Origin of the sequence: Pandoraea anhela, assembly GCF_902459655.1 — a bacterium.
In the GTDB taxonomy this organism is placed as follows: Bacteria; Pseudomonadota; Gammaproteobacteria; order Burkholderiales; family Burkholderiaceae; genus Pandoraea; species Pandoraea anhela.
In genome coordinates, this window is record NZ_CABPSB010000011.1 from 1 (window position 1) to 57,512 (window position 57,512).

A 57,512-nucleotide genomic window follows, 5' to 3' on the forward strand; every position below is an offset into this window, starting at 1 on the left:
CGGCGATGTTGGCCTGCGAGGACAGCACGTCCATGCTTTGCGCACGCGTGGTGCGCGGTGCGGCTTCGAGCGCGAAGGCGGTCACGCCGACGGCGGCCATGCGCGCGTTGTTTTCGGCATCGAACGGGTTGAGCATGCCGACGACGACGCTGCCGCGCGGGATCTGGGCAAGTTCGTCGGGGGAGGGGGCGCGAACCTTGAGGACGAGTGCTGCGCCGAGCGCGTCGGCAGCGCTGCCGAGCGTGGCGCCGGCCGCTTCGAAAGCGGCGTCGGGTACGCTGGCGGCCTCGCCTGCGCCGCGTCCGATCACGATCTGATGTCCCGACGCGACCAGCTTCTTGACCGTCTCGGGCGTCGCCGCGACACGGGATTCGCCGGCGAGCGTTTCTCGGGGAATGCCAATTCTCATAAGGTCTCCTGCCACGGCCTGTCACCGTTCAACGCCATAGCTCGCCATGGTGGCGTCAGGCGCCGTCGGCGTTATTCACCAACGCAATGCGGCATCGTCGGTCTTGTCGTGGTCGAATGCTGTCGGTAGGTATTCAAAACAAAAACATCGTGATCGCCACAGGGGCGATCACGATGTCATGCACAGGTTGGAAGGGAGCGATCAATCCGGCGTGGAAGTTTCGGTCGCGAATGCCTTTTGTCCTACGGCAAAAACTTGAAGGGCAAACTGCGACGAGGCCGGCGTTGCCTGCACGCAAGCGCGAGCCGGCGCAACGCCGGCAGGAAGCCAATCGCCCCAAGCACGATTGATTTCCTCCAGATTCTCCAGGTCCTTGACGAACAGCACGGCGAGCAACATCGACGAGCGGTCCCCGCCCGCGACTTCGAGATACTTCCCGACCTTGTTCATCGCCTCAAGCGTCTGGTCGTAAGCCGATGCCGACGCGTTGTCGGGAACCTGCCCGGAAACGAAAATGAATGCGCCCGAAGCGACGGCCTTGCTCAGTTTTTCGGTGGTGTTGAATCGTTCGATAGGAAACATAGGGTTCTCTTACAGTGGAGCGTTCAAAACATAAGTCTGATAGGCCGGGCGCATGCTGAGCGCCTCGTACCAGCGAGTCAGACTGCGAGGAATGTCGTCATGCGGGGCCATGGCATGCCAGCGGTGGACGGCAGGCCCTACGGCGTAGTCGGCGACGCCAGGGTCTCTGCCGCCGAGGAAACGCGCGGCTTCCAATGGTTCCGCGAGCAGCTTCCATAACGCGGTCGCTCTGCGCCAATGGTGCTCGGCGCTCGCGGGGGGGAGGGGCTTGCCGCGCTTGGTGTGCCCCCATAGGGCGGTCATATGGCTGCCAATTTCGGTGCCGTACCAGTCCATCCAGCGTTCCTGTAACGCCACGTCGCGGGCGTCTTCAGCGCCGTGTCCATAAGCGCGGCAGAGGTACCGGACGATAGTGTTCGATTCCCAGAGGACGAATGGTCCGTCCTTGAGCACCGGCACCAGCGCGTTGGGATTCAGGGCGAGAAACTCGGGCGTACTCAGGCTGCCGCCTTGCCCGCCGGCCGGAATGTGATCGACGGGGAGCGCCAGATCGGCTGCGCTGAACAGGACACGCTGAACGTTCAGAGAGTTGAGGCGTCCCCAGACCGTCACGGCTTCGCGCGTCGAATGAGAACGAAAGGCGTCTTGCATGAGGCGTGTTCTGGTGAAGTTCATCGGGTCGCGACGAGGAACAGTCGCGGAAATGGGAGTACGACGGTGCCGTCCGGCAGCGCGGGGTAGGCGTCGGCGATACGCGCTTCGTAACGAGTGAGATACTCGGCGCGCTCGGCCTCGGTCAGCGGTGCCAGATACGGGCGCAGTCCGCTTCCCTTGAACCACTCGACCACGGCGGACGACCCGCCCGTCAACAGGTGGTGATAAGTCGTGCGCCAGATATCCACGTGCGACGCCGCAGCACGAAGCAACGCGTAGTACCAAGCGACGTCCGGCAGCGCCTCACGCGCGGCGGCGGCGTTCGCCAGTTTTTCCGCCCAGGGCGATTCGGCGGCAACCTCACGCATCAACCGATGCGCAGGCTCATCGAGGTTGTCCGGCATTTGCAGCGCCAGGCTGCCGCCGGGGGCCAGCATCGATGCGATTTTCGGCAGGATGTCGGCATGATTCGGCACCCACTGGAATACGGCGTTGGCGAGAATGACATCGCAAGGTGTGTCCGTGCGCCAGGCGCCGATGTCGGCGAGATCGAATCGCACGTCGGGGAGTCGCTTGCGCGCGGCGTCCACCATGTCGGCGGAATTGTCGAGACCGAGCGCGTCGGCCCCGGGGAAGCGGTCGATGAGGACTTCCGTCGAATTGCCCGGGCCGCATCCGAGATCGACGACGAACTTCGCGTCGGTGGTCGGCACGGCCGACAGCAAATCCCGGACGGGCCGGGTGCGTTCGCGCTCAAATTGAGAGTACTGCTTCGATGACCATGTCATGGCGTGCGGGGATAGGCATCGTGATGAAGGAGGGGCAGCCGGGGCGAGCGCTTGTCGTCGCGCATGCCCCGGTTGCGGCCGGTCAGTGCATCGCGGTTTGATTGGAGGCGAGGCCCGTGGGGTGCTCGATGGGCGTCGTCGGCAAGCTCGGTGCGTGCGGTGCGGGTGCGGTGCCCGGTTGCGGGACGTCACTGGGCAGGTGTTTCGACTCCCATTTGGCGAGTGCCGCAGCAGCCACACCGTTACCGAGCAGATTCGTGACCGTGCGGCCCATGTCCACGAAGATATCGACCGCCAGCAGCAACACGACGCCCTCGACCGGAATCCCGAATGTCGGGAGCATTGCCGTGAGAATCACGAGCGAGCCTCGCGGCACGCCGGCGCTACCCTTGCTGGCGATCAGCATGACCAGAAGCATGCCGATTTGCTGGGAGACCGTGACGTCGATGTGATACGCCTGGACCAGGAAGATGGTCGCGAACGCCTGATACATCATGGCGCCGTCGAGGTTGAAGGAGTAAGCCAGCGGCAGAATGAACGTGCTGATCTTGCGCGGTACGCCGAATTTCTCGAGACGTTCTAGCAACTTCGGCAACGCCGCCTCGCTGCTCGCCGTCGAGAAGCCGACGAGCAGCGGCTCGCGCAGCGACCTGATGAGCTCGAAAACCTTCCGGCCGAGAAAGGCGTAGCCGGCGCACATGATCAACACGCCGAGCATCAGGAAGCCGCTATAGACGCCGCCCACAAACTTGCCATATACGAGCAACACCGAAATGCCGTGTTGTGCGATGGCCGAAGTGACGGCGGCGAACACGCCGATCGGTGCGAAGTACATGACGTAGCGGGCCATCTTCATCATGACCTGAAACACTTCCTCGAGCACGGGCACCAGCGCCTTCGTGCCGTTCGCCTTGCACACGGCGGACAGACCGAAACCGAAGAACACCGAAAACAGAAGAATGGCCATGATCTCGTTCTGCGCCATCGCTTGCGCGATGCTCTGCGGCACGATCTTCGAGACCATCGTCTTCATGCTGAAAACGGCGCCGTTGAACTCGACCGGAACGCCGGAGTGCGGCATCTTCACGCCGTCGCCCAGACCGTACAGGTTGGAGAGCGTCATGCCCAGACCGAGCGACACGAACGACGCGACGACGAACCACAGCATGGCTTTGCCGCCGATACGCCCCAGTTCCCTGGGGCCGTCGCTGTTCGTCATGCCGGTGACGATGCCGCTGAATACCAGGGGCGCGATCACCATCTTGATGAGTCTGAGGAAGACGTCGGCAATGACGCTGAACCCGTCGGCAATTTCCTTGTTCCTCGCGCCCGGCGGAATGTAGATGTTGATCAGGTATCCCGCGATCACGCCCAGGATAAGCCCGACGAATATGTAAGTGGAAAGGTGATGACGCTTCATGTTTGTCTCCGGAAACATGGATTTCGCGCGGCCAGACGCCTTGTCGGCCCTGTACGCGTTTATTGGGGGTGTTCGGCGCATGCGCCTTGTGAGGGGGCAATGCCGCGCAGGTAGGCGGGCACGAGGACTCGGCCTTCCATGATGCGTCGCGCGGTGCGCAGGATCGACGTCGACAGCACCTGGCCGTCGTTCGGATCGACATCGGCTTCGACGCGCATGACGCCCGACGGGTGATGAATGTCGACAATGCCGGTGGCCCGGGCGGCGGTGTTGCGGGTCTCCATCGACGTGCGCATGGCCGCGTGCGCCACGGTTCCCGGAATACAGGCCGCTGCCGCCAGCGCCATCGCCGACGTAACCGGTGCGGCGCGATGCGGTTGATCGCAGGAATAGAATCGGGCGCGAATGCCGGTCTGCGTGCTGTCGAGGCGAGACACGAGCACGACATCAGGCACATTTTTGTACGTGCTTTGCGCCTCCTCCCACGTTTTGGCGCAGCCCATCGCGATTGCCGCGGCGCATCTCACATCGGCCAGGCGCTGCGTAATATCGGCGCGCGCGGCCATGGCGCTGTAGGATTCGTCGCCCCGCAGGCCGAACGCGTCGGCGTTGGCGATCACGCAAGGAATACTGACGTCGATCAGCGTTGCCGCAAGTGTTTGACCGTCCGGCAGGCGGATGTCGTCAGTCATGTGTCCTGTCGGGAACGTTTCTCCGACCATCGAGCCGCCCGGGTGCTCGAACGTGAGGGACACCGGTGCGCCCTGTCCGGCGACACCGGAGATGGCGATGAACGATTGCGTTGGCGCGTCGTGGTCGAATCGCGCGATGATGCGTGTGCACGTGTTCTCGTTGAAGATGCGCACGACCGTCTCGCCGTGTCCGGGGAGCACCCATCCCTCGTCGACGGCATATGGGCCGATCGCCGACGAGATATTGCCGCAATTGGCGCCGAGCAGGACCGCGCCGGACTTCGGGTCGATCTGGGCGAAAAAGTAATCGACGTCGATCCCTTCTCGCGTAGAGGGCGCGAGAACCGCGATCTTCGACAGGGACGTGATGCCGCCCCCTAAACCATCCAGTTGCTTGCTCTCGGGGTCCGGACTGCCGAGCACTGCGCGGAAGATATCGGGCCACGTCCGTCGGTCTGCCGGCAGGTCATCCCGCTTGAATACCACCGCGCGGCTGGTGCCGCCCCGCACATAGACGGCCGGAATGGCGAGATTACCGGGGCGCATGGCGATTCTCCTGATGCGGCGCATGAGCCGAAACACCAGCAGACCCGGTCACGCGTTGGTACGCGAGCCCCGCGATCGCGATGTCCTCGAGGCCGACGCCCACCGACTTGTAGACCACGATGCCGTGATGCCCCGGCGCGGGCGCATCGGCGGGCATGGCGAGCGCGTCGGCAAGCTCGATGAGCTTGTCGTCCGGAAGGGCAGCCTTCGCCGCCAGAATGATGTCGCCTGCCTCGCTTGTCGCTTGGGGTTTCCACTCGACCACCACCCGCGATGCGCGCGCCAGGGTGGTGTCGTTCAATTCCCGCGTGGTGGGTAAGCTCGATCCAATCGCGGCAACAAACGCGTTGGGCTTGAGCCAGGCGCCGTCGAACAATGGGGTTTGCGACCGCGATGCCGTCACCACGATATCGGCCTGCTCGACGGCCGATTGCGGGGAACTCACATGCACCGGCGCGTCGCAGGCGTTCGAGAGTTCGGTGACGGCATCGGCCGTCACGTACGGATCATGGAGCAGAATCCGCTCGATGGGAAAGGCGCGTGAGAGCTGAATCGCGTGTTGGCGGCCCTGGGTGCCTGCGCCGAAAAGCGCGAGGGTCGTCGATCCGGGGATCGCAAACTGTCTGGCTGCGATCACCGAACATGCCGCCGTGCGAAGGCGCGTGATGGCATTGGCGTCGAGTACGGCGAGCGGTTTGCCGTCGAGCGCAGAGAACAGAACGATCACGAACGAGAACTGGCCCGAAATCGTGGTGTAGACCTTCGCACCCGCCACCCCCTGCGTGGGAATGACCGCGCCGAGCGTCGACAGCTTGACGCCATTCGACTCCGTGCGAACACGGGCCTGCATTGCCGCGTCCCCGCGCCCGAACGCGAGAAAACTCTCGCGCAGCGCCGTTTGGGCATCTTCGGCCGTGACGTGCGCGTCTATCAATTCATCTGTGATGTGAAGCATCTATCCATTCCTTATCCGGGATCTTATTCTCTCTTTCGAGAATACTGTATCCAGGATCCAGAATGGATCGTCGTTCTTCGAATGTCAAGAAAACAAAAATAGGGAGACTGGGGAGTATGCCGGGGATGATGTTATTTTCTATGTAAAACAATGACTTATTTATTTTCTTTGGTTCATTTCATTGTTTTCCCCTATACGGTGCTACGACAGAGTGCCCCCATGCAATTGCAACTTGCTCTTTCCTTGATGGAGTTTTATACTCACAAAAATGCAATCAAACTGACGCAAAGCCATCGCTGCGCGCCGGCTTGGGTCCGTTCGTCAGACAAGAGGTTTTGCCTCGTCCCCAGCAAGGAGATGTTCATCATGTCGGAAGCGTTGCGTGTGTATTGGCAGCCGGGTTGCTCCAGTTGCGTGAAAGTCAAGGAGTTGCTTGCGCAACTCAATGTGCCGTTCGAGGCCATCAACATTCAGGAGCAGCCGGATGCATTCCGGGAGTTGGCGAAGCGCGGGATTCGAAGCGTGCCGGTGTTGATCCGTGGCGACGAGTCGATTTTCGGTCAGTCGCTCAATGACGTTGCGGCGTTCGTGGGCAAAAAACTCGATCACCAGCGTCTGCCCGTGCCCGAGCTTTTTCAGCGATGGACGTACTTTTTGAACACCGCTCGCGGCCTGATTGCCCAGATTCCCGACGAACTCATCGACCAGCGCCCGGTGGCAGAGCGAGACCGGACCTACTGCCAGCTGAGCTATCACATCTTCCAGATCGCAGACAGCTTCCTGCTGTCGGTGGAAGAGGGCATGACGGATACGCGTGAAGTGACCGATGCCGTGCTGGACCACATCCGGACGGTGCCGGATCTGCTGACGTATGCCGATCCGATCATCGCGCGCCATGCCCGGTGGTGGGAGAAGCAGGCCGACAAGCATTGCGAGTTCAACATCGAGACGTACTACGGCCCGCAGGACGCCGCGACCGTGATCGAGCGCAGCACCTGGCACACGGCGCAGCATGTGCGCCAGCTCGACCATGTGTTGGGTGCGGCGGTGCCGGGCGTAAAATCGCGGGTCAATCCCGAGATGTTCGTCGGGCTCCCGATCCCTCAAGCACTGTGGCAATAAGATGACTGATCTGCCGGAAACCCCGTTGACTCCGACGCAACAGCGTGTCGTTCGCGAAATCGTGGCGATCGCCAAGAAGGACGCGTTGGGGGTTGGCGACCGATTGAACGAATCGAGTCTGGCGACGCGAATTGGCACCTCCCGGTCGCCCGTCAACGTGGCTTTACGGCATTTGAACGCCATCGGCGTGCTGAGTTACGACGCCAATCGGGGGTTTTCGCTCGCGCGCCCCCCGGTCGATATCGATGAGGGTCTCGGTGTTCAGCCTGACGACGCGCTCTATCTCGCGATGGCACGCGTTCGTCTCGCCAACGAGTTGCCCGAGATCGTTTCCGAATCGGAACTCATGCGCCGCTTCGATGCGCCTCGTACCGCCGTGCTGCGTGTGCTGTCCACGATGCAACAGGAAGGGTGGGTGGAGCGCTCGGTCGGTCACGGGTGGCAATTCATGCCGATGATCGACTCGCTCAGCGCCTACGAGGAGAGCTATGTGTTCCGAAGCGCCGTGGAACCCGCTGCGTTGCTGTCGCCGACCTTCGTCATGAAGACCGACGAATGGCTCGCGTTGCGAAAGCGCCAGCAGCACGTGGCGGAAGCGGGCTTCCGCACGATGAGCCCTTTGGCGCTTTTCGAGGCGAATCGCGAGTTTCACGAGACGCTTGCCGACTGGTCGAACAACCGCTTCTTCTCGCAAGCGGTGCGGCGCATTCATCGCATGCGCCGGCTGATCGAGTACCGACAGGATCGGGCACGCGAACCCAGACGTCAGGACGCATTGGAGCATCTTGCGATTCTCGACGCCATCGAGGCGGGGAACATGCGATTCGCGGCGACGCTCATGCGTGATCACATCGAGTCCGGTCGACACGTCGCCGAGCAAGCCGGCCCGTCCTTTGGCGTGCAGCGGCACGGCGATTCACAGCGCCATGATTTGAATTAATACAGCGGGTTAATACAGCGGGTCGGATTCGCTCGGCCGCGCACTACGTTTGCAGAGTTCACAAATGAAACATGCCAAGGTGCTGATTCTTGGGTCCGGTCCGGCCGGCTATACCGCAGCGGTGTATGCCGCTCGCGCGAACCTGTCGCCGTTGTTGGTCACGGGACCGACCAAAGGCGGCCAGTTGATGTCGACGCTCGACGTTGAGAACTGGCCGGCGGACGGCGCCGGCGTACAAGGGCCGGCATTGATGCAGCGATTTCAGGAACACGCCGAGCGATTCCGCACCGAGATCGTCTCGGACCACATTCGACGCGTGGATCTCAGTGCACGGCCGTTCCGGTTGACGGGCGACTTCGGATCGTACAGTTGCGATGCGCTGATTATCGCTACCGGCGCCTCCGCGCAGTATCTGGGCTTGCCGTCGGAGCAGCAATTCATGGGGCGCGGCGTTTCCGCGTGTTCGACTTGCGACGGCTTTTTCTATCAGGGACTGCATGTCGCCGTCGTCGGCGGCGGCAATACTGCGGTCGAGGAAGCGCTCAATCTGTCGAACATCGCAAGCAAGGTGACGGTGATCCATCGCCGCGACCGTTTTCGCGCCGAGCCGATTCTCGTGGACAGGCTCATGGAGAAAGCGCGTTCGGGCCGGGTCGACATTCGTTGGAATCACGTGCTGGAGGAAGTGCTGGGCGATGACACCGGAGTCAACGCGTTGCGGGTTCGCAATCTGGAGACGGATTCGACGACCGCACTGTCGCTACAGGGCGTGTTCATCGCCATCGGCCATCAGCCGAACACCGGCCTGTTCGACGGTCAGCTCGACATGCAGAACGGCTATCTCGTGACCCGGGGCGGCAGCCAGGGGCTGGCCACACAGACCAGCGTTGCGGGGGTATTCGCCGCAGGGGATGTTCAGGACCATGTGTACCGCCAGGCCATTACCAGCGCGGGTTCGGGGTGTATGGCCGCGCTCGATGCGCAACGCTACCTGGAGGCTTTGGAGTAAATCGCTGCGCATCGCGCGCAGAACATCTTGAGAAGGGCGCCGACGTCGTATGCGATCGGCGCCCTTTTTTTGCCCTTGCTTTGTTCTTGCCATTGATAGGGAAACCCGCTTCGCAGCAGGTCGTCAGCCATGATTTCTTCGATTCGAACTTTGATTTCCGCCGTGTGCGTCGCAATCGTCGTGCTCGCACTCGTCATTGCCGGCGCCGCCAACTACTGGGTAACGCGCAGCTACAACGACGAGCAGATCCGTCAGACGGCGCAGGCCGTGTTGCGGGGCCACCGGATCGCCATCGACGAGTGGGTCGCGTCCAAGGGCCGGTTGATCGAATCGATGCGCGACGTGGCGATGACGGACGATCCCGCGCCGGCTTTCGCGAAGATGGCGCAAGCGGGAGGGTTCACCAAAGTCTATGCCGGTTATCCCGACAAGCGGTTCGTGACCTCTGACCGGGCCGGGGTCAAAGCGGACTACGACCCCACGCAGCGCCCTTGGTACTTACAGGTGGTGAAATTGGGGAAACCCTTACTCACGGCGCCTTATGTCAGTTCGAGCACCGGGAAGCTGATCGTCACGTTTGCCGCGCCTTTCTTTCGAGGCAACGAACTCGCCGGTGTCGTTGCGGGCGACATGAGCATGGATAGCGTTGCCGCCAACGTCGACGTGATTCACCCGACTACTGAGAGTGTCGGCTTTTTGGTCGATGCGGCCGGATCGGTGATCGTCCACCCCGACCGAAATCTGACGCTTGCCCCGATCTCAAAGCTGTCCCCCGGATTGAGTGCGGCGTCGCTTGCCCAATTGACGGCCACGCCGGACACGCCACTTCCCGCGACGATCGACGGCAGGCGGAAACTGCTGTTCCGGCAAAGTGTGGCAGGAACGGATTGGGCGCTCATCCTCGCGTTGGATGCGGCCGACGCCAATGCCGGACTACGTTCGCTCGTCTCTACATCGTTGATTGTGCTGGTGCTGACGGCGGGAATGGCGGCATTGATGCTGACGGTTCTCGTCACGAAGATTTTCCGCCGCCTCTCCGTGGTGCGTAACGCCATGGATGCCATCGGGTCGGGCGAGGGCGATCTGACGCAGCGGTTGCCGGCCGACGGGCGCGACGAAGTGGCGCAGATCGCCCGGTCTTTCAATGCCTTCGCCGACAAGCTCACGGCGGTGCTCGTGCGCGTGAAAGGGGGGAGCGACGAAGTGAGTGTCGCAGCCACGGAAATTGCCGCAGGTAACGACGATCTTTCGAAGCGTACCGAGGCGCAGGCGGCATCGCTCGAGGAGACGGCGTCGAGCATGGAGCAACTGACCAATATGGTTCGGCAAACGAGTGACAACGCGCAGGAAGCGAAAGGACTGGCGGCCAAGGCATCGAGCGTTGCGGGGCACGGTGGTGAAGTCATGGGGCAAGTCGTCGAGACGATGGGGGCCATTCACGATAGTGCCCGCCGGATTGCGGAGATCACCGCGGTCATCGAGGGAATCGCATTCCAGACCAATATTCTTGCCCTGAACGCAGCGGTCGAAGCCGCTCGGGCGGGCAGCGACGGGCGGGGCTTCGCGGTGGTCGCGGGTGAGGTGCGCAGTCTCGCGCAGCGCTCGGCATCTGCGGCTACCCAGATCAAGTCGCTCATCGACGACTCCGTCACGCGTGTCGGGGCCGGCACCGAGCTTGTGGAGCGCGCCGGCAAAACGATGTCCGACATCATCGCCGCCGTTGCCAACCTGACGTCGATCATGGGGGAGATATCGCAGGCGTCCGAGCAACAGCGCGCCGGCATCGAGCAGGTCAACGCGGCGATAGGGCAGATGGACCATGTGACCCAGCAAAACGCCGCGCTCGTCGAGCAAGCCTCGGCCGCCGCGACTTCGCTTCGTGAGCAGACGCAGAATCTCAACGAAGCCGTGTCGACATTCCGGTTGCAGGAGGCGTTGGTCGCATAACGCCTGAGCGTGCGGCGCACGGACGGGGACATATCGGTGATACGCCTCGCACTCGCAGGCAGGGTATGTCCCTAGCGCTACGTCGTTGACGCATTATTTTTTCGTTCCTATTCTGAATTCGGAATCCTGTATCCAGAATCCGCTTTGAGATGGCACATCCCGCTCGACGCTCCGATGCATGGATGCGCACACGCGGCAGGGTAGAAAAAGGGGAAGGGAAAAAGGAAAAGGGAAAAAGGAAAAGGGAAAAAGGAAAAGGAGAAAAGCCGGTCGACTTTCCAGGTTATGTGGATGAATTTTCGAATAAATAATAAGTATTCCTAATTTTTATATGAAACACTCGCTCGGCATCATCGTCACATCGGTTGCGGCGTGTTACGCCGCGTTCGCGCATTGCGACGACGGCGTATCGCTATACGGACTGGTCGATACGGGCTTCACCTTCGTGTCCAACACCGGTGGTGCGCGGTCGTATCAGTTGACCGCGTGCAATGCTTCCGGTTGCCGCATTGGGTTCAGCGGTCGGGAAAGTCTCGGCGGCGGAGTTCAGACGATCTTTACATTGGAGACCGGCTTCAATCCCCTGAACGGCAAGACAAAAGACGGCGGAACCTTCTTTGGGCGCCGTGCGTTTGTGGGCTTGGACGGGGAGTACGGCAGTGTCACCATCGGCCGGCACTATCCGCTGATCGGCGATTTCGTCGGGAAGTTCGAGTCGGGAGGGGACTGGGCCGCGGCAGGGATCGGCTATGGCGAGCACCCCGGCGATGTCGACAACCTGAACTCGAGTTACCGCTTCAACAACGCGGTCCGGTTCGCTTCCCGGAACTACGGAGGGCTCACGGTCGGCGGGCTTTACTCACTCGGCAGCGTGGCCGGCCATCCAGGCCAGAATCAAGTCTATTCGCTCGCGGCGTCGTACGCCGCCGGCGATTTCAAAGCGGGTTTCGGCTACCAGAACGCAAAGCGTCCGAACTATGCCGTGTATGGGACCAATGTAAGCGCCAGCGCTACGGGTAATAACACCCAGTCCGACGTGTTCTCCGGTTTTGCGTCCGCCGGGTCGCAGCAAGTGGTTGCGGCGGGGGCGTCGTATGCGCTGGGTGCGCTCACGTTCGGGATGGTCTACAGCAATGTGATCTTCGCTCATCTGAACAGCACACCCGTATCGGGATTGTCGCCCCTGGAGAAGGGGTATCGCGGCAACGTCAGCTTCAACACGTTTGAGTTGAACATGAAATACCAGGCCACCCCTGCGCTGCTACTCGGTGTTGGTGGATTCCTCACCACGAGCGGTGGGGTATCGGGCGGGGACGCACAGCGCTACCGCCAGCTCAATGTCGGGGGCACCTACAGTCTTTCCAGGCGTACGGACACGTATCTCCTCGCCGTCTATCAGCGAGCGAGTGGCACCAACTCGACGGGGGCGGCCGCGGTCGCAGCGATCGATGGCGTATCGCCGGCGTCGGGCAATCACCAATTTCTCACGCTGGCCGGAATCCGACACCGGTTCTGAGTCCGATCCAATCATTGCCCTATAGGAATTCGACAAGATGAAAGTTAAGCACTGGATGGTGTGGTTGGCGATGGCGCTCGTATTGCCGCGGGAAGGACTGACCTGCACCACCATCATTGTTGGGAAAGGCGCGTCGATCGATGGTTCGATTATCGTGGCGCGTAACGCCGACGCCCCGAGCGCGAAGGACTGGGCCGCGGACTTCGTCTATCATCCGCCCAGCAAGGGCGGCTATGTTGTACAGAGCCGATTCCAGAACACGTTTTCGTACCGTATGCCCGAAAACCTGACGGGGTACAGCGGACTGCCGCAACCGGGGACAGGCGGACTCAGTTTCGAGGAAGCGGGCTTCAATGACTACGGCGTCGGCATTTCTGCGACGGAGACCATCTTCAGCAATGATCGCGTTCTGAAGGTCGATCCTTATCGCAAGCGCGATGGTGTGGTGGAGGAAGTCATCCCCTCCATTTTGTTGCCGCAAGCCAAGTCAGCGCGTGAGGGCGTGATACTACTGGGCCAACTGATCGATCGCTACGGTTCAGGTGAGGGGTTCGGCATCGCGTTCGTGGACAAGGACGAAGCCTGGTATTTCGAAAATGCGGGCGGGCATCGGTGGGTTGCCGTGAGAGTGCCCGACGACGCCTATTTCGTGTCGGCAAACCAGTCGAGAATCGGTGTCATCGACGTCGCCGACACGGCAAACGTAATCGCTTCGCGTGATCTGGTCGATTTCGCTCAGCGAAATGGGCTGTTCGATCCGCAGCAGGACAAGGCGTTCAATTTCCGGAAAGTCTTTGGCCGTGATAACGATTTCGATCGGGTCTACAACTATCCCCGCATTGTCGAAGTCCAGTCTTCGTTTTCTCCGGATCGCGACAACCGGCACAGGGAAGTCAACGATTTCGACGACTTCATCAAGCCGGCGAACAAACTCTCCGTCACGGATGTCGCTCGTGCGCTGAGCGGTTACTACGCAGGCACGGCTCAGGACCCGTACACGTCGCGCAATCCGTCAGCCACGGTGCGTCCGGTTTCCGTCTATCGGGCTTATCAGTCCCATATTCTTCAAGTCCGGCCGGCGCTGCCGATGCCATTGGCACACGTGCAATATATCGACTTCGGTATCTCGGCCTTGGGCATCTACGTGCCGTTCTATTGGGGAGCGAAAGTCCCGGAAAGCTATCGCCAATCGTCCGTCGAGATCGACGATGCCTCGGCGCTGTGGAAATTCCGCAAGGTGCAACTGTTGGCGATGCAGAACTTCCCGAAGTACCAACCCGTCGTGCGAGCCGCCTATGACAAGTATGCAAGCGACGTTTCGGCCCGGCGGCTGGCGATGGAAAAACAATATCTGGCGATCTACGAGACGTCTCCCACGCAAGCGCAGCAACTGCTGGATCAGTTTTCCCTGGATACGGCCAATGGAGCGGTTCACGTCGCGGAAAGCCTCCAGCGTCGAATCATGAGCGACATGTCAAACGAGATCGATGCCAAGTATCGCTTTCATGGACCTTGATGGCGGTGGTCGGCATGTCGGGCGCCGCCATCGCATCGATCGGGCATGGGGCCGTGAGGCCGTGAGGTGATGAGGCGATGAGGCCCCTGCGTGCCGGACATCGGCGATCGGCAATCAGCGCGGGGGCGCGGACGGGCGCGAACGCGGCGGTTATCTCGGAAAGGCTGCTTTCACCTTGGCGTCACGATCGATTCGTACAGTCGCATGCGCAATTGGGGCCGGCAAGCATCGGTGCCACCGGCGGATAGACGGAGTCTCGTGAACACTATGAAAAAACTGAATAGGTGGGTGACTGCGATGGCGACATTCGCGGTTTGTGCTGGATGGGTGTCGGCCTCCCACGCACAAGAAAGCCGTGTCGCCAGCCATAAGGTGAAAACCGCTGGCCACGTGCTCCTGATAAGCATCGACGGCATGCACGAGGAGGATCTCGCGCGGTTCATCGCCGCCGAACCGAATTCCTCGCTAGCCAGGTTGTCCCGCAATGCCATCGCCTATCGAAACGCGCGAACGCCCGTGCCCAGCGATTCATTTCCGGGGCTGGTCGCGCTGACGACCGGCGCGAGTCCCGCGCTATCGGGCGTTTATTACGACGATAGTTACGATAGGGCGCTGTCCCCGGCCGGATCGCACTGCGAAGTCCGTGGCGCCGAAGTCGTCTACGACGACTCCATCGATCGCAATTCGCATCGGCTCGACGGCGGCGGCGCTATCGATCCGGCGCGTCTGCCGAGGGATCCGCGCCAGAGCTGCGCGCCGGTGTATCCGCACACGTTCCTCAAAGTCAATACGATATTCGAGGTCGTTCACCGAGCGGGAGGCCGGACGGCCTGGGCGGATAAGCACCTTGCCTATGATTTCCTGAACGGCCCGAGCGGCGAAGGCGTCGACGATCTCTACACGCCTGAAATTGCCGCTGTCGGCGAAAAACTGCCCGTATTCCCGGCTTACGACAATTTGAAGGTCGATGCCTTGGTGAAGCAGATCGAAGGCAGTGACAGTCTGGGGCGTGCAAAGCTCGGTGTGCCGGCGCTGTTCGGCATGAATTTCCAGCACCTGAGTGTGGCTCAGAAGTCCGGAGACGGGTATCTCGACGGTAAGGCAACACCCGGCAAGGCCATCCAGTCGGCATTGTTGAGCATCGATGCTTCCATCGGTCGTATCGTCGACGCGCTCAGGGCACAGGGGCTTTTGGCGTCCACGCTGGTGGTCATTACGTCAAAGCACGGTCAATCGCCGATGGATCCCTCGTTGGTGCGTCGAGTCGATCCGAAGTCATTGCTCGACGCCATCGATCACGCGGCGCCCGGCGCCGTTGCGAAAACCGTTCTCGATGACGTCGGACTCATCTGGCTCAAGCACCGCGCCGCCATTGCACCGGTTGTCAGGGCGCTGCGTGCGAACGCAGGTCCTCTCGGGATCGCGCGCGTCTATGCCGGGTCCGATATGCCGGCGGAATTCGGCCCTCGCAATAGCCGAACGCCGGACATCGTCGTGCAAGTCGTTCCGGGCGTGATTTATACGCGCGGCACGAAGCTCGCCGAGCATGGGGGATTCACGGACGACGACCGGCGCGTGCCGCTCTTGTTGTCGCGGCCTGACTTTCTCCCGCAGGAAATCGATTCGCCGGTGTCGACGCGTCAAGTCGCGCCGACGATACTCAGCGCATTGGGCTTGGCGCCTTCGGCGCTCGATGCCGTGCGCAAGGAGTCTGTCCGTGTGCTGCCCGAACTCGAGTTCGTGGGCAGTCGGCGGTGATACGGCGAGTGCTGGTGCGGTAAGGGTGATGCGCCGCGGCCTGTGACGCGGGGATCGCCCTTGCCGGGGCGAAGCCCTGAGCGCGCACGACACGACGCCCTCGCGCGGCACACACTAGTTGCCGTTGATCAGTCTGATGGCCAGATCGGGACTGAAGGCGCCGGCGGGAAATGCGGGGGCGACCCCGCAGGGGCCATCGGAGTTGCCGGGGCGCTTAATCCACGCTAGCAACACGTTGTCGGAGACCTGCTGGGGCTGCACGCCAATTTTTGCACCGGCAGGGTTGCACCACTGGCCGATGGACCCGTTGGCGTTGCGGCTCGTGTCTATCAAGGTGTCCCGGAGATAGCCGTAATTTTTCTGCAATGCGGAATTCACCGCATTTGCATAGGTCGTGTTTGCCTGCGTCGTATAGAAGTTGGACACGTTCAGCGAAAACCCGTCGCTATCGTTCAGACCTGCATCGTCCAGTCGGCGAGCCATCTCGGCGGACGCAATCCAGCCCGCGTGTCCTGCGTCGAGATAAATGCGGGCCACGGGCGCGAAACGTCTGAGACTTGCCGTGGCGTACCTGAGCGAGCGCAGCCGGGCGTTTCGTGCCTCGTCGTCGGGCAGGCAATCCAGTTGTGCCAACGCGTCCGGCTCAAGCACGACAATCGCGTTTGCGCTTCCGATACCTTGCGCGAAGTCGTCGATCCATGCGCGATAAGACGCCTCGTCCTTCGCGCCCCCGGACGACGCGCCGTGACAATCCCGAACCGGAATGTTGTAGGCCACGAGTATCGGGATTTCTTCGACCGCACTCGCGGCATCGACATATCGGCGTGCTGCGTCGTGAACGTTTTCCTGCCCTCCGGTGAACCATTTGGCGGATGGCACTGACGCAATCCACGTTGCAATCATGGCGGCGCGCGGATCGTTGGGGTGCGATGTCACCCAGAGGGCTGCATTGTTCTCCGGATCGTTATAGAAGGGGGCGGCGCTTAGCGCTGTCGAGGTGAAGATGCACAGGCATGTGACGATCGTCAGCAGGTTCGGGCGACGGCAATGCATAACGGTGCACCTTCGATGTAGTCGCTTGATGGCTTCATGCACGAGTTTGCCTCAGCCGCCGGAATTGCGGGGAGGCAAGGGCATGCGTGTTGTGGCGACGCGACGGGCGAGGTGCGATGCGCGATCCAATTATGGAGTTTTCCGGACCGATTCTCGATGCTATATGCAAAATCGATAGCACGGGGTTCGGCGGGCATTGCAGACGGCTTTCCGAATTGAACATCGGTGCAGAGGAAAACATGGATACCTACAAGGATCTTATCGAAAAGAAGTTCGAGTTGGACAAGGCAATCGAAAGCGCCCGACGCGAAGAAATCCAGCAAGCCATTGCGAAAATTCTCGTTGTTATGGACGAATTGAAAATCGAACCCGAAGACCTTGGGTTCCGGCGAGCCGGGGGCGGCAAGAGCCGGGTTCAGTACCGCGATCCCGATAGCGGGAAAACCTGGTGTGGTATTGGCAGAACGCCGAAGTGGATCAAGGGAAAGCCGAGAGAGCAGTTTCGCGTTCGGTAGATCGATCATCCTGCCGTCGTTTCATGCATGGCGAGGCTGGAGGATCGACGCGCTAACCGGTGTCTTTCGGCCGATGGGATTCAACATCGGAATGGCGGTAATGTCACCACGCATTCGGTTGGGAATTTCCGAATCGGTGACGGGTCTAGACGGAAATCGCTCCTTAAATCCGTCAGCCAAAAATTCCGATGAATATGTTGCTTACGAAACGACTCTGCCTGCGGCCATTCCTGGCGTCCGATGTGCCCTCGCTATTTGAGTTCATGGGGGACTCGGCGGCAATGCAGTACACCCATGTCGATCCGTCTTGCACTTCGCTGCATGGCAGGCTGAACGAACATGAATCGCAGCGGGCTCGTCGTGGTTTTGCGCCCTGGGTGATCCTTGAGCGCAAATCCGGAGACATCATCGGTTGGGGTGGTTTGTATGTCGATCCGGTCGCGCCGGCGTGGGGGATCGAAGTGGGCTATGCCTTCACGCCGGGCGCCTGGGGCAAAGGCTTCGCTTCGGAGTTGGTGCAGTTCGCCTTGTGGTATGCGTTCGATGTATTGAAAGTGCCTGAAGTCTGTGCATTTGCCATGCCGCAGAACCTTGCCTCCGTGCGCGTGCTCACGAAATCCGGATTTGAATTGACCGAGTACGTGCCGGCCTTGGGCCGACATCGTTACACGGTCAGCGCGGAGCGCGCGAAATCGTACAGCCCGGGCGAATGCGTGAACATCGCCCTGGAATCGGCGAACCAGCCGGAAGTGCTGCGTCTCATCGAAGCGCTGGATGCGTATCAAAAGCCGCTTTACCCCGCCGAAAGTCACCATGGCATCGATATCGGTGCACTTTCGAAGTCCAATGTGCTGTTCGCCGTGGCCCGGCAGCCGGGGGCGGGGGCGATCGCCTGCGGTGCCGCAGTCATGCAGGGTGACGTTGCCGAGCTAAAACGCATGTACACGGCACCGGCCCAGCGTGGCCATGGCATTGCCCGGCATCTTCTCGCGTTCCTCGAAGTCGAGCTGATCGCTCGCAAATGCTCCCGAATCGTGCTCGAGACCGGCAATTTGCAGCCGGAAGCAATTGCGCTCTATGAGCGATGCGGTTACGCCCATTGCGGCCCGTTCGGGGATTATCTCGACGACCCGCACAGTGTGTTCATGAAGAAAACGCTGCCTCTTCAGGCCGAATAGTCGATGGTTCGGTCTCCGACATCTGGAATGACGAAGCCTCTGTCGAACCGAGTCCAATAAGAACCGGGACTCGGTTTTCGTAGCGCCCCCGAACGCAACTTTCATCGTACGAACGATAGCTTCTTCGTCCTATGGTTCATAGGCGAAGCACGGTGCCGCGCGATGCGCGGCGACAACGAATTCGTTCGATTGGTAGGAGTCTGTGACGCGCGCGGCGTATGGGATTCGACGCCGTTGTGTGAGGCGAATTTCCGTGGGTTTGCGATGTTATCTCCCGTGTGAAACACAGGAAAGGTATACCGCCGGATGCTATTTTTCGACGGAGGTTGCCTATCAGGGCGGTTGCTATATTGGGTTCGGACATTGTGCCGGGGACCGATGGCGCCAGCCACTGCGCGATGGATCAAACCCAATCTGGAGGAAGACAAATGCCCAACATGCTTCGTCGCGTCGTCGCTTTCACAACGCTGTTCATTGCAGTGACCGGCCAACCGGCATTCGCGCAGGAATCGCTCACCATCGGCACCGAAACCAACGGCGTGCCATTCAGCTTTCTGAACCCGTCGACCCAGAAGATGCAGGGTTTCATGGTGGATCTGATCGAGGCGGTAGGCAAGCGTGCGGGGTTCAAGCCGGTCGTGCAGCCGATGGATTTTTCCGCCCTGATTCCCGCACTCACTTCGCGCAAGATCGACATCATTGCCTCGTCGATGTACATCACCGACAAACGCCGTCAAGTCATCGACTTCACGAACCCGGTGTACGCCTATGGGGAGGGTATGGTGGTGCCGGCTGCCGACGCGAAGCCTTACGTTTCCTACGAGCAATTCAAGGATCGCGTCGTCGGAGCACAAGTCGGAACCGTCTACGGCGATACGCTGAAATCCTCCGGCCTTTTCAAAGAGGTGAAAATTTACGAGACGATTCCGGGCATTATCGCGGACGTGAATGCCGGACGAATCGACGCCGGTATCGCCGATTTTCCGACGCTCGCCTACTACATGGGGCAAGGCCAGTATCGCGGCGCGCGTCTCGTCACGAGTTATAAGGCGTCGCTGCCCGGCTCGATCGGACTCGGCCTGCGCCAAAGCGACAAAGCACTGAAACAAAAGCTGCAAGCCGCGCTCGATCAAATGAAGAGCGACGGGGAATTGGCGGCCATGCTCAAGAAATGGAATCTGGAATAGTCGCTCGAGCGCAGCGACTGCGGGCGGAGCGCTTCCGCCCGAATCTGCGTGAAGCCGTGCGTGCGCACGCTTCGCGCGGTCCATCATGCGACCGGATGCCATCATGAACGAATTCCTTCAACGTGCTTTCGAGTACCTGCCGGTCCTGCTTCAAGGTGTGTGGATGACCGTCCTGGTGACGGTCGGCGCACTTGTCATTTCGACCGTTCTGGGATTGTTTTGGGCCGTTATGCGGCTTTCCCATCGTCGCTGGATCAGCGGCACGGGCAGTTTGATCGTCAACTTTCTGCGCAGCGTGCCGATCATCGTTCAGTTGTTTTACGTCTACTTCGTTTTCCCCGATCTGGGATTTTCGCTGAGCGCGCTCAGTGCCGCGATCATCGGCCTTGGCGTTGCGTATTCGTCCTACCAGGCGGAGGACTTTCGCGCAGGGATCCAGGCCGTGGACAGCGGGCAGAGAGAAGCGGCGCACTCGCTTGGGATGAGCTACTGGCAGCAGATGAGTCGTGTGACGTTGCCGCAAGCCGTGCGCATCATTCTGCCCTCGTACGGCAACACGATGATCATGCTGCTTAAGGACAGTTCGCTCGCGTCGACGATCACCGTGGCGGAGCTTTCCCTCCAAGGAAAGATGCTGGCGTCTTCAACGTTCCAGAATCTGAGTGTTTTCACGCTGGTCGCGCTGCTCTACGTTTGCATGTGCGGGCCGTTGATGTGGCTGAACCGGCGCGTCGAGAAATCGATGGCGCGGGCCGGACGTTAAGGAGCGGGATGTGATCGAATTCAAAGACGTCCACAAGAACTACGGGAGTACGCCAGTCCTCAAGGGTATTAGTGCGACTGTCGAGACAGGTGAGGTCGTTTGTATTGTCGGGCCGTCCGGGTCCGGAAAGTCGACGATGCTGCGCTGCGTGAACGGCCTGGAGGATTACCAGCGGGGAGAAGTTCGCGTTGACGGGGAACTGGTGGAATCGCGCGCGTCGTCGATCCGATCGATTTGCACGGAAGTGTCGATGGTGTTTCAGCGTTTCAATCTGTTTCCCCATCGCACGGTGATTCAAAACGTTGTGGAGGGGCCCGTCGTCGTCAAGAAGACCCCACGCAAGGAGGCGCTCGAGAAGGCGCACGCATTGCTGGCACGTGTCGGATTGGCGAACAAGGCGCATGCCTATCCGCGCCAGTTGTCGGGCGGGCAGCAGCAGCGTGTGGCGATTGCTCGCGCACTTGCCATGGAACCGCGCGCGATTCTGTTCGATGAACCGACGTCGGCCCTTGATCCGGAATTGGTGGGGGAGGTGCTGAGCGTAATGCGCAGTCTTGCCGAGGATGGGATGACGATGCTGATCGTGACCCACGAGATTGCATTTGCGCGGGACGTGGCCGATCGCGTGTTGTTCATCGATCAGGGTGTCATCGTCGAGGAGGGCGGGGCGAAAGCGGTACTTTCTCAACCGTCGCATGCGCGTACCAAAGACTTCCTGAAGCGGGTTCTGCATCCGGAGTTTCAATCGTAGTTTCACGCCAACGACGATTCTCCAGTCATTCCCGCGCCGTTTGCGGGCAAATTGCAGGCAAATGATGGCCTGCAAACGGCGCGGGTTTTTTGTCTGACAGGGGCGTCTTGCGTTGCCGCGCTGCTGCACACTTGGCATGCAAGTGCCGAACATCCCCAGGCAGTGCAAAAGCGTTGTCTTTAGCCTGCTGTCTCCAGCGTGCTGCCTCCAGCCTGCTGTCTCCAGCCTGTTTCGCGAGAGCATTTTCCGATGCGAGCATCATGATCGATGCAGCCAGAAGAAGACGCTTGCATTTCATCTTCGACGCTTACCCGGTGTTCTCGGTTTTCAATCAAATTATCGGGTGAGAGGCGAAGCCGCTATTCAGTGGGCTGTGTGAATAGTGAAATGCTGGAGGTGGCGTTTAAAGCCGGGTTGGCGTGTGATACCCCGTCGGACCCGATGAGCATGAATGAAGGTCGAGGGTGGGATGCCCGCATTTAACTGCCGTTTTCCGTGACCATGGTGCACCCGGGATGCTGAAATCCTGACGCTCCGGCCCCGTGCGTCGCGGTGGCGTCGTTCGATAATTGTTACCTGGCCTTACATGAATTTTCTTCGGGGTCAGGGTGTTTTCGTACTTTGAGTGGATAAAAATAGCGTCGGTTTTGGTTTGAATGTACGGGGCGCGTTATCGGGTTTATGGATGTTTAAAGATTTTCGTAATTTTTTTATGGTTCGAGCGTAATTTGTTTTTAAAAAAATAAATCCTTGATTCGTCCCCTTCTCGACGGGTGCGGCCGCTTGATGGAGGTGAGACTGCCCCGGCATCTCTGCATTCCACCAGAACCAAGGAGTATTCAATGAAGTTCGTCGGGACACACCGCGACCCAATGACCGGTCGGCGTCAGCCATCGCCTATCCAATTTGCCATTGCTGCCGGACTCGCGGCGATGTCCTGCATTCCCGCCACGTCCGCTCGTGCACAAGTCGCCGAAACGTCGCTGTCTCCAACGTTCGATGGCGCTTCCCCCGACATTGCGCTGGCGCCCACCAGCGTGAGCGCGACGCATGAGCAGGAAAACGGCGCCGGGCCCGTCGATGGCATCGTCGCGAAACGCAGCACCACCGGCACCAAGACCGACACCGCGTTGAGCGAAAATCCGCAATCGGTCTCGGTTATCCCCAAAGAGATGATTCAGGACCTTGGCGCGCAAACGGTCAGTCAGGCAATGCGCTACAGCGCAGGCGTACTGTCCGACAATGCGGGCTTCGAGACACGTTTCGATTGGCTCAATATTCGCGGCTTCTCCGCATCGACGCTCGGTCTCTATCTGGATGGCACCCGGTTGCAGTCGAATACGGAGTTTCAGATAGACCCTTACGGTCTTGAGCGCATTGAAATCCTGCGTGGGCCGTCGTCCGTGTTGTACGGACAGAACGCGCCCGGGGGGCTGATCAACATGGTGACGAAAAAGCCGCTGGATACGCCGTCGCACGAAATCCAGCTGACCGGCGGTTCTTTCAAGGACAAGCAGGCGGCGTTCGATTTCACCGGACCGCTCGATGCCGACGGCAAGGTGCTCTACCGACTCGTCGGTCTGTTCCGCGACAGCGCCACACAAGTCGACCACACGCCGAACGATCGTATCTACCTCGCCCCGTCGCTGACATGGCAAGCGACCGACAAGACCACGTTGACGTTCGAAGCCAGCTATCAACGCGACAAGGTGGGTTTCGGGCAATTCCTGCCCGCGTCGGGGACCGTGCTCCCGAATCTGAACGGGAAAATTCCGGTAGGAACGTTTGTAGGGGACCCAGGCTTCGACAATATCAAACGCGAGCAGGTCTTTGCCGGCTATCAACTGACGCATCGCTTTGACGACCAGATCACGTTCAGGCAAAGCGTGCGGTACTCGTACTTCGACTACAAAGTCGACACCGACGGGTACGGACTGGGTTTCGCGCCGGGCAGCACAACGAAAATCAATCGCCGCGCGTTCTCCGATTATCGTCAAGCGGATGTCGTCACGATCGATAACCAGTTGCAAGCCGCGTTCGATACCGGCCCCTTGTCGCACGTCGCTTTGTTTGGCTTTGATGACTACTACTACAACGAGCATCGCAGCATGAAGCAGAGCGCTTCGAGCGTCGGGAACCAGCTCAATGTCTTCGCCCCGTATTCCGGCACAACGGTCATCGGTCCCATGGCGCAGGCGTCGGACACCGATTCGCGTTACACGCAGGGCGGCTTGTACTTCCAGGACCAGATCAAGTATGACAAGCGGTGGGTGCTGACGGTGGGGGTACGTCAGGACTGGGCCGCGCAGAACGTGTACAACCGTCTGACCAAGCATTCGTCGAACCAGTCCGATGCGCAGGCGACGTATCGCGCGGGGCTTACGTATCTGTTCGACATGGGGCTGGCGCCGTACCTCAGCTACTCCGAATCGTTTCAGCCCAACGTCGGCACGGATCGTTTCGGCAATCAGTTCAAGCCGTCCAAGGGCAAGCAGTACGAGGTCGGTGTGAAGTATCGGCCCGCGGGGTACAACAGCTACGTCACGCTGTCATTGTTCGATATCCGGATGACCAATGTGTTGACGCCGGATCCGGTCAACACGGCATTCTCCGTAGCCACCGGTGAGCAACACTCCAAGGGGGTCGAGATCGAAACGGTCGGTGAAATCACGGAGAATCTGAAGCTGATCGGCTCGTTCACGAATACGAACATCGTGAATTCGAAGACCAACACGCCGTCGCTGCTCGACAAGGTGCCGCCGCAACAGCCCCGCACGGCGGCCGCGCTTTGGGCGGATTACACGTTCCATGCCGGCGCAATCAAGGGATTGGGTTTCAATGGCGGCATTCGTTACGTGGGGCCGACCTACATCGAGGCTACCAACACGGCCGGTCAGGCGCCATCGCGAACACTCGTCGATGTCGGTCTGCACTATCAATACGATCCGCACTGGCGTCTCCAACTCGACGGCAGCAACATCTTCGACAAGACCTACGTCGTGTGTGTGACGACCTCGCAGTGCGCCTACGGGGCACGCCGCACGATTCTGGCGTCGGCCAAATACAGTTGGTAGCCCGGCTTCCCGCTTTGGCGATGTGCTTTGCTGCCGCCCCATGCCGGTAATGCATGACAGGAATCCGGCCGGCGTCGATTCCTTTGGCGGCAGCGTGCTTCACTGGCGTTGAACGCAGGCGCTGCCAAAGTGGCAACCATCGTGGACGAACCTGGACGGGGTGGCCGAGCCCGTCAGACCTGGATGACGCCTTCGATGCATGTCACGGAATGACCGCCAATTCGAATGGCGTCGCCATCGAAAGTCACGGCAATTTTTCCGGCACGACCAACGACGGCCCCCTGGCTGCTGATGTACTCCGCGCCGAACACGTCGATCTGCCCGGCGTCTCGAATGAAGGCCGCAACCGAGCCATTACCGCTTCCGCATACGGGGTCTTCGTTGACACCGAGGCTCGGTGCAAAAGCGCGAACTTCGATGGCGGCGTCTTTTCCCGCTCCAGGCCCACCATATGCGCCATACACGACGATGCCCGCAGATTCATTGCGTTTGTCGAAGACGCTCATGCGTGCGAAGTCCGGATGAAGCGCGAGCACGGCCTCGGCAGACGTCAATTGGGCGATCGTCCAGACCGGACCGACATCGACGAATTTTGCGCGGTGTTCGCGCAGCACCGACGTGCCGAGAATCGATTCGAGTTCGTCGATCTGCGCATCGTCAAGGGCGGCGAAGCGCGGCGTTGGCAGCGTGAAGGCGATCAACGGGGCCGAGGCTTCCGACGGAGAAACGGTGAGTTCGATCAGGCCCGCTCCGCACTCCTGCACCAGCTTGCCGCCCTTAGGACGAATCCGCCCCGCTTCGAGAAGCGCATGCGCGGTGCCGAGCGTCGGGTGTCCCGCAAACGGAAGCTCGGATTGGGGCGTGAAGATGCGAACGCGGTAATCCGCGCCCTCTCGTGTGGGGGGCACGACGAAAGTAGTCTCGGAAAGATTGGTCCAATTGGCGATCCGTTGCATTTCGTCATCTGCGAGATCTTGCGCGTCCAGCACGACAGCAACGGGGTTGCCACGGAATCTGACACACGTGAACACGTCGACTTGCTTGAATCCTACACTGGCCATGGCGTAGCTCCGGGAAATTGACGACGGCATGTCTCACGAATCGCGGCGGGGCGTTTGTCTCGGGCACTGTCCGCGAGAGCGTCGAACAGGGTAATAATAGGGGCCGGTGTCCATGAGGTACAGAGACAGTTCCGGCATTTTCAATGGTGACAGTTGGGCGCGTGGGGATATGAGATTGAAGCGAACCGGCGATAGCTTGCACCGATTGCTCGCCGACGAACTGGCCGACGCAATCAAGCAAGGAAGACTGCCTGCGGGCAGCAGCATGCCCTCGCTGCGCGAGTGCGCAGCGCAGCGCCATCTCAGTCTGAACACGGTCACGGCCGCCTATCGACTGCTCGAGGATCGTGGCCTGATCATGGCGCGTCCGCAATCCGGCTTTTACGTGTGCAGCGCGTTGGCGGAACCCGAGTTTTCGTCTCGTCACATCGCGAAGAACGGGATGGGGGCGGTTCAGTCGGATTTGATGACCCTCGTTCTGGCGGCCCGGCAAATGCCCGGCATGCTGGATCTGGCCTTCGCAGGACCGAGCGGCGAGCGGTTTTATCCGGGGAATCGTCTCGCCAAGCTGACCGGCAGCGTGCTACGCCGCCGAAGCGAATGGGTGGCGAGTTATGCCATGCCGCCCGGTTCGCCGCTGCTGCGAGAGCAGATCGCGACCCGAGCCAGACGACTGGGCATCGAGGTGTCCGCCGAGTGCATCGTTCTCACGCACGGGGCGATGGAAGCCTTGAATCTCGCATTGCGTGTCGTTGCGCGTCCCGGCGACCGGGTCGGCGTGGAAGCGCCGTCTTACTTCAACCTCTATCCGTTGCTATCGGCATTGGGGCTGAAGGCGATCGAGATTCCGACGCATCCCCGACACGGACTGGACATCGATGCGGTCGAGGCGTTGCTGCTCGAAAAGCGTGTCGCGACGATCGTCGCCATCCCACGGTTCACAACCCGCTGGGCTGTTCCATGCCGGTCGATGCAAAACGCCGACTCGCCCGGCTGATGCAGCAGCATAGAACGCCCCTGATCGAAGATCTGGTCTACGCCGACCTTCAGTTTCGCGAGCCGCCTGCGCCTTGCGTCAAAGCCTTCGATCGTGAGGGTTGGGTGCTCGCCTGTGGCAGTTTCTCAAAGACCCTGGCGCCCGACTACCGGTTGGGTTGGATCGCCGGCGGACGATTCAACGAGGCGGTCCGGCAATGGAAGTTCCGGACCAGCGCGGCAGAATCGTTGATTCTGAGCGAGGCGGTGGGCGCGTTTTTGCAAAGTGGCGGGTACGAACACCATCTGAGCACGTTAAGGCGGCTTTATTCCACCCAGATTGCCACGGTTCGCGGGTTGGTCGCTCGCCATTTCCCTGACGGAACTCGCGCGACCCAACCGGTTGGGGGATTCGTGCTTTGGGTGGAATTGCCGTCGTGCGTCGACAGTGTCGAACTGTTTCACGCTGCGTTAGCAGAGGGCATTCTGATCATGCCCGGCCAGCTCTACGCAAAAGGACCCCGATATCGACATTGTGTGCGACTGTCCTGCTGCCAGGAAATCGACGAGCGATTCGCGAATGCGATTCGACGCCTGGGATCGCTGGCGCAGCGGTTGATGACGCAGGTGCGCTGATGGCCGTGATGATGGCCATCTTCCATCGGTACAGACGTCATCCCGAGAAAAGCAGCGTTTGACTTCGCTCATCGCCGTGCGGCCAGAGGTCATGAAGTGCCATCGGCGCACTGCGTGACGCCGCTGCCGGCACCCGTCATCGTGATGTAAATCGCGATGTAAATCGTGATGTAAGGCCGCGAAATCGGCGGCTTTGCGCAAAGCTCGCTTTGACGGTTCACTTCGTGATCGTTCCCCTGGACAATCGAGTCTGAGCACTGGCACGCCAAGCAGGTTCGCGCGCAAACCGTTCCGACAATTCACGACACATCAGGGGACCTCGATCGTATGCCTAACTTATCGGTGTGGATTGCAGCGGCGATCGGCGCGGCGGTGTCGCAGCCTTTGTTGCGGGTGGCGCGGGGCATTGTGTCTCGTCTTGAAGCCCAATGGAGGGAGGATCTCCGACTCACGCTTCAGGAGGTTGGCAGCCCCGTCCCGGTCCCCATCGCAAACATTTCAGGACACGATCATCGTTTTGTGCCGCAGCGGGCAAACGTGGTCGCCGCCCTCGCGTGCACTGTGGGGTACGCCGTTTGTGTCTGGCGTTTCGGCGTGTCGATCCCTTTGGCGCTCGCCCTGTTGAACATATCGACGTTGTTCGTGCTGAGCGCTACGGACGCCGAGTCGCTTTTGTTGCCCGATGTTCTCACCATTCCGCTGATGTGGGTCGGCCTGCTCGCGAACGTCAAAGGGCAATTCGCTTCGACGTCTTCGGCGATTATTGGCGCTTGCGCCGGTTATACGTCGATGTGGTTGCTCCGCCGGATGAGCATGATTCTGACGTCCCGCGAGAGAGTGGGACTGGGCGATGCCAAACTTGTCGCCGCAGCGGGGGCATGGCTGGGTTGGGATGCACTTCCCGAGGTCGCGCTGATTGCCCTGCTGTCGTACCTCGTCTACGAGACATGGCGCAAAATCTGGGGGAAACCCGCATCGCCGCTTCGCCCCTTGGGACCGCATATCGCTCTCGGCTTCGCGTACGCCCTGTGTGCCGGACCCCATCTGCTTCCGATCCGGTTCCCCCTCTAAACGTGCGGCGTTGGTTGCTTTCGACCGTTGCTGACGGGACACGTCGTGCCGCGCGTTCAGGGGCGTCTTGATTTCCCCACCTTTCAAAAGCTAGTTGGATCAACTGCGATGTGCTAGCTTTGTCCCCGTTTCTCGCTACGATTCCCTCTCCAGGCACGGGATGCCCTCATGCGTCGCACAGTTCTCGAAATCGAAATGTTCGAAGAGGGTGGTCAGGTCGGGCTTCACTACCAAGCCGGCCACCCAACGGACCCGGTTGCGATTGAGACGTTCGATCAACTCATCGCGATATTGGGGCACTTTCGGGCCGGCGTGTCTCCCCCCGTTCATGCGAATCCGCCGAATCCGCAGAGTCCCGTTTTTGCCATACTGGACCCTCGCTGGCAAATTTCCGGCGATCCGATGGGCGGCGGCGCTGTCCTGCGAATTCGCCATCCGGGTTTCGGGTGGCTTGCCTTTTCCATCCCGTTGCACGAACTCGTGAAGTTTGCGGGGGGCGCCTCGCAAATCGCTCAGTCGATGGCCGACGATGCCTTGCAGCACCGTCACGCCAATTAGTGTTGCATGTCGCTGTAACGACGTCCCGTAAGTCCCCTAACGATGTCTTTTCGCAAGCCCGTTTGGGACGCACTTCCCGACGCGCACGGTACATCAGCCACTGCACAGGCGTTGCGCACGTGATCGTATGCGTCAACGCTCGAGCACGTCTTGCAAGGGTTCCAGTCTCGGGTTGATGAAGCGCACCCGGTCCAGTCCGGGAATTCTGTTGCCCCATACCTTGGCGATGTGGCCGGCGATGTCGGAAACGATAAAGAGACTCAGGCTTGTGTCATGCAAGTGCTGTGCAACGACATCGCGTAATCGGCGTATTCCCCATCCCTCCCAATTGGGCGCGTCTGCGCATGGAGACATTTCGACGCTTCCCACGAGTTCGGACGTCGACATCGGTGTCACCGCTTGTGCGAATCCATAAAGGAAAAACGCGTCGGGCTTCATCGTGGTCATGTGCGTCGACAGGCGCTCGCGAAAAGCGTCGTCGAGATGCGATTGCATGCTCAACGATATATCCACGAACCAGGCCTCTCGTCGCAAGGCGCGAGCGATGTCGGATTTGCGCAGCCACTGTTTGAACTGTCGCTCGGATTCCGTGCCGGGCCTTACATTGCCCAGCAACGTCGCTGCCGGTGACACATCGTCCGAACGCGCGTCGGGCAGGGTGGGCGCGTCATCGTAGTTGACGATGATGACGTTGCCGACCGCGGCGTCGACGCCGGCGGCGTACTTATCGGCGACATCTTCCGCATGCTCGAAATCCAGATCGACCCGTTGTTTGCACTCGATGATCAGTTGCCCATCGTCGGGGGTTGCCTGATGCGCGCCCGATATCAGGATGTCCGGCCGGATCTGGCTCCCTGAGCGGTTTCGGTAGTTCGGTTGGTAGATGAATGCCGCCGGGCTTGTCGAGTGAGTCGCCAACGTCGCCTCACGGCCGAGTTCGATCAGCGCGTGACCGTCGTGGTTCGCCGTCAATCGAAACCCCAATTTCTCGAATTCGGACAACGAGATTGCAATGATCCAGACTTCGTAGACTTGCCAGCGGAACTTCCAGAAGGGCAGTTCAATGAACTTCGATGCCATCAATTCGACCGGATCGATGGGAAAAGCGTCGAGCACCTTCGCGAGTTTCGCCGGATACTTCGGGTGTCCGATGACGCGAGAGATCCATTCGATCGTTGGACTGTCCCCGGAGGCGTTCAGATAGTAGCGGCCGAGTCCGGTGAAGATTTCTGCGCAGTCCAGGCCGTAGCTGTCTCTGGCTTGGGTGAGCACCCTGAACATTTCCACGGAACGCCAGTCGAGATCCGTGCGCGGTAGCGCACTGTGATTCGGCGCGAAGACTTCGTGGGCGAGCCAATCCATGATTTCGTTCTTGGTCTCGCGCATGTGCTTCTGCGACGGGGCGAGATCGGCTTTTATCTTGTCGAACCGTCTGAAGTCTTCGAACGAGAACCCGATCGTTTGCCCGGCAGACTGAATCTCGCATTCGACGTTTGCGCCCGCTTTGGCGCGTAGAAAATTCGCGCGACTGCAATATCCGAGGATGTCCCGGTACATGGCCGCAAGCGGCTCGGCCGCATCTATCAGGGCGCGCAGGTATCGTTCGGCAGAGATACTCCGTTCACGCAGTGCGGTAAGGAATTCCCCCTCCGGCAACGCGAGCGTGCGCTTGAGGTCCCGGTAAAGCGCAATGTCGCGACCGTGATCGGGACGAAAATCGAAATGCTTGTTGGCCACGAGATGCTGATGCAGTTCCGCGGCGCTTCGGATCGTGGGAGACGCGTGGGTCATCGGAATCTCTCGAATGTTGGGCGACGGCAGGCGACGGCAGGTGACGGCAGGTGACGGCGGGTGATACGCAGGACTGATACGCGCGCGCGGCGGATAGGCCGTCGGGGCCGCGCGGTCCGATCCGGCGACGAGGCGCCGTGTGCGCACGGATCGGGCGCGTCTGCAAGACGTTTTTCCAGTTGGCGCTGGTCGGGTAGGCGGCGCGCCCGACCAGCGTGACCTGGCTATCGATCAGGACGTTGTGACTTCGATGACTTTGTAGACCACCATGCCCACGGCCACCAACAGATAGATACGCAAAACCCCCAGCCAAACTTTATTGCTCAGCGACATCGTGAGCGGCTTGAGTTGCGACAGCGGCGGCATGCGCCACTGATTGGCATCGGCGCGGCTCATGGCGTCGCCGCCCTTTCCTTGAGGACCATTGCGCTTTTGCGTCGGAAACTGCGTCGCTGCGACCACGAAAACCCCGACCACACTGCCACCGATAAGAATGCTGGTGATCGTGCTTCCCGAGATGTCGGGCCACATCACCGCGGCCGTCAGAATGATGGAGAGCATCACCAGCACCGAGACGATGATGCCCGTGAAGACGTTGGTAAAGCGCTTGTTCACCCACGGACCGAGCACTTCCTTGTCATTGCAAAGCAGCAGCAGGAACACGGATGCGCTCGGCAGCAGCACGCCCGCCAGCGTTTGCACCGCATTCGTGAGCAGGCCGAGCGGAACGCCGGGGATCAGCACGAGAGCGGCAGCGCCTGCGATGAGGAGCGAATAGATCCCGTAGAAAGCCTTTGCGTCCGTCGGTTTGCGGTGCAGAGAGTGCTTCAGGCTGAGCACGTCCGCGACAGCGTACGCCGTCGAGAGCGACACGGCCGATGCACCGATCAGACTCGCATCGATCAGGGCGATCGAAAAGAGCGTGCCGGCAAGGGGGCTGTGGTATTTGGCCAGCGCTGCGGCCACGGCGCCGGCGTCCTGGAAGTTGCCGAACTCCGGACGATTGAGGAAGATTTCGGCCGAAATCGCGATGATCGCGACGGCGCCGATGATGACAAGCACGATACCGAGCCAAAGATCGGCGCGTTCATAGCGGATGAAGCGTGGCGTCACCCGCTTGTCGATCACGTAGCTCTGCTGGAAGAACAACTGCCACGGCGCGACGGTGGTCCCGACAATGCCGATGATGAGCAGCATCACGTCGCTGAGCTTCTCGCCGGCCGGAAAAGCCGGAACCAGCAGGTCGCAACCGATCTGCGCCACCGGCGGATGAACCATGACCAGTACCGGGACGAGCAGCATGCTTGCGAAGACGAGCGTCAGTGAGAATCGCTCGAAACGCCGGAAGTCGCCTGTACTGACGGCGAGCATGATGAGGACCGCCGATGCGATGACGCCCGGCACCTTTGGAACACCCAGATAGTTCAGCGCGAGCGAGATGCCGATAAATTCGGTGACGAGTGTCAGTGCGTTGAGGATGAACAGATCGATGGCACTGAACGCTCCCCAGAACTTGCCGAATCGCTCGAGAATCAATCGGGCGTGCCCGACGCCGGTGACTGCCCCGAGGCGCAGCACCATTTCCTGATTGACGTAGAGGACGGGGATCAGCAAGGCAAGCGTCCACAGCAGCGTCGTACCGTAGTTTTGCCCCGCTTGTGCGTAGGTGCTGAATGCGCCGGCATCGTTATCGCCGACCATCACGATCAATCCCGGTCCGATGATGGCGAGCAGCGTCTTGAAACGATGCCACCAGTTGCGGCGGGCCGCGGTGTCGCCGTGCGCGATGGTGCCGAGCGCTCCGCGAATGTCGCCGATGTGTGCATCGTCGAGCACGGCGACTTGTTGATTGTCTTTCTGCATGAATCACATTCCCAATACGTGTGTCGTGGCTGGAGTTCATTGGCGATCTCGAGTCGGTTCGATGGCGTTTGGGAGATCAAGCGCACTGGTGACGCCTTGGGTGCGTGCCCCAGACAGCACTGCGCCGACATTTCACTCCCTCTGCGGTTTCCCCCGGAATGGCGGCATGTTGGAAAACTAGCCACCCAAGTCCGGTGAAATCTGCCGGAGTGCATGTCGGCGAAGCGGGCGAATCAAACAAACTCTAGATGCTTTGGCTTCGGTTGGTTAAGTCACTACTGTCACTGTCGGGCATCGAGCTCTCCTTCTGGTTGATGGGGACGTCGCGAGGCGCATGTCAATTGCCTCGGATCGTGCGCAGGAATCGGTTCACTAGCTGACGAAAACGCGAGCGGGCACCGTGTGTTCGGGGATCGTCTTCGACCACGCACGCAGGCAGCTCCGCATGAACGTTCATGTTGGAAAGGATGCGAAGGATCGACTTCAACGCTTCGGGGCTATGGACCACCGTGATCCGGCGTTGCGTCATATCCAGATCCACGTTCCGCAATCCGCGAACCCCCTTGAGGCTTTCATGGATTCTGAGCATCTCGGCGGGGCAGTCCATCTGGCGCACGCGAAGCGACGTCCGAATGTCGGTGTCGTTGGGATCGCTCGACGCGTGCGTCGACTTCACGGGCACGGTTTGCGCCGCGTCGCTCGCCGGGCGCGCAGGTGTCGCCCAGGATCGCCATTCGTCCAAAAGGCAATCGGCAGGGGGCACTTGGATGGTGACAACGCCGCGACGCTCGACATCGAATGAGGTGTACTTCATGATCACGTCTCCACTAAACTTGGTGCGTAGTTCACACCATGAAGCCACTTCAAGGTCAAGCCATGTGGCAACAAGCAGGGAGGGCGCGATGAAAATCGGTGAGCTTGCCAAGGCGGCGCGATGCACGACCGAAACCGTTCGGTTTTACGAAAACCAGGGCTTGCTGCCGCTCCCGGAGCGCAACGAAAGCAACTATCGACGCTACACACGGGCGCATCTCGAGCGGCTGCGATTCATCCGGAACTGCCGCTCGCTCGACATGACGCACGACGAGATTCGCGCGTTGCTCGAAGCCGTGGACGGCACGGGGCGAGCGTGTGGGGCGATCGGTGAACTGCTGCTCGAACACATCGAACATGTCGAGGTTCGTCTGACGGAACTCACCCGTCTCAAGGAGCAGCTTCAGGCGATTTACGCGCGGTGTGGCAGCGAGGGCGACGGAGAGGTGTGCGCCATCCTGCGAGGACTCACCGATATGGATGGCGCGTCCGAGCCAAAAGGGAAGACGCATCTGCGTTGAGCGCGGCACCCGTTTCGTGGACCCCGGGCACAGCCGGCGTCATGCTCGTGCGCGTCGCGTGAAGATAGGTGCGTGGTTGATTTGGCGGGGGCAGGGGCAGGGGTGGGGCGTGCAGCCACGGGACTGGCCGCGCTCAGTTCGAGTCTGCCCCGTGGAAGCACCGGCGATACTGCTGAGGCGTGACGCCCAGGGACATGCGGAACACGCGTCCCATATGCGACTGATGTGAAAAGCCGCACTCGACCGCGACGATCGACAGCGGTGCATCGGTTTCGGTGAGCATGCGTCTGGCTGCCTGAACGCGGGTTTCCATGACGTAGGCATGAGGCGTCATGCCCAGCGTTCGACTGAACTCCCGCAGAAATTGCAGTTCGGATCGGCCGGCGTCTCCCGAGAGTTCGGACAGCGTCAGCGGCCGCCAGAATTCCTCGTGAATCTTGTCGAGAATGATGTCGGGAATTCGGCGGGACGTGTCGGCGCGGCAATCGGTTTGCCCGGGGCGCAGTGCATACAAACCCACCAGCAACTCGTCCAGACGCAGCATGTCCCTGTCTTCCGAGATCAACTCGCGACGAATCGCGAAACCCAGTTCCAGGGCAGCGCTGTGTCCAGGGCTTTCCACACGATGACCGCATGTCGCGCTCGCCCCTTCCTCGGCAGGCGCGCACCAACGCATGACGAGGTATTCTCCTCCGACGCTCGATTCGGAGAAGACGCGCATTCCGGCCGGGGTATAGGCCAGCACACCGGGGAGAATATCGAAATCCGTTCGACGATCGGAGTCAATGGCGTGCACACCGCGCTGGCGACCGAGCGAAATGCCGAGCGTTATCGACTCGACCGGGTCGTCGGCACTATAGGGAGCCGCAGGCAAAAGGACGACATTGACGCGTCCTGCCAATGCATCGAGCGTGACATGTGCTGTCATCGGCGTTACCTCTACATCGACGGCCCTGCCGTCATGCTTGCTGGAAATTTCGTGATAGACCTCGATACTCGCAACGTGCACATTGCGGGTATGTCAAACCCTAATGGTAAGGAGTCGTTATGCGCACAATCGGCCTGATCGGCGGAATGAGTTGGCAATCGAGTGCGGAGTACTATCGCATAATCAATGAGGCCGTTCAAGAGAGACTCGGGCCGCTGCGCTCCGCCGAAGTGCTGATGCATAGCGTGGATTTCGGGCCGATCGAACGCGCGCAGCACGAGGGCAGATGGGACGACGCCGGCGCGTTGCTACAGCAGGCGGCAAAGCGTCTGGAGGCAGGCGGTGCGCAGTGCGTGGTGCTTTGCACTAACACGATGCATAAGCTGGCTCACTTCATCGAAGATGCCGTGTCGATCCCGTTTTTGCACATTGCCGATCCTGTCGGGCGATCTGCCGCAGCCGCAGGCATCACCTGCGTCGGGCTGTTGGGTACGGCGTTCACGATGGAGCAGGACTTCATGAAGGCGCGCCTGCGCGAGCATTTCGGGCTCGATGTCCTCGTGCCCGACGGTGCGGATCGTGCGATCGTGCACCGCATTATTTACGACGAGCTGTGTGTGGGCGTCGTCACGGACGCTTCGCGGGCAGCTTATCGAAAAGTCATGAAATCGCTTGCTGCGCAGGGGGCGCAGGCGATCATTCTCGGCTGCACCGAGATTACGCTGCTCGTCAAACCGGAAGACAGCGAATTGCCGCTGCTCGATACGACCGCCCTGCATGCCATGGCGGCGGTGGATTTCGCGTTGCAATAAGCGGCAACGCCTCGTTTCCGTGTGTCGCAGCACGCGCGGCACATGCGAGCTGGCCGGCGGCCGGCATCGCATGTGCCCAGGCGTCTTGCGTCAGTCGACCGGCCGTAGCGCGGCGATCCCCGTCATGGGCTTCGCGAACCACTCTTTGCCTTTGAGCATCGCCTGCCAATAAACGTACGGCAGGGCACTTTCCTTGAGATGCCAGGCCAGACGGGAGGGGCGCTTGCCATTGATGAGCCACGACGGAAACGTCGGCGCGAGTTTGCCTCCGTACAGGAACTCCGCCAGCACGATCTTTCCTCGCTCAACGGTCAGGGGGCACGAGCCATAGCCGTTGTATATGGCCACCGATTCGCGCTTGGCAAGACTGTGCAGGACATTGTGGGCAACGACCGGTGCCTGCTTGCGAGCCGCTGCGGCGGTCTTTGCGTTGGGGGTGTTGGTGACATCGCCCAGCGCGAAGACGTTGGCGTAGGTCTTGTGCTGTAGCGTTGAGGGATCGACGTCTACCCAACCAGCACCATCGGCCAGCGGGCTGAACCGGATGAAGTCGGGCGGCGCTTGCGGGGGAACGACATGCATCATGTCGAACTCGGTCGTTACCGTGCGCTGGCTGCCGTCTTCCAATGTCTGTCGGAATGTCGCGGTCTTATGCGCGGCATCGACAGCAGTCAGTTGCGTCCCGAAGTTCAGATCGATGTCGTACCGCTCGACATACTGCATCAACGCGGGAACGTAGTCGGCCACGCCGAATAGTGCCGTTCCCGCATTGAACATCTGTATATCGATGGCGTCCTGATGCCCGGCCCGGCGCCAGTGATCGGCCGACAGGTACATCGCCTTTTGCGGCGCACCGGCGCATTTGATCGGCATCGAAGGCTGCGTGAAGATCGCCCGCCCACGCTTGAGTTGTGTCACGAGCTGCCAGGTATAGGGCGCCAGGTCGTACCGGTAGTTGGATGTCACGCCGTGACTGCCGAGCGCCTCCTTCAGTCCCGCGATGGCTGACCAGTTCAGTTTCAATCCGGGGCATACGACGAGTCGCTCATACCCGACGATGTCGCCGCCACTGAGCACGACATGGCGGCTCGACGGCTCGAATCCGACGACTTCCGCCTTTATCCACTTCACGTCGGGTGGCAGCACGCCGGCCATATCGCGCGCTGTTTTCGCCTGAGAAAAAACGCCGGCGCCCACGAGCGTCCAGCCGGGTTGATAGTAGTGTGTCGCGCAGGGGTCGATGAGGGCGATGTCGAGTGCCGGCTCCCGCGCGAGCAGGCTGGCAGCAGTCGCGATACCTGCGGCGCCCGCGCCGACAATGACCACCGTATGTCGTTTCGCGCTCGCCAGGTGACGTCGCCGTGAGCCTAATGCGATACGACGAATATGATGCGCGACACAATGTCCTGCCGCAGCGGCCGTCTCCAGAATCTCGATCGGCGGTTGATCGTGGGCCGCGGCAAAGGCCCAGGCTTCGATGCACTGCGAGAGCGAGTGGGACCACAGCAGCACCGGACCGTTGATGCGCGCCATGCTGGCACGCAGTTGCGCGATTTCAGCGCTGTGTGCGACGGGGCCGTCCAGTGGAATGTGGTCGAAGTGAATGCCGAACCGATCGGCCGCCGCGAGGATGTCTCTCGTGGCTCGCGGATCGCGAGCGTTCGGCGTGCTCAGATAGATAATCGCGCGACAGCCCGCCACGCTGACCGACGGTAAGTCCGCCGGCGAAAGCAATGCGGTGGCCAGGACGTTGGCCGAGAGCCTTATGAGCTGCATGGTGATTCGCCATGAGTGATGAGAAGAGGGGAATTGGGTGCGTCAGACTCGCCTCAGGGGGCGTTTGGCAAACAGGGTGCGGCGCGGCGGCGTGGTCGTCTCGGTACGCTTGCCGGTCGTGCGGCGCTCGAACCTCGCCGCCAGTTGGGTAAGCACGTAGCACACACAAAAGTACGTCAGTGCGAGGATGGCAAAGACCTGAAACGGCTGCGTCAGAAGATTGTTGTTCACCGAGTTGGCGGAATACGTCATTTCCTGCACGCTGATGACATAGCCGATCGACGTATCTTTGATCGTCGAGATGAACTGGGTGACGATGCCCGGGATCATGTTGCTGATCGCTTGCGGCAGAATGACCAGCGAGGTTGTGCGCCAGTAGCCGAAGCCGAGCGAGCGCGCTGCCTCTTGCTGACCCTGCGGCAACGCCTGAATGCCTGCGCGAATGACTTCGGAGAGATAGGCCGCCTCGTAAATCACCAGCGTCGGGATCAACGTCATGACGCCTGTCACGCTATGTCCGATCAGCGCCGGCACCAGGAAGTAGCTCCAGAACACGAGCATGACGATAGGCATGCCGCGCACGGCATAGACGATCACCGCACTGGCCCACCGCAGCGGCGTTATCGCGCCGGTGCGGCACAGCGCCAGCAACACGCTCAGCGGGAAGGAGAGCAGCAGGCCCGCGATCGAGAGAATCAGCGTCAACGCCAAGCCGCCCAGCGGACCGTTCGGATACTGACCGATAAGAAACAGCAGCCAGTTATCGGAGAGGATGTCCAACACGTCTTACCTCGCGCTCAGATTGGAACGTTTCGCGATGTGCTCACCGACCAGCATCAGCGACACCGAGACACAAAGGTAAAAGGCGGTCGCTACGGCATAAGCGCTGAAGGTTCGGAACGTCTCGTTCTCGATTTGACGAACGGTGTAGGTGACTTCCGCGGCGCCGATCACCATCGCCAGACTCGTACTCTTGAAGAGCAACACCGTATGGTTGATCAGCAATGGCATCGCATGCCGTATGGCTTGAGGCAGCACGACAAGACGCATCGATTGCATGAACGACATGCCCAGCGCTCTCGATGCCTCATGTTGACCGAGGGGAATGGCGCGCAACCCGCTTCGAATGTCTTCGCTGACATACGCAGACATGCAAAGGCCGATAGCGATGGAGGCATAGGTGATTTCGCCGTTATGCGCATTGACCCAGGTTTGAACACTCACGGGCAGGACTTGCGGCATGCCGAAGTACCAGAGGAATATCTGCACCAGTATGGGAACGTTCCGGTGATAGGCGACGAAAGCGGCGACGAATCGCTCGAAGGGACGAATCCGTGTCTCATGCAACGTCGCCAGAGCGATCCCGATCAGCATTGCCAGAATCCAGCTGTTGAGGGTCAGTCGCAGCGTGATCCATAGCCCTCGCACCAGTTGCTGGCCATAGGGGGCGGCGAAAATCGCGCCAAAGTCCAGAGCGTTCAACATTCGGTGATCCCTGCGCTTATTCCTGCGGATTCGGAATATCGATCGTCTTGAACTGTCGGGTCATTTTCAGCGGTGACTTATCGCCCAGCCACGTGTCGAAAATCGTCTGGGTCTGGCCGCTGGCTTCCATCTTGTCGAGGACGGCGTTGACTGCTCCCAGCAAAGCGGGCTCGCCCTTTCTCACGCCGAGGCCCCAGAATTCGGTGCCCACCGGGGGTGTCAGGACAGTGATGGTCTTCGCGTCGTTGCCGAGCCGGTTGATGAACCGGCGCATTTGCGGTTCGGCGAGCAGAAATCCGTCGACTTTGTTCTGCACCAGCGCCATGAAGGCCGACGGGCCGTCGTCGAAATAGATCAATTGCGCCGAAGGCAGCACACGCTGCATCATCGGGGCGGCACTCGTGCCCTTGATGGCGCTGATGCGCTTGCCACTCATGTCGTCCCGCGTCTTGAAGGTGCTTTGCGTCTTGACCGCGATCATCTGGCCGGTCGCGAAATACGCTTTGGAGAAACTGATCTGCTCGGCACGTTGCCGGTTGTAGCCCAGAACGGCCGCAAGCACATCAACGCGCCCTTGCTGCAATTCGGGGATTCTTGCGTCGATCGACACGACTTTGAGTTCGGGTTTGACGCCCAGTTGTTGTGCGATCGCCTTGCAAAAGTCGACGTCGTAACCGACCAATTGCCGGGTTTCCGTGTCCTGATAGCCGAATGGTGGCGAGCCGCTGACCACGCCGCACACCAGCGTGCCACGCGCCTTGATGTCGGCCAACGCGTCGGCGTGTGCCGTATAAGGCATGAGTGCCGCCGTATTGATGAGTAAAGCGCAAAGAGTTGTGGCAATTCGCTTCATACATTCCTCTCGAACGACTGCTGGAAGTGAGCCAAATCGGCAGAGTGATCCCGTTGAGCCGGATTCTTGCAAGCCGATATAATTAGAGAAAGCGATTTTTTAGAAACCTAAGGTATTCATTTTCGAGATGAATGCCAAACGAATCTGCCCGCGTCATGACGACTTTCAAACAGATCGAAGCCTTGGTGGCCGTGGTCGAGACGGGATCGTTCGAGCGAGCGGCGGCGCGGCTTGGGATCGTGCAATCGGCCGTCTCCCGGCACATCAAAGAGTTCGAAGAGACGTTTGACTATCCGCTGTTCGATCGAAGCGGGAGATCGGTTCAGTTGACGCTCGAAGGCGGTGCGGTTTTCGCGCGGGCGCAGGCGGTACTTCGGCAGCGAGACGCCGTGGTGAAGGGTTTTCTCAATACCGAGATCGCGCACCGCTCCCTCAGATTGGGCGTGACCGAACTCTATGCGCTCACACGCCTGCCCGAGTTCGTGTCGGCGATCCGCGAAGCCTACCCGGCGCTGGATTTGCAGTTGGACGTGGGGCACAGCATTACCCTGTACGAGAAGTTGCGTGTGTCCGAGCTCGATATCGTGGTGGTGCCCGATCTGTTCGGCGCGACCAATCTCACGAAGCGACTGCTGTCCAAAGTGCAGCATGTGTGGTGCTGCAGCCCGTCTGTCGACATTCCGAAAACCCGTATTCGCGTGCCCGATCTGATTCGCTACCCACTGCTGATTCCCGGGGCGCCGTCCGGCACCGGGGCGATGATCGTCGAGTGGCTGCGCGATCAGGGGCTCGACGTGTCGACGCGCTTTTCCAGCGGCAGCCTCGTCGCGCTCGCCGGTATGGCGGTATCGGGACAGGGCGTGGCTTTCCTGCCCACGGCTGTCACGGAACCTCTGCAATTCAATGGACTGCTGCGGGAGGTCGGCGTTTCTCCGAGCATTCCGCCACTACGCTATGTGGCCGTTGCGCGCACCGAAACCCTGACGCCATTTTTCGATGCCATCCTCGATCTGGCGGAGCAAACCTGGGCGGATGCGGCGCGATGAGCTCACTCACGATCAAGCAGGTCGAGGCGTTCTATTGGGTCGCGAGGCTCGGTACGGTAAGTCGTGCCGCCGACAAACTGCATATCACCCAATCGGCGGCGACCAAGCGTTTGCAAGAACTCGAGTCCGCCTGCGTGCATCCTTTGTTGGAGAACATCGGCTCGAGAATGACGCTCACGCAAAAGGGGCGCGAAATGCTCGTGGTTTGCGAGGCGTTGCTGGCGCGTCTTGCGGAACTCGATGCGTTGAAAAAGGATTCGCCTGTATCGACGCGAACCCTGCTGGTCGGATTGACCGAGGTGGTCGCCATGACCTGGTTCCCCGAATTCATGAAACGGATGCGCAAGACGTATCCGGACGTGGTCGTGCAACCGGCGCTCGTGCACCGCTCAAGCGTGCTTCGGGAAAAAGTGCTGGACGGCACGCTCGATCTTGCGTTTGTCCCGGACGTAGGCGTGTCCGCCAAACTGATGCGCGTGCCCCTGAATATCGAGCCCTACGCGTGGTATGCGCCGGTGGGGACGTTCCCGGAGGGCGAACTCCTCTCACTTCAGGCGCTGGCGGCGTGTCCCATGATCGAGCAGGAGGACCGTTCCGTCATCAATGACGTTTGCCGTGAACTGCTGTCGAGTTGTGGCGTGACCCCGCAGCGCTTGTCTGGCGGGAGCGGCGTATTCGGGACTGCCGCATTGGTCGAGGCGGGCGTTGGGGTGAGTTGCTTGCCGCAGCGTCTGATGACGTCTCACGTGGCGCAGCGACGGGTGCAGCGGATCGAAACCACGCCTGCGGCGCCGAGCCTGCGCTACTGCGCCATCGCACAACGGCAACCGAGCTCCGTGCTGGGCGCCGCGGCGGCGGAAATTGCCCGGCAAAGCTGCGTCATGGAATCGCGGGAACAAGGGCAATAACGTGCGGGTGAGGCATTTGCCCGTCAATCTTCCGTTTCGCCATTGCCGACGAGCCGCGCCGCGCTCAGCATATTCGCCTGTTCCCCCATCTTCAGGTGAGAAAACATCGCCTGCTGCGCACGCACCGGGTCTCGGTCCCGGATGGCGGTGATGACCCGGCCGATTTCGTCCACCGACATCGCCATTCTGCCCGGCACGTCGGTCGTGTGATTCCGGCTTTGCGTCAGCAGATCGCGCAGTGTGTCCATGACTTGCACGAGCACGCGATTGCTTGTCGACCGGGCGATTGCCCGATGCAGTTCTCCATCGAGAGCGCGAGCTTCCGTCGACGAGAGCTTGCCGCTTTTGGCCTTGCGTTCGAGCTTGGCATGGAGCGTTTGCATCTGCACGATCTGCGCATCGGACGCTCGCATGGCCGCCCATCCTGCCGCCTGCGTTTCCAGGACTTCACGCAATTCGAACAGTTCTGCGGTGGAGCCGCGCTGCACCAGCACGGCATTTTCGGGCTTCTCCGACAACGCGACACGATCGTCGTGCCCGCTGACGAACACACCATCGCTTCTGCGAATACGCACCGCGCCCATGCCGCTGAGCATTTTGAGCGCGTCGCGCAGCGAGGCGCGACTAATCCCAAAAATCGTCGATAACTCACGCTCGGGTGGCAACTTGTCGCCCGCGCGCAACCGGCCTGTGGCGATCGCACTCAGGATCACTTGCGCCGCCTCGACGCTGACGACCGATTCCGGTGTGAGCTCAAGCCGACCGAATACGTCGGCCGTGTCCCTGCGCGGCGGGCGCCTGGGCGTTCGTGTTGCTTTCTCGCTTGAAGCCAAGTCTGTTCAATGTGTCGGGTAAGGGGCAGGCCATTGTACTCCAGCGATGGTTGGCTTCGCGCCACTTGACGCGCGAATTTTGTTCCCGCAGCATGATTTTATTGGTCTGACCAATGATTGTAAAAAACGATAAAAATCAACAATTTGAAATTTTATTGGTATGTTGAATGGAGGGTAATGTGAGTGCGATTTTCGAGCAGTTGAATATCCGGCGTGTCGTGAATGCTTCCGGGACGGAGACCCCTTACGGGGCCGCCCCGGTGCGCTCGGAGGTCATTCGGGCGATCAGCGATCTCGTGCCGTATTCGGTGATCATGGCGGAGCTTCAGGCGACCGCAAGTCAGGTCATCTCGCGCATTCTGGGCAGCGAGGCCGGTTGCGTGACGGGGTGCTCGGCTGCGGGAATCACCGTGGCTGTGGCCGCATGCATGACTGGACGCGATCTCGGCAAAGTCGAGCAACTCCCTGACACAACGGGCATGAAGTGCGAGGTCGTCATGCAGCGGGGTCACGAGATGACCTACGGCCAGAACGTCTCGCAGAACGTGCGTATCGCCGGCGCCAAGGTCGTGGAGATCGGCGCGGCCACCCAATGCGGTGCGTATCAGTTGCGTCACGCGATCACCGAGAACACGGTTGCGGCCTTGTATGTCGTGTCGCCGCTCACCGTGCAGCAGCGCCTGATCGATTTGCCGACGTTTTGCGCGGTGTGTCATGAGCACGGCGTGCCGGTGCTGGTCGATGCCGCGTCGGTGCAGGATCCGCGTCCGCTGATCGCCGCCGGCGCCGACATCGTGATTTGCAGCGCTCAGAAAACCTTCTCGTCGATTACCGGCGGCATTCTTGCCGGGCGTCTCGATCTCATTCAGGCGTGCATGTACCAGGAGCACGGTATCGGCCGTCCGATGAAGGTCGGCAAGGAGGGGGTGGTCGGCGCCATTGCGGCGCTGGAGGCCTGGTCGCGCGATGACCCTGCTGCCCACCGAAGCGCCGTCACGGCGCGCCTGAATCGGGTCATGGATCGGCTCAAGGCGATCCCGGGCTTGTCTCCGTCGGTGCAGAAAGATCAGGTGCTACTGCGCGTCAACGAAAGCGAGGCCGGCGTATCGGCGTACGGTCTGGCCCGCAGCCTGTTCGACCACGATCCGGCGGTCATCGTCTGGAGTCAGTTTGCGAGCGAAGGGCAGTTGCTGATCACGTTGCGAAAGCTGTCCGACGACGCGGCCGACTACGTCTGCGACCGGATCGAGGAGATTTGCGCAACGGGAGAGGCGACCAAGCTGGCCGCGCCGAACATCGGTGACGCCATCGTCGCCCGTCTGGCCGAGTGGCCATACTTTGTCTGATAAAGCGGCGCGAGGCGCACACATGGCGATCGCCGCGAGATGGAGACTCTCATGACCCCCGGTGTTTCGAGTGCAATGCCTCGCGCCACGCCTGCGGCGCTGAGTCCGGTACAACGCTGCCGCTTCATTCAAGGATTTCTCATGACGACGGATTTTTCAGGCCGGTTTCTCGGCGTTCTCGGTGGCATGGGGCCTCTGGCCGGGACGTACTTCGTCCAGCGCCTGATCGCACTGACGCCGGCAACGCGAGACCAGGAGCATGTCCCGACGATTCTGTGGAGCGACCCGCGCATTCCCGAGCGTCCGGCCGGGTTCGAGAGACGGGGCGAGGACCCGCTTCCCTGGCTCATCAACGGCGTGTCCCAGCTCACGCGATGCGGCGCCGGCGCCATCGCAATCCCGTGCAATACCGCCCATCTCTGGCACGAGCAGATGTCGGCGGCCACCAACATCCCGGTTCTCCACATCGTGGGCTCGGTGTGCGAGGAATTGCAGCGCCGGCATTTGCAAAACGCATCCATCGGATTGATGGCCACAGCCGCAACGACGCGCGCGGGCATGTATCAGCGCATCATGGCGCGCGACGGCTTGCGTTGCCTGGTGTCTCAGACCCCCGAATTCGAGCGATTGTGTGCGCAGGCCATCGACTTGGTGAAGCGCAATCAGGCAGACGCCGCATTCGATGCCGCAGCGAAGTGTGTCGAAATGCTCGCCGATCTGGGAGCCGACGTGGTGGTGCTGGGCTGCACCGAACTGCCGCTCGCGCTGCCCTATGCGCGTCGCACGTCGTTGCGTTTGCCGGTCATCGACTCCATCGACACGCTGGCGTCATCGGCATTGCGTTGGTGGCGGCAATCCGATCCGCATGACGCGCCGTTCGCCCCGCTGCACACCGCGTCGAAGCCTGGGGTATGACACCTGCGCGAGCAAGCCGTTGAAATTTTGTGATAGACCGCGCGCAAGCCAAAAATGACATTTCGATCATGGCGCGTCGGTCGCATTCGCAGCGCTCACCGACGCACCGCTCGCGCCGTCCATGAAAGCGTTCATGACGGCCGCCGCGAACGCCGTGTGAAATTGACGGCGTCATCGAACAACAGGACGAATGAGAGGGGCAGCGCGATGGCAGATGGGATGGTAGCCGGGATGGCAAACACGGTAGGGCAAAGCACCAAACTGGCGAGTAGCCATGCTTCGCACGCGCAACCGGGCAAACCGGTGAGCCCTCCCGTCTACCGGCAATCGACGCTGACTTTTGAGACGGTGGCCGAGCTCGATGCGGTCAAGGGCTCCGCATTCACTTACGGCAGGCATGGCAATCCGACGACCCGGCAGATCGAGCGCTTGTTGTGCGATCTCGAAGGGGCGCATGGCGCAATGCTCACGCCGAGTGGGCTGAGCGCCATCACGACGGCCATTTCGGCCGTCGTGCGGCCGGGCGATCACATCCTCGTGGCGGACTCGGTGTACGGGCCGACACGTGAGTTCTGCGATCGCACGCTGCGACGTTGGGGCGTGGACGTGACGTATTACGCCCCCACGATCGGTAGCCAGATCGGCACGCTCATGCGTTCCACGACGCGACTGGTGGTCGCGGAGTCGCCCGGCTCGCTCACTTTCGAGATGCAGGATATTCCCGCGCTCGCGGAAGCGGCGCATTGGCATGGCGCGTTGCTGATGATCGACAACACCTGGGGTACGCCGCTGCATTTCGCGTCGTTCGCGCATGGGGTCGATATTTCGGTGCATTCCGCGTCGAAATACATCGGCGGCCATGCCGACCTTTGCATGGGCGTGATCCTCGCCGCAGAACCCGTCTATGGCGAGATTCGTGCGTGTTACCGCGAATTGGGGTTGGCGGTCGGGGCTGACGATGCGGCATTGGCGCTTCGCGGACTCCGGACTCTCGCGCCCCGTCTCGCTTGCCATCAGCGAGGAGCGATCAATATCGCGGCATGGCTGTACGGACGCCCCGAAGTCGCCGACGTCCTGTATCCGGCACTGCCCACCGCAGCCGGTCACGCGATCTGGCGGCGTGATTTCACCGGGGCCTGCGGCCTTTTCGGCGTACTGCTTCGCGACGCGTATGACGCCAGAACCGTCGCCTCGATGGTGAACCGGCTGTCGCTGTTCAGTCTGGGCTACAGCTGGGGCGGCTTCGAAAGCCTTGTATTGCCGTGCGATCCACGTGGGACGCGCACGGCCACGACATGGGCGCACGAGGGCGCGCTCGTGCGTTTTCACATCGGACTCGAGAACGTCGACGACCTCAAAGCCGATCTCGATCGAGCGCTACGCACCCTGAACGACAAGACAACTGCTTGATACCCCCAGGAGAAATGAGATGAATCAAAACCGTGCGAAATACCTGCCGTGGCTCGCTATCGTATTGTCGGCCGCCACGCTGACGGCCAGAGCCGACCAGTTGGACGACGTCATGCGGCGAGGCGAATTGGTGTGCGGCGTGCTCGGCACCGACGAGCCGTTCAGCTACATGAAAGACCCGAGCACGCGCGAGATCGTCGGCTACGACGTCGATCTTTGCTATACGGTCGCCAAGGGGCTGGGCGTCAAGGCGACGCTCAAGCAGATTTCGGCCGCCGCACGAATCCCGGAGTTGCAGCAAGGGCGTGTGGATTTGCTCGCCGCATCGCTCACGCATAACAAGGAGCGCGAATCGCAGATCGATTTCTCCGTCTCCACGTTCATCGCCGGCCAGAAGGCGATGGTGCGCCGTGACAGCGGCATCACGACGCTGGCGCAGCTCAATGGCAAGCGCGTGCTGACCATCAAAGGCTCCACGATGGAGGCCAACATTGCCGCGAAGCTCAAGGGCGCACAAACCATTTCGTTCGACACGAATCCCCAGGCATTGCTGGCGCTTCAACAAGGAAAAGGCGTGGCGTATGTCAACGACGAGACCAGCCTGGTCGGCAATCTCGCCAAGATCGGCAGCGAAGCGAAAGACTACGTCCTGCTGCCGGAATACTTTTCCAAAGAGCATATCGCGCTCGGCATTCGCAAAAACGAGCCGCGTCTGAAAGCGAAGGTGGACGGGATTCTCACCGGCATGGAGGCGAGCGGTGAGGCGCAGAAAGCCTACGACAAGTGGTTCGGTCCCGGCACGAAGATGAACCTGCCTGCGCGCAGCTTCAAGATCGAGACGGACAAGATCGACGACTGATCACAGATCGTTTCCCCCAATCACATCGACGCTCCATGGACTCGACTTTCCACTTCTCAACGGTATTGCACGGGCAATACATTGAGTGGCTCATCAGCGGATTCAGGCTGTCGCTACTGCTCTCGGCGATGGCGTTCGCGCTGGCGCTGCCTTTGGCGATCGCCATCGCCCTGATGCGCTTGTCACCGGTTCGCAGCGTACGCGCCGCGGGGCAGGGCTACGTCGAAACCGTGCGCAATATTCCGCTACTGGCGCACATGTTGTTCTGGTATTTCGGCGCGCCGCAGATCCTTCCGCACGTCGTCAAGGTCTGGCTCTACAGCATGAACGTGGAGTTCGTCAGCGCGTTGATCGCGCTGGTGATGTACACGGCCGCCTACATGGCAGAGGACATTCGGAGCGGAATTCGGTCCATTCCCAGGGAGCAACTGGAGGCGAGCCGTGCGCTGGGCTTCGGGTTTCTCCATTCGATGCGCCTGATCGTATTGCCGCAATCGCTTCGTGTGATCGTGCCGCCGCTTGCGAATCAGACGCTGAATCTGTGGAAGAACTCGAGCGTTGCGACCGTCATCGGCGTGGCGGAGATGATGTACCAGTCGCAGCAGGTCGAGAGCGCAACGTTCCGGGGATTCGAATCGTTTGCGTTTGCGACGTTCGCCTATCTGAGCGTGTCGATTCTGATATGCACGTTCTCGGTCTGGTATCAGCGCAAGTTTCCGGTGAGGAGTATTTGAGCATGGTCGACGTTTTGCAAAATTACGGCCTGTACTACCTCATCGGTCAGTACCCGAACGGGCCACTCGGCGGGCTGGCGCTCACGCTACTGCTGGCCGCTGCCGGTCTGGTGCTGGCAGTGCCGGTCGGTGTGATTTTCGGGCTGTGCCGTACGAGCCCCTTCGCGGTGTTGCGGCTTCCCGTCACCGCGCTGGTCTTTGCCGTGAGAGGGACCCCGCTGCTGATGGTGATCTTCTGGGCGTACTTCCTGCTGCCGTCGGTGACTGGGCATCGCACGGACCAGTTCGGCACGATGCTCGTCTCGCTCGTCATTTTCGACGCCGCGTATCTGGCGGAGATCGTGCGGGCGGGGATCCAGGGCTTGCCACGCGGACAGATGGAAACCGCCCGGTCGCTGGGACTCAGTTACATGGAAGCGATGTTCAAAGTCATTCTTCCCCAGGCACTGCGCAACATGCTGCCGTCACTGCTGAACCAGCTGGTGTCGACCATCAAGGAGACGTCCCTCGGTTACATCATCAGCCTGCCGGAACTGTCGTTCATCGCAGGTCAGATATCCGCGCAGGTCGTATCGAAGTCGGTCGAAGTCTACGTGATGCTGGGGCTGAGCTACTTCCTGATGTGCTTCGCACTGACCCGCTCCGCATTCACACTGGAAAAGCGGCTTGCGATTCGCACCGCTTCGTCAAAGGTCTAAAGATGATCAAGATTGAGAATGTCAACAAGTGGTATGGCGATTACCACGCCCTTGTCGACGTGAACGAAGTGATTTCCAAGGGCGAGGTCGTGGTGATTTGCGGTCCGTCCGGCTCGGGGAAGTCGACGTTGATCCGCACGTTGAACCGTCTGGAGATGATTCAGTCCGGCACGATTCACGTCGATGGGAAGAACATCTACGAACGCGGTATCGACGTGAATGCCTTGCGCAGCAATATCGGCTTCGTGTTTCAGCAGTTCAATCTGTTCCCACATCTGAGTGTGCTGGAGAACTGCATCATGGCGCCGATGCGGTTGCGTCGGCAGAGCCGGAAGGACGCCGAGGCGTTTGCCATGAGCCTGCTCGAACGCGTCGGCTTGCCGAGCAAGGCGGCGTCGTATCCCTCGCAGCTCTCGGGCGGGCAGCAGCAGCGTGTGGCGATCGCCCGCGCACTGGCGATGCGCCCGCCCGTGATGTTGTTTGACGAGCCGACGTCTGCGCTGGATCCCGAGATGGTCAACGAGGTGCTCCAGGTCATGAAGGGGCTGGCGAAAGACGGCATGACGATGGTCTGCGTAACCCATGAGATGTCGTTTGCGCGAGAAGTCTCCGATCGCGTCATCTTCATGGATCAGGGATGCATCGTGGAGCGCGCCGAGCCGAACCGCTTCTTCCGCTCTCCGGAAAGCCCGCGCGCCCGGAAATTCCTGGCGGATATCCGGCTGCCGATGAACGACACGTGCCTTTCATGATGCCCTCGGAATTCAAGACCGCCGCAAACGCGCCAACGGGGGCGAACGGCACGCATGACCCGAGCGCAGGCGAGTCCGCCCGCCTCGCATCGATGAGCGGTGCGGCGATGGTGCTCGAGGCGCTCGTGATGGAAGGCGTCGATACGATTTGGGGCTACCCGGGCGGCGCTGTACTGCCGTTCTACGACGCATTGGCGCAACAAGACAGGATCGAGCACATTCTCGTGCGCCATGAGCAAGCGGCGATTCACGCGGCGGACGGATATTCCCGGGCGACCGGCAGTGTCGGCGTCGCGCTCGTGACGTCGGGGCCGGGCGTCACGAATGCGGTCACGGGGATTGCGACCGCCTATTTCGACTCCATTCCGCTGGTCGTCATCTCGGGCAATGTGCCGCTCTCGGTCATCGGGCAGGACGCCTTTCAGGAGTGCGATGCCGTCGGCATCACACGGCCTGTCGTCAAGCACAGCTTTCTGGTGCGGCGGGTGGAAGATATTCCCGCGACGATGAAAAAGGCATTCCATATCGCCAGAACGGGGCGCCCCGGCCCCGTACATGTCGACGTGCCGAAGGACGTTGCATTGGCCGTCGGGAGGTTCGAGTATCCCGAGCGGTTGGCGTTGCGGTCCTATCGACCTGCGTCTGCCGGGCATTCCGGGCACATTCGGCAGGCTGCGAGGCTGTTGCGCGGTGCCAGCGCGCCGTTGATTTACACCGGGGGCGGCGTGATCGCGTCGGCGTCGGCGAGTGACGTCATCGAGTTGGCATCGCTGCTCGATGCGCCGGTCACCAGTACGTTGATGGGGCTCGGCGCGTTCCCGGCGTCGGATCCCCGTTTCATCGGCATGCCCGGAATGCACGGGACCTATGAGGCGAATCAGGCCATGCAGGCGTGCGACGTGATAATCGCCATCGGCGCGCGCTTCGACGACCGGGTCATCGGCAATGTGGATGACTTCTGCTCACGCGCTCGCGAGATTATCCATATCGACATCGACCCTGCGTCCATCGCGAAACGGGTGCGTCCCACCGTGCCGATCGTGGGCGACGCGCGTTGTGTCGTCGCAGAACTCAACCGGGTGTTGCGCGAGGACTCGGCCAGCAACGCGTCGCGCGATGCCTGGTGGGCACAAATTGCCACGTGGCGGGCGCGTCAGTGTCTCGCTTACAACGACACCGGCGAAATCATCAAGCCGCAGTTCGTCATCGAGACGATCGCCGCACTGACGGGGGGCAACGCATTCATCTGTGCCGATGTCGGGCAACACCAGATGTGGACGGCACAGTATTTCGGCTTTGATCGTCCGAGGCGTTGGGTGAATTCCGGTGGATTGGGGACCATGGGCGTCGGTCTGCCGTTCGCGATGGGGGTCAAGCGTGCATTTCCCGATCACGATGTGTTCACGGTGACGGGCGACGGATCCATCCAGATGTGCATTCAGGAGCTTTCCACCTGCCGGCAGTACGACCTGCCCATCAAGATCGTCTCGCTGAACAACGGTCATCTCGGCATGGTCAAGCAATTGCAGGACGTGGAGTACGGCAAACGCCGCTCACATTCCTACATGGAAGCACTGCCCGATTTTGCGGCGTTGGCCCGGGCGTATGGGCACGTCGGGCTCAGGATCGACCGCCGTGCCGACGTGGAAGGGGCGATTCGCGAGGCGATGGCGATGAAGGACCGCACCGTCTTCATGGATTTTCACGTCGATCCGGCCGCAGATGTGTGGCCGATGGTGCGTAGCGGCCGGGGGCTGGAGGACATGTTGCTTCCCTCGGCCTGACGTTCGCGAAGCCGGCCAGCGCGAGAGGGCGTCGGCGCCCTGCGTCGACACCACACCGGCATCATTCCCTATCGAGAGAGACAGATGAGTCAGCAAGCGGCCGGCGTCGTACCGGCAGGAGACGAAGACGAGCAGGAAACCCGGGAGTGGCTCGATTCCCTGGATTCGGTGCTGAAGTACGGTGGCCCGGCGCGCGCCAGGTTTCTACTGGACCAACTTGAAGCGCATGCCAGGAACCTCAAGATTCAACGGGGGGCTGCGCCTTACTCGGCGTACCAGAATACGATTGCTGCCGACGAGCAGCATCGTTATCCCGGCGACCTGGCGCTGGAGCAGCGGCTCACGTCCATCATGCGATGGAATGCGCTGGCGATGGTCGTGCGCGCGAACAAGTCTTACGGCGAGTTGGGCGGGCATATCGCAAGCTATGCTTCGGCGGCAGAATTGTTCGAGGTCGGGTTTCATCACTTTTTCCGTGCCGACGGACCGCATGGCAAGGGGGATCTGGTGTACTTCCAGCCGCATTCCGCCCCCGGTGTCTATGCGCGGGCTTATCTGGAGGGACGCCTGAGCGAGAGCGCGCTGGCGAACTATCGACAGGAAGTCGGCAAGGAGGGGCTGTGCTCGTACCCGCATCCCTGGCTGATGCCTGATTTCTGGCAGTTCCCCACGGGATCGATGGGGATTGGTCCCATCAGCGCCATCTATCAGGCGCGTTTTCTGCGCTACCTCGAACACCGCAAGATTTCGCAGACGGAAGGCCGCAGAGTGTGGGGCGTTTTCGGTGACGGCGAGATGGACGAGCCGGAATCCATCGCGGCGCTCTCGCTTGCCGCCCGCGAGAAGCTCGATAACCTGACGTTCATCATCAACTGCAACCTGCAACGGCTCGACGGTCCGGTGCGCGGCAATGGTCAGGTCATCAACGAGCTGGAGGCGCTGTTCTCGGGCGCCGGATGGAATGTCATCAAGGTGATTTGGGGATCGGAGTGGGATGCCCTGTTTGCGCGGGACAAGAACTATGCGTTGCTGCGCCGCTTCTCGACGATGGTGGACGGGGAGTACCAGACCCTGGGCGCGAAGGACGGCGAGTACAACCTGTCGCACTTCTTCGATACCGATCCGGAGCTCAAGGCATTGGTCAGCGAATTGACGACGGCGGAGATCGACGGATTGCGCCGTGGCGGTCACGACTTCAAGAAGCTTTACGCCGCATATCGGGCCGCGACCGAGCATAAAGGTCGACCGACCGTGATTCTCGCGAAGACGAAAAAAGGTTTCGGGATGGGCGACGCCGGCGAGTCTCGCATGACGGCGCACCAGCAGAAGAAGCTCGATGTCGAGGCGCTGCGCGCGTTCCGAAACCGCTTTTCCATTCCGCTGGACGATGACGCCGTAGATGAAATGCGCTTCTATCGCCCTGCCGAATCCACACCGGAATTCGCCTACCTGCATGCGCGCCGGGCGGCGCTGGGGGGATACCTGCCGCAACGCGCCCGCCAGGCCGAGCCGGTCGCGGTGCCGTCGCTGGAGCGCTTCGGGCAGTTTGCGCTCGCGGGTGACGAGCGCGAGACGTCCACGACAACGTGTCTCGTGCGGTTGTTCACCCATCTGCTCAAGGACAAGACGATCGGACCGCGCGTCGTGCCGATCGTCGCCGACGAGGCGCGGACTTTCGGCATGGCCAATCTGTTCCGCCAGATCGGGATCTACTCGCCTGTCGGTCAGATGTACGAGCCGGAAGATGCCGGATCCATGCTGTTTTACAAGGAAGCCGTCGACGGTCAGTTACTGGAGGAGGGGATCACGGAGGCCGGCGCCATCGCGTCATGGACGGCGGCGGCGACGTCCTACAGCGTCAACGGCGTGCCCATGCTGCCGTTCTACATCTACTACTCGATGTTCGGTTTCCAGCGTGTGGGCGATCTCATCTGGGCGGCTGCCGATCAGCGTGCGAGGGGCTTTCTCATCGGCGCGACGTCCGGCAAAACCACGCTGGCCGGCGAAGGCCTGCAACACCAGGACGGCACCAGCCATGTCGTTGCGGCGACCGTGCCCAATTGCCGTGCGTATGACCCGGCCTTCGCCGGCGAGGCGGCGGTGATCGTTCATCACGGCGCCAGGCGCATGATGGAAGAGCATGCGGACGAGTTCTACTACATCACCGTAGGCAACGAAAATTACCCGCAGGCGCCGTTGGCCGACGATCAGCACGAGGCTGTCATCAAGGGAATGTATCGATTCCGCGAGTTGTCCCCGACGCATGGCTTGGCGGACAAACGCGTGAGACTGCTGGGATCCGGCGCGATCTTGCGTGAAGTGATTGCTGCGGGCGACGTGCTGGCTCAGGTGTGGGGCATCGGCGTGGAAATCTGGAGCGTGACCAGTTTCTCCGAGCTGGCTCGCGACGCGCGGGAGTGCGAGCGCCTGGGCTTGTTCAGCGACGCGTCGACACCGCAGTCATATGTCGGCACATGCCTCGCGGGCGATGTGCCGATCGTCGCGGCGACGGATTACGTTCGTGCCTATCCTCAACTGATCGCCTCCTACGTGCGAGCGCCATACACGGTGTTAGGCACGGACGGTTTCGGGCGCAGCGACACCCGCGCACAGCTGAGAGGATACTTCGAGGTCGATCGCGACCATATCGTTGCCGCCGCGATCAAGGCCGTCATGCCTGAACGCCATGGCGAAGCGCTAGAGCGCTATGGGATTGCGGCCGGGCCGGGCGGCCCCTGGGAGGCGTGATCGAATCGAATCGCATCGAATCGCATCGATGGGGTCGGCTGGCGCGCGGCCGCATGAGACATGTGCCGCAGCGCCTCGACCTGTCCCGGTTCGACCGGGACAGGTCAACCGCTTCGGGCAGTCCGTCGATCTGGCGGAAGCCCGCAGCATGTCGCCCGGCATGTCGCCCGGCATGTCACGCATTACCCGATCGTGTGGTTCGACATGCTTTCGATGGATTTGATCAGGGCGGAGTGGTCGAGCGTCTCGTCGCCTTGTGCCGCGATCACGCTGAATAGCTGGGCGCAGGATGCCGTGTTGGGCAACGCAACCCCCAGCGTGCGGGCGCTATCGAGCGCGAGGCGAAGGTCCTTTTGGTGCAGCTTGCTACGGAAGCCGGGCGCGAATGTGCGCTCGATCATGCGCTGACCATGTACTTCCAGAATTCGCGACGAAGCGAAACCTCCCATGAGCGCTTCCCGTACTTTTGCCGGGTCTGCGCCGGCCTTGGAGGCGAATACGAGGGCCTCGCTCACGGCCTCGATGGTCAGCGCCACAATAATCTGATTCGCGATCTTGCAGGTCTGGCCCGCACCGGCGCCACCAACGAGCGTGACGTTCTTGCCCATCGCATCGAACAACGGCTTCACGCGCGCGAACGCAGATTCGGTGCCCCCGACCATGATCGTCAACGACGCCGCTTTTGCGCCGACTTCGCCGCCGGAGACCGGCGCGTCGAGATAGTCGCAACCGAGCGCATCGATTCGCGAGGCATATTCCTTGGTCTTGAGCGGGTCGATCGAACTCATGTCGATGACCGTCTTGCCGGCGCTCAGGCCGCTCGCCACCCCGTTGTCCGCGAACAGGACCGCCTCGACGTCGGGCGTGTCGGGAAGCATGGTGATAATGACATCCGCTCGCTGCGCGACCTCCCGAGGGGAGTCGCAGCCAATGACGCCGTTCAGCGCTGCCGGCAGCGCACCGTTGCGTTTGTAAGTGAACAGTGAATGGCCCTGCGCGAGCAGGTGCGCCGCCATGGGGGCGCCCATAACGCCCAAGCCGATAAATCCGATGTTTGTCATATTGAGTCCTGCATGCGAAGGAGGGAGGGCAGCGTTTCGCCGAAGCGAGGCGAATCAAGGCAAATCAAGGCAAATCGAGATGACTGCCCTGATACGCCGGATCATCGCAATCGTCGGCGGCGATGTCGCCGGATGGCGTCAATACCGAGGTTTGACGCGTTGCCAATCGGGACGGAACTTGCGCATTTGTGCGGCGTCGTCGCGATGGCGAATGCCGCACTCCAGGTACTGGCGATGCAGTCGAGCCAAGGCGTCGTAGTCGAGTTCGACGCCCAGCCCGGGGGCATCACCGAGCGTGACGCACCCGTTGCGGATCGGCACTTTGCCGCCCTGAATGACCTCGTCCGTCTGCCACGGGTAATGCGTGTCGCAGGCATAGGTGAGGTTGGGCACCACCGCCGCAAGATGAGACATGGCCATCAGGCTGATGCCGAGGTGCGAGTTCGAATGCATCGACAACCCGAGTCCGTGCAGATCGCACATTTGGGCCAACGTCTGCGTGGCGCGCAATCCGCCCCAGTAGTGGTGGTCGGACAATACGATCTGCACCCCGTTGAGGCCCAGATTTCGCTTGAATTCATCGAAATCGGTCACGACCATGTTGGTGGCAAGCGGCAAACCCGTCGCGGCATGCAGCTTTGCCATGCCTTCGAGCCCCGGGGTAGGGTCTTCGTAATACTCGAGATCGTCCTTGAGCAACGCGGCCAGACGGGTGCTGGTCTCCAGCGACCAGTTGGCATTGGGGTCGATGCGAAGCGGATAGTTCGGGAAGGCCGCCTTGAGCGCCTTCAGGCAGGAGACTTCGTGCTCGGGCCTCAATGCGCCCGCCTTGAGCTTGATGCTGCCGAAGCCATAGGCCTCGATCATCATCCGGGCTTCGTTCACCAGCTGCGCTTCCGAAATCACCTCCCCCCAGGGATCGCTTGCATAGCTCGGATCGATGGTGTGCGGGAACTTGAAGAACAGATAAGCGGAAAAGGGGATCTCACGTCGCACAGCGCCGCCGAGCAGTTCATGAAGCGGTACGCCCGCGGTGCGCGCCTGCAAGTCGAGCATGGCCACTTCGAAGCCCGAGAAGACCTTTGCGTCGGGTTTGTCGGCATAGCCGGCGCCCGTTGACGCCGTGTTCTGGGCGGTTGCACCGCTGGCGGCAATTCGCCGGGAGAGTCCATTCAGGTCGAACATCGAGAGGCCGACGAGCGAGTCTTTGGCGCGCATCAGCCCGTCGAGCACGGGGGCGTCCCCGTAGGTTTCGCCCAGACCGATACATCCGTTCTCGCCTTCGATCTCGATGATCGAGCGCAAGGCAAAGGGCTCGTGTACGCCGCTGGCGTTCAACAGCGGCGGGTCCTGGATAGCGATGGGCGTGACGCGTACGGCGGCAATCTTCATTCTGTTGATTCCTGATGAGGCACACGTCGTCCGACGCCGGGTCGGCTCCGTGTGGTGAGTGGCACTAGGGCCTGCGTATCGTGGAGTCGCGAAGTACCAGTTGCGGCTCCAGCATCGAAAATTCGTTCGAGACGTTCCCTGACAGGGCGTCGAGCATCTTGAGCATGGCCAGCTCGCCCATGCGGTCGCTCTGCATGTCCACCGTTGTCAGCGCCGGCGACGTGTATTCCCCGAAGGGCACGTTATCCATGCCGGTGACGGAGACGTCCTGCGGCAGTTTGAAACCCAGCGCTTGTGCTTCCTTCATGAAGCCCATCGCGATGAGATCGTTGTAGCAAATGACCGCATCGGGGCGATTGGGGCCGAGCATGAGCGTCGAGCACGCTCGCTCCCCTGCGGACGCCGACGGCGCGAGCGCCTCGAAGACATCCAGGGACAGGGCGTGCGTCGCCAACGATTCGCGTGCGCCGCGAATGCGTTCGTCGTTCCAGCGCGATCCCGCAAAGCCCAGATAGGCGACGCGCTTGTGGCCCAGCCTCACCAGATGCTCGGCGAGCATGTATCCCGCCCGGTATCCGTCGGTGCCGACGCTTGGCATTTGCGTATGTTGCAGACGCCCGAAAAAAACCACGGGCTTGCCCAGCCCCAACATCCATTGGATGGATTCCTCCGGCATGCGCGAACTGACGATCATCCCGTCGACGCGCCGCGACAGGGCCTCCAGTATTTGCCGTTCCCGGTCCTGACTCTCGTCCGTGTCGACGAAAAGCAGCGTGTAGTCGTGCTTCAGTGCCACCCGATTGGCCCCCTTCACGATGTTCGTGAAGTGCGGGTTGCGAATGTCCAGAATCGCAACACCGATCGAGCGTGTCTGACCGGTGATCATGTACCGCGCCAGCGGATTGGCCTGATAGCCGAGGCGCTCGATGGCCTCGCGCAGTTTCGCCTCCACGGGCGGAGAAAAGCGCTGCGTGCCATTGATGTACTTGGAAACCGTTGCCGTCGACACGCCGGCGGCGGTGGCGACATCGCGAATTGTGACGGAGCTCTTTTTCATGTGTTTTGGAAAACGTTTTCCAATGATAGTTGTGTTTTCGAACTGCGTAAAGCGCGTTAGGAAAACGAAATACTCTCGTTTCCCTCGATGACGAAGCGGGCGCGCTCATCGCCGATCGGCGGGGTGGAAATCAAGCTGGATATGGATTTTCGGGCGGATTTCGCGAATGCGCCTCGGTTTTCCGGATGGCCTGGATCATGGTCTCAAGCGAGCTTTCTCAAGCATCTTATAGAAAACCCTTAGATTGAGGAAAACGTTTGACACGCGTTGCGCGGGGTCGATATAGTTTGGAAAACGTTTTCCAAAAATAGCGACCCGAACAGGGCGGTGAGAGCAGAGAGGCGATGAATACGAAATTCGACTTTGGGGGCGCGGTGGTCGTCGTGACCGGCGCGAGTGGGGCAATCGGCGGTGAGACCGCTCGTGCGTTCCACGAAGCAGGCGCTCACGT

54 protein-coding genes (1 of these 54 running past the window's edge) are annotated in these 57,512 nt (G+C 60.9%); 31 read left to right on the forward strand and 23 right to left on the reverse strand.

The genetic code is table 11. The features are described 5' to 3' along the window. The 7 genes from PAN31108_RS15450 to PAN31108_RS15480 all read right to left on the reverse strand — a co-directional run. A partial coding sequence (locus tag PAN31108_RS15450) for a Rossmann-fold NAD(P)-binding domain-containing protein (RefSeq protein ID WP_503124996.1) occupies positions 1 to 409 on the reverse strand: 409 nt, incomplete at its 3' end. 201 nt (positions 410 to 610) lie between these two features. Next, entirely contained in the window at positions 611 to 991 is a 381-nt protein-coding gene (locus tag PAN31108_RS15455; RefSeq protein WP_150669708.1) for a Rid family hydrolase, read from the reverse strand. Positions 992 to 1,000: 9 nt separating this feature from the next. After that, a complete protein-coding gene (locus tag PAN31108_RS15460; protein WP_150669709.1) occupies positions 1,001 to 1,666 on the reverse strand; it encodes a glutathione S-transferase family protein in 666 nt (221 codons plus the stop codon). After that, on the reverse strand, positions 1,663 to 2,433 hold the full coding sequence (gene tam / locus PAN31108_RS15465; protein WP_150669710.1) for a trans-aconitate 2-methyltransferase: 771 nt from the start codon (positions 2,431 to 2,433) through the stop codon (positions 1,663 to 1,665). Before tam ends, PAN31108_RS15460 begins: the two co-directional genes overlap by 4 nt. Before the next feature lie 82 nt (positions 2,434 to 2,515). Beyond that, positions 2,516 to 3,853, reverse strand: coding sequence for a dicarboxylate/amino acid:cation symporter (locus tag PAN31108_RS15470; protein WP_174995003.1), 1,338 nt, complete (start codon positions 3,851 to 3,853; stop codon positions 2,516 to 2,518). A gap of 59 nt (positions 3,854 to 3,912) precedes the next feature. Continuing rightward, the gene (locus PAN31108_RS15475; RefSeq protein WP_174995004.1) at positions 3,913 to 5,091 is read right to left on the reverse strand and encodes a PrpF domain-containing protein; all 1,179 of its coding nucleotides are present in this window, start codon (positions 5,089 to 5,091) and stop codon (positions 3,913 to 3,915) included. Next, a complete protein-coding gene (locus PAN31108_RS15480) occupies positions 5,078 to 6,046 on the reverse strand; it encodes an ornithine cyclodeaminase family protein (RefSeq protein ID WP_150669713.1) in 969 nt (322 codons plus the stop codon). Before PAN31108_RS15480 ends, PAN31108_RS15475 begins: the two co-directional genes overlap by 14 nt. A 366-nt stretch (positions 6,047 to 6,412) precedes the next feature. Between PAN31108_RS15480 and PAN31108_RS15485 the strand changes: the two genes are divergently transcribed. From PAN31108_RS15485 to PAN31108_RS15515, 8 genes are all read left to right on the forward strand, one after another. After that, positions 6,413 to 7,168, forward strand: coding sequence for a glutaredoxin family protein (locus PAN31108_RS15485; protein WP_174995005.1), 756 nt, complete (start codon positions 6,413 to 6,415; stop codon positions 7,166 to 7,168). Between the two features lie 25 nt (positions 7,169 to 7,193). Beyond that, entirely contained in the window at positions 7,194 to 8,108 is a 915-nt protein-coding gene (locus PAN31108_RS15490) for a GntR family transcriptional regulator (protein ID WP_217426311.1), read from the forward strand. A gap of 64 nt (positions 8,109 to 8,172) precedes the next feature. Then, positions 8,173 to 9,117, forward strand: coding sequence for a thioredoxin-disulfide reductase (gene trxB, locus PAN31108_RS15495; RefSeq protein WP_150669716.1), 945 nt, complete (start codon positions 8,173 to 8,175; stop codon positions 9,115 to 9,117). Between the two features lie 129 nt (positions 9,118 to 9,246). After that, positions 9,247 to 11,064: a methyl-accepting chemotaxis protein gene (locus tag PAN31108_RS15500; RefSeq protein WP_150669717.1), complete on the forward strand. Its 1,818-nt coding sequence runs from the start codon at positions 9,247 to 9,249 to the stop codon at positions 11,062 to 11,064. A 149-nt stretch (positions 11,065 to 11,213) separates the two neighbouring features. Continuing rightward, entirely contained in the window at positions 11,214 to 11,375 is a 162-nt protein-coding gene (locus PAN31108_RS26395; protein ID WP_174995007.1) for a hypothetical protein, read from the forward strand. A gap of 20 nt (positions 11,376 to 11,395) precedes the next feature. Then, positions 11,396 to 12,580: a porin gene (locus tag PAN31108_RS15505; protein WP_150669718.1), complete on the forward strand. Its 1,185-nt coding sequence runs from the start codon at positions 11,396 to 11,398 to the stop codon at positions 12,578 to 12,580. Between the two features lie 70 nt (positions 12,581 to 12,650). Continuing rightward, a complete protein-coding gene (locus PAN31108_RS15510) occupies positions 12,651 to 14,096 on the forward strand; it encodes a C69 family dipeptidase (RefSeq protein ID WP_246183986.1) in 1,446 nt (481 codons plus the stop codon). A gap of 390 nt (positions 14,097 to 14,486) precedes the next feature. Then, complete coding sequence (locus PAN31108_RS15515) at positions 14,487 to 15,854, forward strand: alkaline phosphatase family protein (RefSeq protein ID WP_217426312.1); 1,368 nt, start codon at positions 14,487 to 14,489, stop codon at positions 15,852 to 15,854. 114 nt (positions 15,855 to 15,968) lie between these two features. Here the strand turns inward: PAN31108_RS15515 and PAN31108_RS15520 are convergent, their stop codons facing one another. After that, complete coding sequence (locus tag PAN31108_RS15520; RefSeq protein WP_150669720.1) at positions 15,969 to 16,907, reverse strand: glycoside hydrolase family 6 protein; 939 nt, start codon at positions 16,905 to 16,907, stop codon at positions 15,969 to 15,971. Positions 16,908 to 17,023: 116 nt separating this feature from the next. On the opposite strand from PAN31108_RS15520, the gene PAN31108_RS15525 reads away from it, so the two are divergent. From PAN31108_RS15525 to PAN31108_RS15550, 5 genes are all read left to right on the forward strand, one after another. Beyond that, positions 17,024 to 17,422 (forward strand): H-NS histone family protein, encoded by a 399-nt coding sequence (locus PAN31108_RS15525; RefSeq protein WP_150669721.1) that lies wholly within the window; start codon positions 17,024 to 17,026, stop codon positions 17,420 to 17,422. A gap of 194 nt (positions 17,423 to 17,616) precedes the next feature. Continuing rightward, positions 17,617 to 18,600, forward strand: coding sequence for a GNAT family N-acetyltransferase (locus PAN31108_RS27095; RefSeq protein ID WP_306440157.1), 984 nt, complete (start codon positions 17,617 to 17,619; stop codon positions 18,598 to 18,600). A gap of 278 nt (positions 18,601 to 18,878) precedes the next feature. Next, positions 18,879 to 19,787 carry an ABC transporter substrate-binding protein gene (locus tag PAN31108_RS15540; protein ID WP_246183987.1) on the forward strand — a complete coding sequence of 303 codons (909 nt, stop codon included), beginning with the start codon at positions 18,879 to 18,881 and terminating at the stop codon, positions 19,785 to 19,787. A gap of 103 nt (positions 19,788 to 19,890) precedes the next feature. Continuing rightward, positions 19,891 to 20,550, forward strand: coding sequence for an amino acid ABC transporter permease (locus tag PAN31108_RS15545; RefSeq protein WP_150669722.1), 660 nt, complete (start codon positions 19,891 to 19,893; stop codon positions 20,548 to 20,550). Positions 20,551 to 20,560: 10 nt separating this feature from the next. After that, complete coding sequence (locus tag PAN31108_RS15550) at positions 20,561 to 21,301, forward strand: amino acid ABC transporter ATP-binding protein (protein WP_150669723.1); 741 nt, start codon at positions 20,561 to 20,563, stop codon at positions 21,299 to 21,301. A 25-nt stretch (positions 21,302 to 21,326) separates the two neighbouring features. On the opposite strand, the gene PAN31108_RS15555 is transcribed toward PAN31108_RS15550, so the two are convergent. Beyond that, the gene (locus PAN31108_RS15555) at positions 21,327 to 21,599 is read right to left on the reverse strand and encodes a hypothetical protein (RefSeq protein ID WP_150669724.1); all 273 of its coding nucleotides are present in this window, start codon (positions 21,597 to 21,599) and stop codon (positions 21,327 to 21,329) included. Between the two features lie 634 nt (positions 21,600 to 22,233). On the opposite strand from PAN31108_RS15555, the gene PAN31108_RS15560 reads away from it, so the two are divergent. Beyond that, the gene (locus PAN31108_RS15560; protein WP_174995008.1) at positions 22,234 to 24,375 is read left to right on the forward strand and encodes a TonB-dependent siderophore receptor; all 2,142 of its coding nucleotides are present in this window, start codon (positions 22,234 to 22,236) and stop codon (positions 24,373 to 24,375) included. Between the two features lie 173 nt (positions 24,376 to 24,548). Here the strand turns inward: PAN31108_RS15560 and PAN31108_RS15565 are convergent, their stop codons facing one another. After that, complete coding sequence (locus tag PAN31108_RS15565; protein ID WP_150669726.1) at positions 24,549 to 25,436, reverse strand: PhzF family phenazine biosynthesis protein; 888 nt, start codon at positions 25,434 to 25,436, stop codon at positions 24,549 to 24,551. 169 nt (positions 25,437 to 25,605) lie between these two features. Between PAN31108_RS15565 and PAN31108_RS27015 the strand changes: the two genes are divergently transcribed. The 3 genes from PAN31108_RS27015 (at position 25,606) to PAN31108_RS26400 (ending at position 28,118) form a co-directional block, all read left to right on the forward strand. Continuing rightward, positions 25,606 to 26,433, forward strand: a complete 828-nt coding sequence (locus PAN31108_RS27015) for an aminotransferase-like domain-containing protein (protein ID WP_217426314.1) — start codon at positions 25,606 to 25,608, stop codon at positions 26,431 to 26,433. Next, entirely contained in the window at positions 26,397 to 27,047 is a 651-nt protein-coding gene (locus PAN31108_RS27020) for an aminotransferase-like domain-containing protein (RefSeq protein ID WP_217426315.1), read from the forward strand. Before PAN31108_RS27015 ends, PAN31108_RS27020 begins: the two co-directional genes overlap by 37 nt. Positions 27,048 to 27,641: 594 nt before the next feature. Then, positions 27,642 to 28,118, forward strand: a complete 477-nt coding sequence (locus tag PAN31108_RS26400; RefSeq protein ID WP_174995009.1) for a prepilin peptidase — start codon at positions 27,642 to 27,644, stop codon at positions 28,116 to 28,118. Positions 28,119 to 28,253: 135 nt separating this feature from the next. On the opposite strand, the gene PAN31108_RS15580 is transcribed toward PAN31108_RS26400, so the two are convergent. The 4 genes from PAN31108_RS15580 to PAN31108_RS15595 form a co-directional block, all read right to left on the reverse strand. Further along, a complete protein-coding gene (locus tag PAN31108_RS15580) occupies positions 28,254 to 28,667 on the reverse strand; it encodes a hypothetical protein (protein WP_150669728.1) in 414 nt (137 codons plus the stop codon). A gap of 141 nt (positions 28,668 to 28,808) precedes the next feature. Beyond that, positions 28,809 to 30,467 carry a hypothetical protein gene (locus PAN31108_RS15585; protein WP_150669729.1) on the reverse strand — a complete coding sequence of 553 codons (1,659 nt, stop codon included), beginning with the start codon at positions 30,465 to 30,467 and terminating at the stop codon, positions 28,809 to 28,811. Positions 30,468 to 30,698: 231 nt separating this feature from the next. After that, positions 30,699 to 32,330: an Nramp family divalent metal transporter gene (locus tag PAN31108_RS15590; RefSeq protein WP_150669730.1), complete on the reverse strand. Its 1,632-nt coding sequence runs from the start codon at positions 32,328 to 32,330 to the stop codon at positions 30,699 to 30,701. Between the two features lie 337 nt (positions 32,331 to 32,667). Further along, positions 32,668 to 33,255, reverse strand: coding sequence for a cation transporter (locus tag PAN31108_RS15595; protein WP_150669731.1), 588 nt, complete (start codon positions 33,253 to 33,255; stop codon positions 32,668 to 32,670). On the opposite strand from PAN31108_RS15595, the gene cadR reads away from it, so the two are divergent. After that, positions 33,233 to 33,664 (forward strand): Cd(II)/Pb(II)-responsive transcriptional regulator, encoded by a 432-nt coding sequence (gene cadR, locus PAN31108_RS15600; protein WP_150669732.1) that lies wholly within the window; start codon positions 33,233 to 33,235, stop codon positions 33,662 to 33,664. The genes PAN31108_RS15595 and cadR overlap by 23 nt on opposite strands. 133 nt (positions 33,665 to 33,797) lie before the next feature. On the opposite strand, the gene PAN31108_RS15605 is transcribed toward cadR, so the two are convergent. Next, on the reverse strand, positions 33,798 to 34,592 hold the full coding sequence (locus PAN31108_RS15605) for a helix-turn-helix domain-containing protein (protein WP_150669733.1): 795 nt from the start codon (positions 34,590 to 34,592) through the stop codon (positions 33,798 to 33,800). A 119-nt stretch (positions 34,593 to 34,711) separates the two neighbouring features. Between PAN31108_RS15605 and PAN31108_RS15610 the strand changes: the two genes are divergently transcribed. After that, positions 34,712 to 35,404, forward strand: a complete 693-nt coding sequence (locus PAN31108_RS15610; RefSeq protein ID WP_150669734.1) for an aspartate/glutamate racemase family protein — start codon at positions 34,712 to 34,714, stop codon at positions 35,402 to 35,404. Between the two features lie 90 nt (positions 35,405 to 35,494). Here PAN31108_RS15610 and PAN31108_RS15615 read toward each other — a convergent pair whose 3' ends face one another. The 4 genes from PAN31108_RS15615 to PAN31108_RS15630 are packed head-to-tail and all read right to left on the reverse strand — an operon-like array spanning position 35,495 to position 39,590. Next, on the reverse strand, positions 35,495 to 37,180 hold the full coding sequence (locus PAN31108_RS15615; RefSeq protein WP_150669735.1) for a bifunctional protein tyrosine phosphatase family protein/NAD(P)/FAD-dependent oxidoreductase: 1,686 nt from the start codon (positions 37,178 to 37,180) through the stop codon (positions 35,495 to 35,497). 42 nt (positions 37,181 to 37,222) lie between these two features. Then, positions 37,223 to 37,963, reverse strand: coding sequence for an amino acid ABC transporter permease (locus PAN31108_RS15620; protein ID WP_150669736.1), 741 nt, complete (start codon positions 37,961 to 37,963; stop codon positions 37,223 to 37,225). A gap of 3 nt (positions 37,964 to 37,966) precedes the next feature. Beyond that, a complete protein-coding gene (locus PAN31108_RS15625) occupies positions 37,967 to 38,665 on the reverse strand; it encodes an amino acid ABC transporter permease (RefSeq protein WP_150669737.1) in 699 nt (232 codons plus the stop codon). 16 nt (positions 38,666 to 38,681) lie between these two features. Further along, entirely contained in the window at positions 38,682 to 39,590 is a 909-nt protein-coding gene (locus PAN31108_RS15630) for an ABC transporter substrate-binding protein (protein WP_246183988.1), read from the reverse strand. An 83-nt stretch (positions 39,591 to 39,673) separates the two neighbouring features. Here PAN31108_RS15630 and PAN31108_RS15635 point away from each other — a divergent pair, with 83 nt between their 5' ends. Both PAN31108_RS15635 and PAN31108_RS15640 read left to right on the forward strand, forming a co-directional pair. Beyond that, positions 39,674 to 40,564 carry a LysR family transcriptional regulator gene (locus PAN31108_RS15635; protein WP_174995010.1) on the forward strand — a complete coding sequence of 297 codons (891 nt, stop codon included), beginning with the start codon at positions 39,674 to 39,676 and terminating at the stop codon, positions 40,562 to 40,564. Next, complete coding sequence (locus tag PAN31108_RS15640) at positions 40,561 to 41,472, forward strand: LysR family transcriptional regulator (protein ID WP_150669739.1); 912 nt, start codon at positions 40,561 to 40,563, stop codon at positions 41,470 to 41,472. The genes PAN31108_RS15635 and PAN31108_RS15640 overlap by 4 nt, the downstream gene beginning before the upstream one ends. 23 nt (positions 41,473 to 41,495) lie before the next feature. Here the strand turns inward: PAN31108_RS15640 and PAN31108_RS15645 are convergent, their stop codons facing one another. Then, complete coding sequence (locus tag PAN31108_RS15645) at positions 41,496 to 42,185, reverse strand: FadR/GntR family transcriptional regulator (RefSeq protein ID WP_174995011.1); 690 nt, start codon at positions 42,183 to 42,185, stop codon at positions 41,496 to 41,498. Positions 42,186 to 42,484: 299 nt separating this feature from the next. Between PAN31108_RS15645 and PAN31108_RS15650 the strand changes: the two genes are divergently transcribed. The 9 genes from PAN31108_RS15650 to mdeB all read left to right on the forward strand — a co-directional run bounded on the left by PAN31108_RS15650 (position 42,485) and on the right by mdeB (position 53,551). After that, positions 42,485 to 43,651 (forward strand): aminotransferase class V-fold PLP-dependent enzyme, encoded by a 1,167-nt coding sequence (locus PAN31108_RS15650; protein WP_174995012.1) that lies wholly within the window; start codon positions 42,485 to 42,487, stop codon positions 43,649 to 43,651. A 141-nt stretch (positions 43,652 to 43,792) separates the two neighbouring features. After that, on the forward strand, positions 43,793 to 44,566 hold the full coding sequence (gene cuyB, locus PAN31108_RS15655) for a cysteate racemase (RefSeq protein WP_150669742.1): 774 nt from the start codon (positions 43,793 to 43,795) through the stop codon (positions 44,564 to 44,566). Between the two features lie 231 nt (positions 44,567 to 44,797). Continuing rightward, the gene (gene metC, locus PAN31108_RS15660; protein ID WP_150669743.1) at positions 44,798 to 45,976 is read left to right on the forward strand and encodes a cystathionine beta-lyase; all 1,179 of its coding nucleotides are present in this window, start codon (positions 44,798 to 44,800) and stop codon (positions 45,974 to 45,976) included. Between the two features lie 19 nt (positions 45,977 to 45,995). After that, positions 45,996 to 46,835, forward strand: coding sequence for an ABC transporter substrate-binding protein (locus PAN31108_RS15665; RefSeq protein WP_150669744.1), 840 nt, complete (start codon positions 45,996 to 45,998; stop codon positions 46,833 to 46,835). A 35-nt stretch (positions 46,836 to 46,870) separates the two neighbouring features. Continuing rightward, a complete protein-coding gene (locus PAN31108_RS15670) occupies positions 46,871 to 47,569 on the forward strand; it encodes an amino acid ABC transporter permease (protein WP_150669745.1) in 699 nt (232 codons plus the stop codon). A 2-nt stretch (positions 47,570 to 47,571) separates the two neighbouring features. Then, positions 47,572 to 48,267, forward strand: coding sequence for an amino acid ABC transporter permease (locus PAN31108_RS15675; RefSeq protein WP_150669746.1), 696 nt, complete (start codon positions 47,572 to 47,574; stop codon positions 48,265 to 48,267). A gap of 2 nt (positions 48,268 to 48,269) precedes the next feature. Further along, complete coding sequence (locus PAN31108_RS15680; protein WP_150669747.1) at positions 48,270 to 49,019, forward strand: amino acid ABC transporter ATP-binding protein; 750 nt, start codon at positions 48,270 to 48,272, stop codon at positions 49,017 to 49,019. 92 nt (positions 49,020 to 49,111) lie between these two features. Further along, positions 49,112 to 50,803 carry a biosynthetic-type acetolactate synthase large subunit gene (gene ilvB / locus PAN31108_RS15685; RefSeq protein WP_246184001.1) on the forward strand — a complete coding sequence of 564 codons (1,692 nt, stop codon included), beginning with the start codon at positions 49,112 to 49,114 and terminating at the stop codon, positions 50,801 to 50,803. 84 nt (positions 50,804 to 50,887) lie between these two features. Continuing rightward, a complete protein-coding gene (gene mdeB, locus PAN31108_RS15690; protein WP_150669748.1) occupies positions 50,888 to 53,551 on the forward strand; it encodes an alpha-ketoglutarate dehydrogenase in 2,664 nt (887 codons plus the stop codon). Positions 53,552 to 53,733: 182 nt separating this feature from the next. Here the strand turns inward: mdeB and PAN31108_RS15695 are convergent, their stop codons facing one another. From PAN31108_RS15695 to PAN31108_RS15705, 3 genes are all read right to left on the reverse strand, one after another. After that, the gene (locus PAN31108_RS15695) at positions 53,734 to 54,612 is read right to left on the reverse strand and encodes a 2-hydroxy-3-oxopropionate reductase (RefSeq protein WP_150669749.1); all 879 of its coding nucleotides are present in this window, start codon (positions 54,610 to 54,612) and stop codon (positions 53,734 to 53,736) included. A gap of 138 nt (positions 54,613 to 54,750) precedes the next feature. Beyond that, positions 54,751 to 56,004 (reverse strand): glucarate dehydratase family protein, encoded by a 1,254-nt coding sequence (locus tag PAN31108_RS15700; RefSeq protein ID WP_150669750.1) that lies wholly within the window; start codon positions 56,002 to 56,004, stop codon positions 54,751 to 54,753. Between the two features lie 64 nt (positions 56,005 to 56,068). Next, positions 56,069 to 57,061: a LacI family DNA-binding transcriptional regulator gene (locus PAN31108_RS15705; protein WP_150669751.1), complete on the reverse strand. Its 993-nt coding sequence runs from the start codon at positions 57,059 to 57,061 to the stop codon at positions 56,069 to 56,071. Between the two features lie 344 nt (positions 57,062 to 57,405). Here PAN31108_RS15705 and PAN31108_RS15710 point away from each other — a divergent pair, with 344 nt between their 5' ends. Continuing rightward, a protein-coding gene (locus PAN31108_RS15710; protein ID WP_150669752.1) for an SDR family NAD(P)-dependent oxidoreductase crosses the window boundary here: on the forward strand, positions 57,406 to 57,512 show its 5' portion. 652 nt of this gene lie beyond the right edge of the window; the window shows 107 of its 759 coding nt (coding positions 1-107); the start codon lies at positions 57,406 to 57,408; its stop codon lies beyond the right edge, outside the window.

Coding starts and splice junctions, on each gene's coding strand:
- metC (WP_150669743.1), top strand. CDS start 44,798: ATGGCAAACACGGTAGGGCAAAGCACCAAACTGGCGAGTAGCCATGCT.
- PAN31108_RS15470 (WP_174995003.1), bottom strand. CDS start 3,853: ATGAAGCGTCATCACCTTTCCACTTACATATTCGTCGGGCTTATCCTG.
- mdeB (WP_150669748.1), top strand. CDS start 50,888: ATGAGTCAGCAAGCGGCCGGCGTCGTACCGGCAGGAGACGAAGACGAG.
- PAN31108_RS15485 (WP_174995005.1), top strand. CDS start 6,413: ATGTCGGAAGCGTTGCGTGTGTATTGGCAGCCGGGTTGCTCCAGTTGC.
- PAN31108_RS15680 (WP_150669747.1), top strand. CDS start 48,270: ATGATCAAGATTGAGAATGTCAACAAGTGGTATGGCGATTACCACGCC.
- PAN31108_RS15525 (WP_150669721.1), top strand. CDS start 17,024: ATGCGCGATCCAATTATGGAGTTTTCCGGACCGATTCTCGATGCTATA.
- PAN31108_RS15705 (WP_150669751.1), bottom strand. CDS start 57,061: ATGAAAAAGAGCTCCGTCACAATTCGCGATGTCGCCACCGCCGCCGGC.
- PAN31108_RS15555 (WP_150669724.1), bottom strand. CDS start 21,599: ATGAAATGCAAGCGTCTTCTTCTGGCTGCATCGATCATGATGCTCGCA.
- PAN31108_RS27015 (WP_217426314.1), top strand. CDS start 25,606: ATGAGATTGAAGCGAACCGGCGATAGCTTGCACCGATTGCTCGCCGAC.
- PAN31108_RS27020 (WP_217426315.1), top strand. CDS start 26,397: ATGCCGGTCGATGCAAAACGCCGACTCGCCCGGCTGATGCAGCAGCAT.
- PAN31108_RS15700 (WP_150669750.1), bottom strand. CDS start 56,004: ATGAAGATTGCCGCCGTACGCGTCACGCCCATCGCTATCCAGGACCCG.
- PAN31108_RS15510 (WP_246183986.1), top strand. CDS start 12,651: ATGGCGCTCGTATTGCCGCGGGAAGGACTGACCTGCACCACCATCATT.
- PAN31108_RS15520 (WP_150669720.1), bottom strand. CDS start 16,907: ATGCATTGCCGTCGCCCGAACCTGCTGACGATCGTCACATGCCTGTGC.
- PAN31108_RS15460 (WP_150669709.1), bottom strand. CDS start 1,666: ATGAACTTCACCAGAACACGCCTCATGCAAGACGCCTTTCGTTCTCAT.
- PAN31108_RS15640 (WP_150669739.1), top strand. CDS start 40,561: ATGAGCTCACTCACGATCAAGCAGGTCGAGGCGTTCTATTGGGTCGCG.
- PAN31108_RS15475 (WP_174995004.1), bottom strand. CDS start 5,091: ATGCGCCCCGGTAATCTCGCCATTCCGGCCGTCTATGTGCGGGGCGGC.
- PAN31108_RS15610 (WP_150669734.1), top strand. CDS start 34,712: ATGCGCACAATCGGCCTGATCGGCGGAATGAGTTGGCAATCGAGTGCG.
- PAN31108_RS15605 (WP_150669733.1), bottom strand. CDS start 34,592: ATGACAGCACATGTCACGCTCGATGCATTGGCAGGACGCGTCAATGTC.
- PAN31108_RS26395 (WP_174995007.1), top strand. CDS start 11,214: ATGGCACATCCCGCTCGACGCTCCGATGCATGGATGCGCACACGCGGC.
- PAN31108_RS15455 (WP_150669708.1), bottom strand. CDS start 991: ATGTTTCCTATCGAACGATTCAACACCACCGAAAAACTGAGCAAGGCC.
- PAN31108_RS15590 (WP_150669730.1), bottom strand. CDS start 32,330: ATGCAGAAAGACAATCAACAAGTCGCCGTGCTCGACGATGCACACATC.
- ilvB (WP_246184001.1), top strand. CDS start 49,112: ATGAGCGGTGCGGCGATGGTGCTCGAGGCGCTCGTGATGGAAGGCGTC.
- PAN31108_RS15565 (WP_150669726.1), bottom strand. CDS start 25,436: ATGGCCAGTGTAGGATTCAAGCAAGTCGACGTGTTCACGTGTGTCAGA.
- PAN31108_RS15635 (WP_174995010.1), top strand. CDS start 39,674: ATGACGACTTTCAAACAGATCGAAGCCTTGGTGGCCGTGGTCGAGACG.
- trxB (WP_150669716.1), top strand. CDS start 8,173: ATGAAACATGCCAAGGTGCTGATTCTTGGGTCCGGTCCGGCCGGCTAT.
- PAN31108_RS15665 (WP_150669744.1), top strand. CDS start 45,996: ATGAATCAAAACCGTGCGAAATACCTGCCGTGGCTCGCTATCGTATTG.
- tam (WP_150669710.1), bottom strand. CDS start 2,433: ATGACATGGTCATCGAAGCAGTACTCTCAATTTGAGCGCGAACGCACC.
- PAN31108_RS15675 (WP_150669746.1), top strand. CDS start 47,572: ATGGTCGACGTTTTGCAAAATTACGGCCTGTACTACCTCATCGGTCAG.
- PAN31108_RS15560 (WP_174995008.1), top strand. CDS start 22,234: ATGTCCTGCATTCCCGCCACGTCCGCTCGTGCACAAGTCGCCGAAACG.
- PAN31108_RS15480 (WP_150669713.1), bottom strand. CDS start 6,046: ATGCTTCACATCACAGATGAATTGATAGACGCGCACGTCACGGCCGAA.
- cadR (WP_150669732.1), top strand. CDS start 33,233: ATGAAAATCGGTGAGCTTGCCAAGGCGGCGCGATGCACGACCGAAACC.
- PAN31108_RS15500 (WP_150669717.1), top strand. CDS start 9,247: ATGATTTCTTCGATTCGAACTTTGATTTCCGCCGTGTGCGTCGCAATC.
- PAN31108_RS15505 (WP_150669718.1), top strand. CDS start 11,396: ATGAAACACTCGCTCGGCATCATCGTCACATCGGTTGCGGCGTGTTAC.
- cuyB (WP_150669742.1), top strand. CDS start 43,793: ATGACGACGGATTTTTCAGGCCGGTTTCTCGGCGTTCTCGGTGGCATG.
- PAN31108_RS15615 (WP_150669735.1), bottom strand. CDS start 37,180: ATGCAGCTCATAAGGCTCTCGGCCAACGTCCTGGCCACCGCATTGCTT.
- PAN31108_RS27095 (WP_306440157.1), top strand. CDS start 17,617: ATGTTGCTTACGAAACGACTCTGCCTGCGGCCATTCCTGGCGTCCGAT.
- PAN31108_RS15585 (WP_150669729.1), bottom strand. CDS start 30,467: ATGACCCACGCGTCTCCCACGATCCGAAGCGCCGCGGAACTGCATCAG.
- PAN31108_RS15695 (WP_150669749.1), bottom strand. CDS start 54,612: ATGACAAACATCGGATTTATCGGCTTGGGCGTTATGGGCGCCCCCATG.
- PAN31108_RS15625 (WP_150669737.1), bottom strand. CDS start 38,665: ATGTTGAACGCTCTGGACTTTGGCGCGATTTTCGCCGCCCCCTATGGC.
- PAN31108_RS15670 (WP_150669745.1), top strand. CDS start 46,871: ATGGACTCGACTTTCCACTTCTCAACGGTATTGCACGGGCAATACATT.
- PAN31108_RS15545 (WP_150669722.1), top strand. CDS start 19,891: ATGAACGAATTCCTTCAACGTGCTTTCGAGTACCTGCCGGTCCTGCTT.